General features: G+C 40.8%; 40 protein-coding genes, 1 tRNA gene and 6 pseudogenes (1 of these 47 only partly in view). 19 read left to right on the plus strand and 28 right to left on the minus strand.

The window, feature by feature from the left end; all coding sequences use genetic code 11:
• On the minus strand, positions 1-3,045 hold the 5' portion of the coding sequence (locus tag RS130_RS07560) for a TonB-dependent receptor (protein ID WP_428982741.1). 12 nt of this gene lie to the left of the window's left edge; only the first 3,045 of its 3,057 coding nucleotides appear in the window; its start codon is at positions 3,043-3,045; the stop codon falls past the left edge of the window.
• A 336-nt stretch (positions 3,046-3,381) separates the two neighbouring features.
• Here RS130_RS07560 and RS130_RS07565 point away from each other — a divergent pair, with 336 nt between their 5' ends.
• Positions 3,382-4,416, plus strand: a complete 1,035-nt coding sequence (locus RS130_RS07565; RefSeq protein ID WP_316025451.1) for a family 16 glycosylhydrolase — start codon at positions 3,382-3,384, stop codon at positions 4,414-4,416.
• Between the two features lie 81 nt (positions 4,417-4,497).
• On the opposite strand, the gene RS130_RS07570 is transcribed toward RS130_RS07565, so the two are convergent.
• Positions 4,498-4,866, minus strand: coding sequence for a nuclear transport factor 2 family protein (locus RS130_RS07570; RefSeq protein ID WP_316025452.1), 369 nt, complete (start codon positions 4,864-4,866; stop codon positions 4,498-4,500).
• Positions 4,867-5,117: 251 nt separating this feature from the next.
• On the opposite strand from RS130_RS07570, the gene RS130_RS07575 reads away from it, so the two are divergent.
• On the plus strand, positions 5,118-6,644 hold the full coding sequence (locus RS130_RS07575; RefSeq protein WP_316025453.1) for a beta-N-acetylhexosaminidase: 1,527 nt from the start codon (positions 5,118-5,120) through the stop codon (positions 6,642-6,644).
• Positions 6,645-6,687: 43 nt separating this feature from the next.
• On the opposite strand, the gene RS130_RS07580 is transcribed toward RS130_RS07575, so the two are convergent.
• A complete protein-coding gene (locus RS130_RS07580; protein ID WP_316025454.1) occupies positions 6,688-7,767 on the minus strand; it encodes a 6-phosphofructokinase in 1,080 nt (359 codons plus the stop codon).
• 496 nt (positions 7,768-8,263) lie between these two features.
• Here RS130_RS07580 and RS130_RS07585 point away from each other — a divergent pair, with 496 nt between their 5' ends.
• Entirely contained in the window at positions 8,264-10,963 is a 2,700-nt protein-coding gene (locus tag RS130_RS07585; protein ID WP_316025455.1) for a CHASE domain-containing protein, read from the plus strand.
• 126 nt (positions 10,964-11,089) lie between these two features.
• Here the strand turns inward: RS130_RS07585 and RS130_RS07590 are convergent.
• The 9 genes and pseudogenes from RS130_RS07590 to RS130_RS07630 all read right to left on the minus strand — a co-directional run bounded on the left by RS130_RS07590 (position 11,090) and on the right by RS130_RS07630 (position 24,808).
• Positions 11,090-13,199 (minus strand): annotated as a pseudogene (locus RS130_RS07590) (TonB-dependent siderophore receptor).
• A gap of 36 nt (positions 13,200-13,235) precedes the next feature.
• Positions 13,236-14,560: pseudogene (locus RS130_RS07595) on the minus strand (DUF3526 domain-containing protein).
• On the minus strand, positions 14,557-15,993 hold the full coding sequence (locus RS130_RS07600; RefSeq protein ID WP_316025456.1) for an ABC transporter permease: 1,437 nt from the start codon (positions 15,991-15,993) through the stop codon (positions 14,557-14,559). The pseudogene RS130_RS07595 and the gene RS130_RS07600 overlap by 4 nt, the downstream one beginning before the upstream one ends.
• Positions 15,990-16,700: an ABC transporter ATP-binding protein gene (locus tag RS130_RS07605; protein ID WP_316027997.1), complete on the minus strand. Its 711-nt coding sequence runs from the start codon at positions 16,698-16,700 to the stop codon at positions 15,990-15,992. Before RS130_RS07605 ends, RS130_RS07600 begins: the two co-directional genes overlap by 4 nt.
• A gap of 226 nt (positions 16,701-16,926) precedes the next feature.
• Positions 16,927-18,228: a sensor histidine kinase gene (locus RS130_RS07610; protein ID WP_316025457.1), complete on the minus strand. Its 1,302-nt coding sequence runs from the start codon at positions 18,226-18,228 to the stop codon at positions 16,927-16,929.
• Positions 18,228-18,911 carry a response regulator transcription factor gene (locus RS130_RS07615; protein WP_316025458.1) on the minus strand — a complete coding sequence of 228 codons (684 nt, stop codon included), beginning with the start codon at positions 18,909-18,911 and terminating at the stop codon, positions 18,228-18,230. The genes RS130_RS07610 and RS130_RS07615 overlap by 1 nt, the downstream gene beginning before the upstream one ends.
• Positions 18,912-18,996: 85 nt before the next feature.
• Positions 18,997-20,454, minus strand: coding sequence for an efflux transporter outer membrane subunit (locus RS130_RS07620; protein WP_316025459.1), 1,458 nt, complete (start codon positions 20,452-20,454; stop codon positions 18,997-18,999).
• Complete coding sequence (locus tag RS130_RS07625) at positions 20,447-23,608, minus strand: efflux RND transporter permease subunit (RefSeq protein ID WP_316025460.1); 3,162 nt, start codon at positions 23,606-23,608, stop codon at positions 20,447-20,449. The genes RS130_RS07620 and RS130_RS07625 overlap by 8 nt, the downstream gene beginning before the upstream one ends.
• A 3-nt stretch (positions 23,609-23,611) precedes the next feature.
• Positions 23,612-24,808, minus strand: coding sequence for an efflux RND transporter periplasmic adaptor subunit (locus tag RS130_RS07630; RefSeq protein ID WP_316025461.1), 1,197 nt, complete (start codon positions 24,806-24,808; stop codon positions 23,612-23,614).
• A 247-nt stretch (positions 24,809-25,055) separates the two neighbouring features.
• On the opposite strand from RS130_RS07630, the pseudogene RS130_RS07635 reads away from it, so the two are divergent.
• The 7 genes and pseudogenes from RS130_RS07635 to RS130_RS07665 all read left to right on the plus strand — a co-directional run bounded on the left by RS130_RS07635 (position 25,056) and on the right by RS130_RS07665 (position 33,649).
• Positions 25,056-29,349 (plus strand): annotated as a pseudogene (locus tag RS130_RS07635) (DEAD/DEAH box helicase).
• 46 nt (positions 29,350-29,395) lie between these two features.
• A complete protein-coding gene (locus RS130_RS07640) occupies positions 29,396-30,025 on the plus strand; it encodes a hypothetical protein (protein ID WP_316025462.1) in 630 nt (209 codons plus the stop codon).
• An 18-nt stretch (positions 30,026-30,043) separates the two neighbouring features.
• Complete coding sequence (locus RS130_RS07645) at positions 30,044-30,400, plus strand: hypothetical protein (protein WP_316025463.1); 357 nt, start codon at positions 30,044-30,046, stop codon at positions 30,398-30,400.
• A 313-nt stretch (positions 30,401-30,713) separates the two neighbouring features.
• Positions 30,714-31,088 carry a dihydroneopterin triphosphate 2'-epimerase gene (gene folX, locus RS130_RS07650; RefSeq protein ID WP_316027998.1) on the plus strand — a complete coding sequence of 125 codons (375 nt, stop codon included), beginning with the start codon at positions 30,714-30,716 and terminating at the stop codon, positions 31,086-31,088.
• Positions 31,089-31,090: 2 nt separating this feature from the next.
• Positions 31,091-31,784: pseudogene (gene folE, locus RS130_RS07655) on the plus strand (GTP cyclohydrolase I FolE).
• A complete protein-coding gene (gene folM / locus RS130_RS07660) occupies positions 31,785-32,525 on the plus strand; it encodes a dihydromonapterin reductase (RefSeq protein WP_316025464.1) in 741 nt (246 codons plus the stop codon).
• Positions 32,526-32,668: 143 nt separating this feature from the next.
• Positions 32,669-33,649 (plus strand): transposase, encoded by a 981-nt coding sequence (locus RS130_RS07665; protein WP_316027999.1) that lies wholly within the window; start codon positions 32,669-32,671, stop codon positions 33,647-33,649.
• Positions 33,650-34,055: 406 nt separating this feature from the next.
• Here the strand turns inward: RS130_RS07665 and RS130_RS07670 are convergent, their stop codons facing one another.
• Together RS130_RS07670 and RS130_RS07675 are read right to left on the minus strand one after the other, a co-directional pair.
• Positions 34,056-35,984 carry a tetratricopeptide repeat protein gene (locus tag RS130_RS07670; RefSeq protein ID WP_316025465.1) on the minus strand — a complete coding sequence of 643 codons (1,929 nt, stop codon included), beginning with the start codon at positions 35,982-35,984 and terminating at the stop codon, positions 34,056-34,058.
• Positions 35,981-36,961, minus strand: coding sequence for a hypothetical protein (locus tag RS130_RS07675; protein WP_316025466.1), 981 nt, complete (start codon positions 36,959-36,961; stop codon positions 35,981-35,983). Before RS130_RS07675 ends, RS130_RS07670 begins: the two co-directional genes overlap by 4 nt.
• Before the next feature lie 205 nt (positions 36,962-37,166).
• Between RS130_RS07675 and RS130_RS07680 the strand changes: the two genes are divergently transcribed.
• The 5 genes and pseudogenes from RS130_RS07680 to RS130_RS07700 form a co-directional block, all read left to right on the plus strand.
• Positions 37,167-37,388: a hypothetical protein gene (locus tag RS130_RS07680; protein WP_316025467.1), complete on the plus strand. Its 222-nt coding sequence runs from the start codon at positions 37,167-37,169 to the stop codon at positions 37,386-37,388.
• A 14-nt stretch (positions 37,389-37,402) separates the two neighbouring features.
• The gene (locus RS130_RS07685) at positions 37,403-37,762 is read left to right on the plus strand and encodes a hypothetical protein (RefSeq protein ID WP_316025468.1); all 360 of its coding nucleotides are present in this window, start codon (positions 37,403-37,405) and stop codon (positions 37,760-37,762) included.
• Between the two features lie 107 nt (positions 37,763-37,869).
• Positions 37,870-38,163 (plus strand): hypothetical protein, encoded by a 294-nt coding sequence (locus RS130_RS07690; RefSeq protein ID WP_316025469.1) that lies wholly within the window; start codon positions 37,870-37,872, stop codon positions 38,161-38,163.
• Positions 38,160-39,317 (plus strand): hypothetical protein, encoded by a 1,158-nt coding sequence (locus RS130_RS07695; protein WP_316025470.1) that lies wholly within the window; start codon positions 38,160-38,162, stop codon positions 39,315-39,317. Before RS130_RS07690 ends, RS130_RS07695 begins: the two co-directional genes overlap by 4 nt.
• A 216-nt stretch (positions 39,318-39,533) precedes the next feature.
• Positions 39,534-39,638, plus strand: a pseudogene (locus tag RS130_RS07700) (LysE family translocator); the annotation flags it as partial.
• A gap of 781 nt (positions 39,639-40,419) precedes the next feature.
• Here RS130_RS07700 and RS130_RS07705 read toward each other — a convergent pair.
• The 7 genes and pseudogenes from RS130_RS07705 to RS130_RS07735 form a co-directional block, all read right to left on the minus strand.
• Complete coding sequence (locus RS130_RS07705; protein ID WP_316025471.1) at positions 40,420-40,560, minus strand: hypothetical protein; 141 nt, start codon at positions 40,558-40,560, stop codon at positions 40,420-40,422.
• Positions 40,561-40,666: 106 nt separating this feature from the next.
• Positions 40,667-41,578, minus strand: a pseudogene (locus RS130_RS07710) (IS3 family transposase); the annotation flags it as partial.
• Positions 41,579-41,640: 62 nt separating this feature from the next.
• The gene (locus RS130_RS07715; protein ID WP_316025472.1) at positions 41,641-41,943 is read right to left on the minus strand and encodes a hypothetical protein; all 303 of its coding nucleotides are present in this window, start codon (positions 41,941-41,943) and stop codon (positions 41,641-41,643) included.
• 19 nt (positions 41,944-41,962) lie between these two features.
• Positions 41,963-44,506 carry a MobF family relaxase gene (mobF, locus tag RS130_RS07720; protein WP_316025473.1) on the minus strand — a complete coding sequence of 848 codons (2,544 nt, stop codon included), beginning with the start codon at positions 44,504-44,506 and terminating at the stop codon, positions 41,963-41,965.
• Positions 44,500-46,194, minus strand: a complete 1,695-nt coding sequence (locus tag RS130_RS07725) for a type IV secretion system DNA-binding domain-containing protein (RefSeq protein ID WP_316025474.1) — start codon at positions 46,192-46,194, stop codon at positions 44,500-44,502. Before RS130_RS07725 ends, mobF begins: the two co-directional genes overlap by 7 nt.
• Positions 46,191-46,487 carry a hypothetical protein gene (locus tag RS130_RS07730; protein ID WP_316025475.1) on the minus strand — a complete coding sequence of 99 codons (297 nt, stop codon included), beginning with the start codon at positions 46,485-46,487 and terminating at the stop codon, positions 46,191-46,193. The genes RS130_RS07725 and RS130_RS07730 overlap by 4 nt, the downstream gene beginning before the upstream one ends.
• Before the next feature lie 182 nt (positions 46,488-46,669).
• The gene (locus RS130_RS07735; protein ID WP_316025476.1) at positions 46,670-46,861 is read right to left on the minus strand and encodes a helix-turn-helix transcriptional regulator; all 192 of its coding nucleotides are present in this window, start codon (positions 46,859-46,861) and stop codon (positions 46,670-46,672) included.
• 91 nt (positions 46,862-46,952) lie between these two features.
• Here RS130_RS07735 and RS130_RS07740 point away from each other — a divergent pair, with 91 nt between their 5' ends.
• Entirely contained in the window at positions 46,953-48,140 is a 1,188-nt protein-coding gene (locus tag RS130_RS07740) for a hypothetical protein (RefSeq protein ID WP_316025477.1), read from the plus strand.
• A 52-nt stretch (positions 48,141-48,192) separates the two neighbouring features.
• On the opposite strand, the gene RS130_RS07745 is transcribed toward RS130_RS07740, so the two are convergent.
• The 5 genes from RS130_RS07745 to RS130_RS07765 form a co-directional block, all read right to left on the minus strand.
• Positions 48,193-48,495: a hypothetical protein gene (locus RS130_RS07745; RefSeq protein WP_316025478.1), complete on the minus strand. Its 303-nt coding sequence runs from the start codon at positions 48,493-48,495 to the stop codon at positions 48,193-48,195.
• A 132-nt stretch (positions 48,496-48,627) separates the two neighbouring features.
• Entirely contained in the window at positions 48,628-48,765 is a 138-nt protein-coding gene (locus RS130_RS07750; protein WP_316025479.1) for a hypothetical protein, read from the minus strand.
• Positions 48,762-49,976 carry a tyrosine-type recombinase/integrase gene (locus RS130_RS07755; RefSeq protein ID WP_316025480.1) on the minus strand — a complete coding sequence of 405 codons (1,215 nt, stop codon included), beginning with the start codon at positions 49,974-49,976 and terminating at the stop codon, positions 48,762-48,764. Before RS130_RS07755 ends, RS130_RS07750 begins: the two co-directional genes overlap by 4 nt.
• 225 nt (positions 49,977-50,201) lie before the next feature.
• Entirely contained in the window at positions 50,202-51,854 is a 1,653-nt protein-coding gene (gene groL, locus RS130_RS07760; protein WP_316025481.1) for a chaperonin GroEL, read from the minus strand.
• A gap of 37 nt (positions 51,855-51,891) precedes the next feature.
• Positions 51,892-52,182, minus strand: coding sequence for a co-chaperone GroES (locus RS130_RS07765; protein WP_316025482.1), 291 nt, complete (start codon positions 52,180-52,182; stop codon positions 51,892-51,894).
• Between the two features lie 375 nt (positions 52,183-52,557).
• On the opposite strand from RS130_RS07765, the gene RS130_RS07770 reads away from it, so the two are divergent.
• The 3 genes from RS130_RS07770 to RS130_RS07780 all read left to right on the plus strand — a co-directional run bounded on the left by RS130_RS07770 (position 52,558) and on the right by RS130_RS07780 (position 55,060).
• Positions 52,558-53,418 carry a MipA/OmpV family protein gene (locus RS130_RS07770; protein WP_316025483.1) on the plus strand — a complete coding sequence of 287 codons (861 nt, stop codon included), beginning with the start codon at positions 52,558-52,560 and terminating at the stop codon, positions 53,416-53,418.
• Between the two features lie 531 nt (positions 53,419-53,949).
• Positions 53,950-54,525, plus strand: coding sequence for a CBS domain-containing protein (locus RS130_RS07775; RefSeq protein WP_316025484.1), 576 nt, complete (start codon positions 53,950-53,952; stop codon positions 54,523-54,525).
• 458 nt (positions 54,526-54,983) lie between these two features.
• Positions 54,984-55,060: transfer RNA gene (locus RS130_RS07780), tRNA-Arg, on the plus strand.
• 127 nt (positions 55,061-55,187) lie between these two features.
• Here the strand turns inward: RS130_RS07780 and RS130_RS07785 are convergent.
• Positions 55,188-56,321, minus strand: a complete 1,134-nt coding sequence (locus tag RS130_RS07785; RefSeq protein ID WP_316025485.1) for an AI-2E family transporter — start codon at positions 56,319-56,321, stop codon at positions 55,188-55,190.
• Positions 56,322-56,661: 340 nt separating this feature from the next.
• The gene (locus RS130_RS07790; protein WP_316025486.1) at positions 56,662-57,546 is read right to left on the minus strand and encodes an NAD(P)-dependent oxidoreductase; all 885 of its coding nucleotides are present in this window, start codon (positions 57,544-57,546) and stop codon (positions 56,662-56,664) included.
• Between the last annotated feature and the right edge of the window lie 125 nt (positions 57,547-57,671).

The following is a 57,671-nucleotide window of genomic DNA, read 5'->3' on the forward strand; positions in this document are numbered from 1 at the left end:
GCTTGCGCCAAAAGTAATTCGACGGTCTGCTAGGCCTTGGAAACAAAGGATGGCACCTTCATTCACACAAGATTGAGTAACCCCAGCTTTATTCAAGTTAACTGCTTCCACACCTATGTTAAGTTGCTCGTTTACATCGTAACTAACACTAGCATTAAGTTGTCCACGGTCATGAGTATAGACTGGGAAGCCTAAAGTAGAGTTACGTGATGCACCACCAGCAGTATCATCTGTACGGAAGGCTTCACGCCATGTGTAACGTAAACGTGCTGATAGACCATGCTTTTCGTAGTACGTAGTGATGTTATAAGCATTTTCAGAGAAGTCTAAAAGACCTTGAACCGCTGTCACTTTGACAAAATCAGCATCATTGTAAATACCGTTAATCGCATTGAATATGTCAGTACCACGACCAGCTGACTCGTTTACAACCGAACCACCTTTGTACTCTTGGATAGTATAGTTAGCCATAAAACCAAAGCCAGAGGCCCAACCTAAGTCGTCTTCAAAGCTAGATAAGTCATATTGAACCGCCATCTCGATACCGGTTTGAGTCGTTTTAGCTGAATCGTTTACTTGCGTTGCTTTATCAACACAAGCTCCAGTTACACCTAGTGGCGCTAGGAAATCATCACCTTGTGCAACTGGGTTAAAGATACCTCCACCAGCACATGTAGTGTCAGTGTACTCAAAGTAACCATTTGCATCTCTAGGTGAAGAATCTAATGTCGATACGAATAAGTTACTAATTTCTTTGTCAAAGTAACCAATGCTGACCACTGCCGCTTCAGCAAAGTACCATTCTACGGCTAAGTCTAAAGTAGTGATTTCTTGTGGCTCTAAACCTGGGTTGCCAATAGAGACTGAGCGGTTGATGTTAGGATCGTACGATACAGAGGTGTTCAAGTCAGAGAAATCTGGACGACGGATATCTTGTCCCCAGCCTAAACGAAGTACCACGTCATCGTGTGGGGTCATAACAATATTAAGCTTAGGTAAGGTGTAGCTGTAGTCACCAGAAATAGTGGTCAGTACATCGCCTGCGCTAGTGATGGTGTTACCTGTTGAGTCAACAGTGGTTTCAAGGTGTCTTAGGCCAAAGTTACCAGTTAGTAAGTCGCCAAATTCGAAGTTGGCTTGAGCGTAAATCGCCTGTGTTTCCTCTGCTATGCTAAAGAAAGCTGAAGACGAAGGAACTAGATTGGATAGATCAGGAGACGCATCATGAGCAATTAACGCAGACTCTAGTGTATTCAATACATAATCCGGATCGTTAAACGCTAAGTCAGGATCAACGATAATAAAGTTGCGCATGGCTAGTTCACGGCCATCTGCGTCACCAAAGTTATCTGGGCCTGCTACTAACAATTCAGAGAATAACGAACCACTAGGGCTATCAACCATCTTGCTGAAGCCTCCGATATTATCGCTGATATCGTTGAACGTACTTTCACGCTTGCTTAAGCGGAAACCAAAATCAATAGAAGTGACCGGTGAATCTTCTAAGAAGTACGTAAAGTCCGCACGCAGTGCGTCTAAAGAGTTGTTGGTTTCGTTGCGTCCTAAGGTAACTTGGTCTAACACAACATTCGCCGGATCCATTAACTGGGCAACAGTAGGGGCCATTGGTGAATCGAAGTTAATGCCAAAGGTTAATGCTCCACCTGTTAAGTCATAAATAAATGGCACTGCGTTATCATTACTTGTATTAGCAGTAATGTTACCGTCATCGTCAAGGCCATCTAATGGTGCATTAGGGTTGATAAAGTTCAAGGTCGTGCTGAGGTTGGGGTTGGTAGTGTCAGAATCAGCTGACGATATTTCAAAGCTTGCAAACAAGTTTTCACCCTGCCATTCCCCGCCAATACGGAAAAGGCTTGTATCGGTTAAACGTGCGCCAGTATCACTACTAAAACGTAAGTTTGGATCATCATCGTCTACTGAAAGATCAGGCTCAATGGTACCGCGAACCGCTGTTTGGATGCTGCCAAGCGCTACGCCATCTAAAGAACCATAGTTTACCATTTCGAATTCAGTTGGCACGTTATAGTTGAGCACAGAGCTAACACCAGAGCCTTGCACACGAGTACTATCTTGACGACGCTCTTGGTCAGTCAACACCACATCTACGAAGAACTTAGTGTTGTCATTCGGTGCATATTCAAATGTGGTTGAAATGTTAGTCGTCTCATATTCAAAGTTTTCATATTCTTGGTTTAAGAATTGAATACCTAGGAAATCAAAGTCTTGGCAAGCTGGACGATCAGCTATATCTTCCGCTTCACCACTACGTACCACAACAGCATTACAGTTTTCAACTAGGCTACCGTCGCGGTCAACACGAGGACGGAATGAAGAAGACTCTTGTTTTGTTAGACTACCACTAAATACGAACCCGAACTTACCGCTATCTGTATCCCAGTTATCACCATACACAGCTGAGAAACGAGGTTGGATGCCGTCGGTAGTTAGGCTGCTGTCTTCACCTTGTACACGAACATTGACTAATCGCTCATCAAGCTCTAAAGGACGAATAGTACGTAAGTTAACGGTACCACCTACTGAGCCCTCAATAGTTTTAGCGTCAGAAGCTTTAGCCACTTCAACGCCGGCAATGATAGACGCAGATACATCTTCAAAACTTATACCGCCACGACCAGTACCAGAACTTACAGTCTGTACGCCGTTAATTAAAACATTATTTGAGTTTGAGCCACGGATTTGTACGCCGGTACCTACACCAGCCGTTCTGGTAATTTGAATACCTGTGATGTTCTCTAATACTTCGGCTAGGTTTTGATCAGGTAACTTACCAATATCTTCCGCCTGAATAATTTCAACTAAGTTAGTTGTTTCGCGCTTTTCTAAAAGGGCGGTGGTAAGAGAGGCTCGTATTCCAGATACTTCGATAACTTCTACGTCTTCTACTTCCTGCGCAGAAAGAGTAGGGGCCGCTAACATGGCTATCATCGCAGTGCTGCATAATGCCGCCTTACGTTTATTGTTATGTATACCACTAGTAATTCTATTTAATTGAGTGTTCATGTGAATTCGATACCTCATTATTTGGGTTGCATTATTGGTAATACCAATTTTGTTTTTGTTATTGTTTTTGGTAGTGAGGTAGATATAACCAATTCCAAAACAGTTTGTCAATTAAATGTTGCAACAAAGTTTCTCTGTGTAAATGTTTTGGAATAGATTTGTAGCCCAAATATAGCCTGTCGTGCTTGTTTTACTTAGATTTCTTAAGTTTATAGACTAGTGTCGTAAAAAATATTGGTATTACCAATTTGGGTTTTCTTTAAAAGTGTATTAAACAATTAAATCATGTTAAGTTGGTATTAGTATAAACATCGTATGTATATGGATAAGGATGAAATGGTAATAGTAAAACAGACAAAAGGTTCGGCCTGGCGCTCTATATGGTCATTCTGTGTAGTGTTAAATTTGCTATTGTTGAGTCCGCTGCTAAGAGCTGCAGATAAAAGTCAAGCTAATTTCTTGCCATTGTCAGATCCTCAGAATAAAGGTAATTGGCGACTAAACGAAGAGGTGAGCGATGAGTTTGCAGCAGACACTGTTGATGAAGAACGTTGGTATATAGTCGGTAAATTTGAAAATGGCAAACCAGTGTATAAGCACCCTGATTTACCCAATAAAAAGGTATGGAAAGGTCGAGCTCCTTCGCAATTTTCCGGGCGTAATTATCGATTAGAAGACGGCAAGCTTATTTTAGAAACTCGTTGGGAGCCTGATTTTCCTTTTACCGATGAAATCCGAGTGCCCGTTTTCGGCGAAGCTTTGCCCCACGAGAATATCACCACTGCTTGCTTTATTTCCCGTAAATTTTTTAAATATGGTTACATTGAAATAAAGAGTAAGGCTGCTGATGCAGAGATAACCAGTGCCTTTTGGGCGATGGGCAAGCAACTTGAAATAGACTTTTTTGAACAGTTTGGCGATCACCGAGATCCAGCTAAATTAGAACTAGATAAAGAGTTGTGGTGGTCAATTCGAGATTGGAACCCTAAAGTTAAAGAATCAGGTAAGCCAGTATATACTGAACACAAAAATTTAGGCTTTCGAGTCGCTGATGACTTCCATGTGTATGGTTTTGAGTGGGATGAAACGGGGATTAAATATTATATTGATGGTAACTTACTTTCGACAGTTAGTGCAGATGATGTAACGGCTTGGGCAAGAAAAAACAGACAAGTTGGTGATGACTATGACGGCTATGTTGCCACTAAGCCCATCAGTATTTGGTTAGATCAAGAAACGTTTCCTTGGCATGGTATTCCCGATAGCAAAGAAGATTTAGAGTTAAATAGCCCAGAACACAAAAAGCATGATGGAATCGTGGACTTCGCAATCGAGTACGTCAGAGTGTGGCAAAAGCCCGGACAAAACTAAACGACATAATAACAAGTTATATTGTGGCCGCGTCTATTGTTGTTAAACAGGCGCAGCCGTTTACCGCTATTGGTATGTAACCTAGATGGTACTTTCTAAATGCCATACTTTAGACACAATACACCAACCATCAGCATCTTTTACAAAACTCAGATGATCTACAAATATGTTGTTGTGAGCTCTTAAGCGTACCTTCACCGTTGCACAATTTTGCGATAACCAATCGACTAATATAATCTCTTGTTGGCGTGGCTGGTTGACGCTCGCGGGCGAAGGGCGACTGGCCACATCTTGTCTAAAACTCGCAATTGGATCGACTAATAGTTTCCCTTCATCTACATCAAATAAACTTGAAGACTCGTGAAATACCTTATCTAACAGTTTTACGTCGCAGTAATATAGGGCATCGAAGTAAGTATTTACTGCATCAAATAGTTCTGTATCTCGCATTGTCTATTTTCCTATTGTTTTTTAGGGTCTGGGTGAATATATATCATACCGCCAAACAAAAAGTAGCAATATTGGCGCTAAAGACAAAGAGCGATAATAACCAGCCAATTTTGTGAACTAACACAAATCGAAATGAAATGGATGTCTGCATTCTATGTTGAGCAGTATATTGGCTAATCTATGGGAAGAAGAGGCTTTCACTCTTAATATTAGGTTGTTAGCATGATGTAAAAAGTTAAAAGGATCGCATTATGAAATGGTTGTACGCCTTTGGTATGAGTTGCTTTTTGTTAGGGTGTTCGCAACAGCCAATTAAACAGATTGTCTCAGATGTTAACGATCCTCCTTTGGGTCAACAGTTATCGTTAATTCCCTACCCAAATTCCGTACAGCGTCTATCTGGCTCTGTGGTTATTCATGACTCGGTGCAGGTCGTAGTGGAGAAAGATGCTGTCGATAGACAACCTGTTGCAAAAGAGGCAAGCAAAGTTAACACTGCGCTGCAGGCATTAGAAAATGTGCTAGCTAGGCTAAACCTATCCAATCGTGCCGATGGAAGTACCAAGCTTACTTTACGTATGGTTGACCAAAGCGAGTTGGGTGATGAAGGCTATAGGCTGGATATCAAGCAAAACATTGTGATAAGCGCCAATACTGAAACCGGCTTGTTTTATGGAATTCAGACTTTCAGGCAATTGCTGCCTACTCGGCTGCAATCGAGTTACTTATTGCCAAGAGTACATATCATTGATAGACCAACATTCAGTTGGCGAGGTAATATGTTAGACGTGGCCCGTAGTTTTTTACCCATTGAATACCTTAAAGCGCATATCGATCGGATGGCCCGTTTTAAGCTTAATCGTTTACATATACATTTAACCGACGATCAAGGTTGGCGAGTTGAAATTAAAGGTTATCCAAAACTTACCGAAATTGGCGGCGCTAGTGCAGTGGAGGGCGGGCGGTCCGGCTTTTATAGTCAGGTTGAAATTCAAGATCTTGTTAGTTATGCGCAACAGCGTCATGTTATTTTAGTGCCAGAGGTTGATTTGCCCGGACATACTCAAGCTGCCATTGCTGCTTACAATCAGTTGGCCTGTGATGACGTAACTAATTTGGCACCTTATAGCGGGGTGAAAGTGGGCTTCAGTAAACTATGTTTAACCCAGCCTGAGGTTATATACCCGTTTGTTAAAGATGTATTAAGTCAAATCGCAGTATTGTTTCCTTCTGAGTATATTCATATCGGCGGAGATGAAATAAAAGACCCGCTATATCCAGAATTTATTGCCAAGGCTACTCGTATGGTTGAGGCGCTAGGGCGAACGGCAATTGCTTGGGAAGAGGGGTCGGTAGCTGACAATAATGCAGGCGTATTATTGCAACTGTGGAATGACAAATACGATATTCAACCGGCATTAGACAAAGGTCATCAGCTAATTTTGTCACCCTGCTCTTATAGCTATTTTGATCATGGAAATTTTGCTGGTCAGCCGAATACTTATGATTGGTGCCGTAAAGAAGGCGTGCCCCTAGAGCGAGCTTACCAACTTAATCCACAGGCCTTTATGCAAGTGTTAGGTGTTGAATCGGCAATGTGGTCAGAGTTAGTCCACACCAACGCCACTGCTGATAATCGGTTGTGGCCACGTTTGTTAGTTACTGCCGAACTTGGCTGGAGCCAAGAAAATACTAGAGACTATGCCGAGTTTTTGGGGCGTTTAGATTCACTCATGCCCGTGTTAGAGCAGCTAAATATTCAGTATTACCAAGAGTAATTCTGCGAGCTGCTTGCCGCTATATCCAAATGGTATTTGGGATTTACCTAAGGTTTGGTTTTAGCTCTGAACAGCCAAAGTTTATCCCCAGCGCTAAGGCACTCTGTAAAGTGGTGTCTTCTAACGTGACGGCTTTAGTCTGGTTGGCGACTTGCTGCAATGGCACACTCGTTAGTCGATTTTGTTGTTGTACCACAATTTGTCCATAGTGCTTTCTAGCAATTAAATCAGCAGCATAGGTACCTATATTGGTGGCAAAAATTCTATCGTTAGCAGTCGGTGAGCCACCCCGTTGAATGTGGCCAAGAGAAGTGGCTCTTACTTCAACCTTTAAGTGTTGTTCTAGTTGACTTTTCAAGTTTTCAGCAATACCTCCCAAGCGTATCGGATCGGGACTATCTGCAATCGTTTGTTGTACTACCATAGAACCATGTTGGGGCTTTGCGCCTTCGGCCACAACTATAATTGAGTATTGTTGTTCACTCGCTCTGAGCCGACAGGCCGAAACAATTTCATCAATATCATAAGGAAACTCGGGGAGTAAAATGACATCTGCACCACCGGCGATACCAGCATGCAACGCAATCCAGCCAGCATAGCGGCCCATGGTTTCGAGGATCATAACCCGTTTATGGGAGTGCCCGGTAGTGCGTAAACGGTCAAGGGCTTCGGTTGCGACAGACACCGCTGTTTCAAAGCCAAAGGTACGCTCTGTACACATTAAATCGTTATCGATGGTTTTGGGGACACCAATGATATTCATACCGAGCTTCGACAATTCATAGCCGATAGACATAGTGCCATCACCGCCCATTATTACCAAAGAATCTAAGCCTAACTCATGGTAATAAGCGACCACCTGTGCAGAGCAATCTTTACCTTTGTAATTAAAGGGATTGGCTGTATTACTCGAGCCCAAAATAGTACCGCCCAAGGCTAAGATGCCACTACAATCTGTATAGGTTAGCTCACGCACCTTTCGCTCTAGTAAGCCTGCAAAACCTTCTTCGATACCAATAATTTGGCCATTGTAATTAAGCATCAAAGATTTACCTACTGCACGTATCGTGGCATTCAAGCCTTGGCAATCGCCACCACCCGTTAAAATACCTACTCGCATCATTCACTCCCTTATCTTGCTTAGATTCATAATATGCTTAAACACGAGAATGTCGATAGGGATCCGTCGTAAGTGCTTATTTGATATCCTGAATCCTGGACAATCCGAACCTCTGGATAACGCTTTTTTGTATCTAGCGGCGTTGGATTGTTCAGCTAAACGATACTTCTTATCCAGATCTTAGGTTAGATAGGTGTTTAAATGGGCTGCCTTGGCCAATGTGGCTTTGCGTCTTCCTTACGAACAAAGGATAAATAAAAGGACTAGCAAGACCCTAATGCAAATAAATCAGACATTTACAGTGTGTTCTCAAATCTAAATAGGCTTGCGTTAGGCTGCATTTTTGGTAATGTTCCCATGTCATAAGATATGGCTCCATTGGAAACTTAATTACACTATCTCTCTGACAATGTGTTAATAAATGTATACTGTACGGACCGTAAAAAGTCGCTTTTATTTATTCAGCCCTACGCATTCACTATAAATAATAAGGTGTTGTATGCAGCCTACAATTAAGTCAAAAAACGTTTTTAAAAGGACTGTATTTAAGTCGCTTTTCTTTGTAATCATTATATTAATTGTTGGCACTTATATATCCTATGTAGCTGAAGTCGAAAAGCAGCAACAGCAAAATGCTGTTGTTATGCAAACACTGCAAAATGATCTGGCAAAAATTAAATCTAATTTTAATGAGCGCATTACCTTTTATATGTATGGTTTGAAGGGGTTGAATGGGCTTATTTCAACGGTTGGTTTAGCACAGTTTGATTATCGAACTATGCTCTCATACGCTCAAAATAGAAATTTTCAGCAAGAATTTGCAGGAGTACGTGGCATAGGCTTTATTCAAAAAGTGAAACAAGAAGCATTAGCAGACTTTATAAATCAACAAAAGTTAATGAGGCCTGATAACCATTTTAAGCTTCGGCAATTATCCACTCACAATGACAGTTTGTTTATTATACGCTACATCGAGCCTGAAAAATTTAACCAAAGTGCAGTAGGCCTTGATATAGGCTCTGAAACAATGCGGCGCAACGCGGCAATTAATTCTGCATTAAATAACAGTATTCAATTTACAGCGCCCATAACATTGGTTCAAGCTGGTAACAAAGCACAACAAGGCTTTTTGATTTTACTGCCACTTTATGACACTTCAGATATACCTAGCATTCCTCAAGACAGATTGAATCATCTGCTTGGTTGGTCTTACGCCCCAATTTTAATTGACGAAGTATTGAACGCTAATCATACGTTTCCACAAGGTGTTGACGTAAGTATTTCTGACGTGACTAACAATAATAGAGTTATCTTTTATCAACCAGAGTTGGTACAAGCTCCAGAGGGAGCAGTCACCTATGTTGAAAACGCTAATGTGTTTGGTCGAGTTTGGGAATTAACGGCTGTCGCATCAAGCCAATATATTGAACAAACAAGAACGGTCAAACCCTACGCCATTTTTACGCAATATATGATTCTGACAGGATTGTTGGCGCTAGGTGTGTGGAGTTTTATACTGTTTTTCGCTCGCAAAGCGGAGTCGAGAAATCACCAACAACAGTTACTAATTGCTAAAGATGAAATGTTGGAGCGATCAAATGCTCAGTTGGAAAATTTAGTTCAACAACGAACAAAAGAGATCAACAGTGTTAACGCCTTACAAACTGCGATTTTACAAAATGCTAATCACAGCATAATTGCAACCAATACGGCAGGCTTAATCACTCTGTTTAACCCTGCAGCAGAGAGACTAACGGGTTATGCAGCCAGCGAATTAATACTGAAAAAAACACCAGCTATATTGCATTTATGGTCTGAGCTGAAATGGCGGGCCAAAGAGTTGTCAGCAGAACTAAAGTGCGAAATCAAGCCAGGGCCTGATACATTTTTCGCTAAGTCTGCTAGAGGCCTAGTTGATACCAATACTTGGACTTATGTAAATAAAGAAGGCCAGCACATACCTGTAATGTTAACCATTACCGCACTCACTGACAGCAACAATGAAATTACCGGATACCTCGGTATTTCCTACGATCTAACCGATCAAATTGAGCGTGAAAAAGCCTTAGCAGAGGCCAAAGACTTGGCTGAGAAAGCGAATATTGCTAAGTCCGAATTCTTAGCAAATATGAGCCATGAAATACGCACTCCATTAAATGGTATTTATGGTACTTTGCAATTGTTACAGAACGAAACGGCAGAAGATAAGAAAGAACAACTGCTCAAGCTAGCCACCGGTTCAACCTTAACCTTAAACAGGCTAGTGAATGACATTCTAGACTTCTCTAAGCTTGAAGCGGGTAAATTAGAGCTAGACTACACTGCAGTGAATTTAGTTGATTTGTTAGCGGTTGTTGAGTCAGAGCTAACTGCCAGTATTCGACAGCAAGGTTTGACCTTTAAAACTAGCATTGAACTACAGCATGCTGTTTGGAAGGTTGATGAACTTAGGCTTAAACAAATATTGCTTAATATGTTGTCCAATGCAATTAAGTTCACTGAAAAAGGGCACGTGAGTCTTTCAATAGAAGAGCACAAGTCTAGGGGCATTGTTATTCATATCAAAGATTCTGGGATTGGGATGAGTGACGAAGCACAAGCGCTACTATTTGAACGGTTTGAACAAGCAGACAAGTCTATTACTAGGCGATATGGCGGTACTGGATTAGGTATGTCAATTACCCATTGGTTAGTGAATTTAATGGAGGGGGAAATTGAAGTGTTTAGCCAAGAAAATGTAGGCACCGAGGTTCGCGTTTTCTTACCACTTGAAATGGTTACTTCTTCGGAAATAGCAGTTCAACCCGAGGTGGTGCCAATTGATTCTTTGGCCGACAAAGCCATATTAGTTGCTGAAGATAATGAGATAAATCAACTAGTGCTTAGTTCGATGTTAGAGAAAAGCGATGTCACCATTTATTTAGTGGATAACGGCCAACTAGCGGTAGATTTTGTTGAAACCAGTGACGTTGATATTATCCTAATGGATATTCAAATGCCTGTAATGGGCGGCGTTGAAGCCTGTAAATTAATAAAAGCCGAACAGCCCAATTTACCCATAATTGCCATTACCGCCAACGCTTTTAAGCAAGATATTGCGCTATACAAAGAAGCGGGGTTTGATGGCTTTATTACCAAGCCATTTGCTCAAGAGCATCTATTGAAAACGATTGCGAATACCTTAAAAACTAAACACTAAGCTTGGCACTAACGATGAGCGTGACGATGGCTGGCTAAATTGATTGTATCTATGCAGACAAAATAAACACTCCAACAACACTTGGATTAAGCCAGAGCGTTGTTGGATAGGTTATGACTTGTCAATTTAAAAGTTGTAGCTTGCCGATAACCTAAAACTACGAGGGGTGCCAGGTTGTACCCACACGCTTGCATAGGAGTTGGTGTAATACTCTTGGTCAAACAGGTTGTTTACTTCGGCTCGCACTGTGAGTGCATCAGTGATGCTATAGCTAGATGCGATGCGTACAGTAGTATATTCAGGCAATTTGAAGTTTGGCTGACCAAATTCGCCACTTCTTTCACCCACGTAAACCAACCCAGCGATTAAATCTACATCTCTACCGGCAAGTTCCGCCTGCTGAACCAGTTGCAGGCTGAATTGATTTTTAGCAATATTTAACAGATCTGAGCCCGCTGGCACAAAGTTGTAAGAAATAAAGTCGGTATAGTCGTTTTTGGTTTCAGCATCAATATAAGAGTAAGAAACCCATAAGCGCAAAGAATCAGTAATATTGCCTGTTAAGTCTAGCTCGACCCCTTTGCTGGCGGCTTCACCAATGGCTGTGGGATTAAAATCGGCATCGAAGGTGGCAATGTTAGATTGCTTAACATTAAATACCGCGAATGTGCCAGCTAAAGCACCGTCATTTAAGGTGAACTTAAGCCCTAATTCTGTTGATTCAGATAAATTAGGATCTAAACCGTTGTCATCTGTTGCGCCAGAAAGCGGGCGAAAGTTCTCGCCGTAAGTGGCATAAAAAGACAAGGCGTTGGAGGCTTTATACACCGCTCCTAACTGCGGTGTGACTTTTGATTCAGAATACTCAAAGGTATTATCTGCAAGACGATTCACTAGCTCTTGTTGATAGTCATCAAAGCGCGCACCAATGCGAATATCAAATTTGTCAGTTAAGCTAATCTGATCTTGGATATACAAGCCACGACTTTTTTGAGTTTCAACACGATCAATATTACTGGCCAAATTTAAGGAAGATTCGGGATACTGGCCGTAAACAGGATTATAAATATTGATACTTTGCTCGGTTGACCTGTCTCGTAGGGCAAATTGATCATTCTCGAATTTATCAGAATCTATTCCTACTATCAGTTTGTGGCTAAATGAGCCAGTATCAAAGCTTCCACTTAACTCAGCGCGCAATACTTGGTAGACAGCATTGTAGTCGCGATAGCGGCTGAAGCGGCCAAAATTACCTTCTGCGTCCGGCGCAGCAAAGCCATTTTCGGAGGCTAGCCCTTCGAGCGAAGTATCACGATAGTTAACACCAATTAGTGCACTCCAGTTGTCGTTTAAATCTTGATGGTATTCAACTTGGTGGCCAAGCACGTCGGTTTCTATTTGGCCGTAGTCTGGCTCGCCAAGAAAACGACTGTCGGGAATCACCCCAAGCTCTCCGTCAATTGCGATGACACCACGGTCGAAGGGAGTTTCTTGATGGTTATATTCAAGCTCATAAGTTAGCTGACTTTCGTCATTAATTGCCCATAGAATAGAAGGGCTGAAACCTTGTTTGCTGGTTTCAACCGTGTCGCGAAAACTCTCGGCATCTTCGTAAAAACCAACCAATCTGACAGCTACATCATCGGATAGAACTTTGTTGATATCTACGTCGGCTCGGGCGGTACTGAAACTACCGGCTGATAAGCTGATTTCGGCGTTTTCGTTAAAGTTGGCGCGCTTAGTCACTAGGTTGATAGTACCGCCGGGTTCGCCACGGCCAAATAAGGCCGCTCTCGGACCTTTCAACACTTCAACAGACTCTACTCCAGACAAATCACGAGAGCCACCAAAGCCACGCCCCGCATTAAATCCATTTACTAAGGTAGTTACTTGGCAAGTTTTCATCGCCCACAAAACCGCGCACTGCAAAACTATTCCATAAACCACCAAAGTTATTTTGGCGGGCAACCGAAGCCGATAAGTCTAACGCTTGGTTGAGGTCAAATGCGCCGGCATTTTCAAGAACTAATGAGCTGATTTTTAACTCAGACTGAGGAGTTTCTAAAGGAGTAAAATCCCCTTGGTAAGCTTGACGAGAACCTACTATAGTGACTTTTTCGATACCTTCAGTGCTAGGTGTCTCAGTTTGTTGTTGGGCATTAGCTTGAGTCATACCCAGACCTGCTAAACAGAAAGTTAAGTAGCTTAGCTTAAGCCCGTTTGTATTGTTCTTCATGTGTTACCTTATTGTAGAATTTTGTGTGAGTTCGTATTAATTGCTATGTGCATCAGCTTTGGAAACCTGACTATCCATGAAACTTTCAAACTTAGGCATAGTGTCTAATAGCCTTTGTTTTAGTTGTTCATCACCATTATGACTAGCTTCAAGTTCATGCATTTTAAACAACGGAGGATAATAAAAATGTCTGAGTTGCTGATGGAATCGCCTAATTTGTGCTTCGTACTCGTAGGCGGCGATAGCGTCGGTATTAGCTGCACGGGTTAGCAGTCTTTGCAAAAAAAGAGGTGGTGACAACAGCGATACGTAGCCGGCTAAATCATATTTTCTTTTGGCCGCTTGTTGATAAGCTAGCGACAAAGGTGCCGCTTTTTGGTCACCCACCTGTTGAAAGGCGTAGTACCATTTCCACTCGAACATACTTTGAGTTTTGGTATAATCTTTCCATGCTGGATGAGTGGCGACAAAGGCCTCCATAGTGGTTTCAACGGGTAAGTCCCAAGCATCATTTACCGCTTCTCGTTGAACCAGTACTATGTCACCGCCTTTAGGGGCGTGGATACTTTGGTTAATAGCAAGGTCACCTAATATGGGAATAATAAAAGCAAATAATACCCAAACACCCATTAAACCTGATGCCACCCAAGGACTGTTAGTAGCATGACGACCCCACCAAATACTCAGCAGTGTCCATAATACTAGGTAAACAAAACATGCGATTGTGACCACAAACACATCCCCAGCAGCACTACCACTGATGTTCGCACCTATCCAAAAGGGCAATAACAAAGCTATAAATAATGCGCTAAATCGAATGATGCTGCGCGCGCCCCATAAACTCATGGGTGAGTGAGCTGTGGTAACTAGTAAGTCAAAACGTCCATTGGCTCTTTCGTTGGCAAACAAATCATGAAATAACAAAATGATAAACAATGGCGCTAAGGCACTAATGACAAATACAAAGTCAAATTTACCTATTTGCGCAAGCTCAGCATTGGACGTGTCACTTTCGTAAATCTGGCCTTCTAGGGCTAACATTCTAACTCGGTGCTTCCATGGAAAACGTCACGCTCTCCCAAAGCTGCAAAAGCTAAATTGCTAGGAGGCAAGTAGGTGAGATGAAAGGTGTAATAGGCCAACATGCCAAAATCGTCATGTTTATGTTGGGCATCTTGGCGGTCAATTTGGTCAGCAACTTTTAAGCGTTCTATTGTGGCTTTTTGCTCATTGACCTCATTAATGCCGCTGACCACGGCAAACCCCGATACCAACAAACTACAAAGTAAAAGCAGCAAAATATAACGCTGGCGGCACATAAATCGCCACTCGCGCCCAAGAGATTTAATTAAACTGCTCATTGTGCGCGTCTCCCTACAAATATGGCTAATACTAGTAATACCGCTATCCACATAAATAACTGCAAAAATGCCCAAAAGCTATATTGTAAACGTGTGTCTGCGGCATCGGCTGTGAAGTTGAAGTCTTGCAATACTTGCCAGTTTTGTGCGCTAACACGAGCTTGGTTTGAAGCTTCTTTATCGACATTTCGATTCATGTCGTCTTGATAATTGAGTTTATCTATGTGTACTTGATTTAGAGCCTGTACAAATTCAAAACGTAGTGCTTCTGTTTCTCGTAAAAATCGGTGATGAGTTTCAATACTGGTACCAGCTAAAATCATCGATAGTGAACGAATAGCCACTACCGGCGATAGCCAGCCAAACCTCCGAGAAACTTGGCTTTGCGCCAGCTCTTCTGTCATACGTTGTTCGGCAAATTCGTTCAGAACTTTGGTCAATTCTGCTTCGGATTTTTTCGCCACTGTACCGCGAAAGTTGACTGGCAGTTCTTCGATTGAATCCACATTATACTGAGCTAATAAGTTGGCTTTTAATTTGGCGAATGCCGGATCGTTAGCATTATGACCGTCACCTAATTTACGTAATTGGGCGATAACCGCAAAGTCGCTTTCGAGCTTACCTGCCGATGGTACAGCGATGGCTGCGGTGGTGCTAGCGACTCTTGGCACTATGATACAAAACAAGATCCAAGCAAACATTAACGCACTGAAGCTCTCACTGTTTTTACTCATGATGCATGAACATAGAACAATCATTATGATCCACACCACTAAATAGGCAAAGTAACCAAATATAAAGCTAGTGGCGGTGAGTAAAGATTCACCCTGAACAACAGTGAATAACGCTGACAGTAAAACAGGTACCAAAATCAAGCCTATTACTGCCAACATAGCCACTAGTTTGCCAGTAATTACGGTGTAAATAGACACCCCTTGAGACAGGATAAAGGTCAAAGTTTGTGACTCTCGTTCACGGCTGACAGAACTAAAGCCGATTAATATTAGCAACAACGGAATTAAAATTTGGATAATAAAAGCCGGATCTAAACTACCTAGCTTAGTCAGTGCAGTGCCTTGTCTTTGGTCGGCAAACATGGCGCTATTTTGTCTATGCCCTTCAAGAAAAATCGAGTTTCCGGTGAAGGCATCGACTCCTGGGTCTAGTTGACTTAATGGTGTCGGAGTCCGAAAAGCATAGTGACCATAATGCACCATACGGTGCGGATGCCTGTCTGGTTGGTCGGTAAAAGACTGTTCGGCTTCGTTTTGTAGTTCGGACCTTTGATGATTGAGCTCCATGGTTTTTACAGTGGTAACTACCACCGAAGATATAGTCAGTAATATACCGAGAGTTAATACTGCTAGCGCTAACTTAGACCTGAGCCAATATCGCCATTCATCTTTGGCAATAGCTATAATTTGCGACTTCATGCCATGTCCTTTTGAGTAAAGGCTGTGTGGACGAGTTCTGTTTCTATTTGTTGTCCTGCTGGTGCAGAAAACTCACCAACTAATTCCCCTTCTCTGAGTAAACCAATGCGGTTCGCCACTTGGCAGGCGCCATATACGTCATGAGTTACCATCAAAATGGTGGAGCCATTGGCAGCCAGTTCGCTAACGAGTTGATTAAACTCATCAATGGCCACAGGATCTAAGCCCGAGGTGGGTTCATCTAAGAAAAATATGGGTGCTTCACGCAGCAAAGCTAGGGCGATAGCTGTTTTTTGACGCATACCTTTCGAGTAGGTGCTCATATGGCGGTCTCGCGCTTTTGGCTGCAAGGCGACCCGGTCGAAGGCTTGATCGACTTCGCTATCGGTTTTACTGATGTTGGCGAGTGACAAAAAGTAGTGAATGTTTTCGCGGGCCGTTAGGTGCTGATACAAGGTCGCCGACTCTGGTAGGTAAGCGGTATGTTGGCGAACGGCTTTAACGTCATCTTTAACAGCTCGGCCATTGATCATTGCTTGGCCTGTGGTGGGTTTTAAAAAGCCTAAAAAGGTCTTTAACGTGGTAGATTTCCCCGCGCCATTACCACCAAGCAAGGCATAAATTTCACCCTCAGCCACTTGAAAATTAAGGGACTTTAAAATGTCGCTTTGATTAATCGTAATACAAAGGTTTTTTGCCTCGATCATCGGCTTTTTACTGTTGGCTGCTGAGACGTCCAATTTGACTTTCCACTCTAGATAAAAATAAAGGGTGGGATTTTAATGTTATAACATCACATTATCAATAGGGTAGATTAAAAATACATTCGCTTGCTACATAATGGCCATGCTTTATCCATACACTGTGGTGTCGTCATGATAGTAAGCGAAGCAAAGGCTCACTTATCCGTATGAACGATATAACTCGCTATTGTTATGAGTTATCAAAGTCTACAGTCACTTGATAATTGCCTTGGCTGTGTTGTTTGGTATAAAACCAATTATGGTGTTTGATGATTTTTTCACATAGCTGGAGACCTAAACCATACCCATCACCAAATGCGATGGGTTGAGCGTTTGGCGTTGTTAGGCTGTTAATATCGTCTTCAGGGACATGAGTGTTAATGATACTTAGGCGGCTGCCTTGTTGATTGATTTTAATCAGCCCTTCTTGAGTATGCTGATAGGCGTTACGTATCAAGTTATTCAACACGATGTGGCAAGAGACCCCAACCACCTTGATATCGGCGTCTTCACATTCAATATGCACTTCGACGTTTTTTCCATCTAGTAAATATTGCAAGTCATTACAAGCTTGGTTGATTTTCTCGCCCAAGTTAACCGACTCGGGGGCGATAGTTAGCTCCTCATTACGACTAAGCCATAACAGAGTCTCGGTCAAATTGCCCATAGTTAGGCCCGCACGTTGAATGCGCTTTAATACTTGCTGTTGCTTTAAGTTCTCGGGCTGTTTTTCGCTGAGTCGTTGTAATAACTCAACATTACTGCGAATCACGGCTATAGGCGTGCGCAATTCATGGCTGGCATAACTTAAGAAACGTTGTTCTCGCTCTACACTTTGGTAAGTAGAAATCAAGCTAGTTTGTATGAATGACGCCAGCACATTTAATTCATTGTAATTAAAATCGGGTGGGGGATTTTGTACTGTTTTCTGGTCTAGAGATTTAGCCCAGTCTTTTAGCGACTCAACGGGTCTGGCGATTTTTTGCATGATAATGTTTAGCAAAAAAGCAAACAATGATATGGCTATTAGAGAAGCAACAAAAGCCCATATTAACCGTTTGGTGGGTTTGCTCATTTTGGACGTGCTCGATATATCTCTCTCGAGCATGACTTTAGAAACATATCTAGGCTCGCCCTGCTCTGTTTGATAATAAGCCACAAAAAATATATTTTTCGGCATCATAAAAATATTAGCCTGATCTTTAATTTTCTGTAGTTGCGCTTCTTCTACGGGGGGCTGCTTAAAACGTTGCTGAATAATTTCTGGGGTGTCTTGCCAGCGACTTGCTACGCTAAAACTGGCAATGTTGCGGGGCTGCCCATCTGCAACTATTGTCGTTTTAGCGAGGTCAAACATAGTGCCGTTTACGCCTCGGTCTAGGCCATCAACATAATAGTTAACACTTAGGAATGAAAAGCCAACGGCCATTGCCGAGCCAAGTAGCACCACACTAATAAAGAAATACAGTTTGAGACTGGGTCTGATTTTCACTATGTGTTTCCTTTATTTTGTTGCTTGATAGCAAAACCTGCGCTTGCTACTGTGGCTAATTGTACGTTAGTCGTTGCCCCTTCAAGTTGTTTACGCAAATGATAAATATGTACCTTTAGGCTGTTGCTGTCTGGCTGTTCGTCTCCCCAGACCAATTGCATAATTTGTTGTCGACTCAGCGTTTGTGGAGCGGCTCTTACTAATACTGCTAATAGCTTAAAGGCAATAGGCGAGAGCTTTAATTGGGTTTGCTTCACCAGCGCTATTTTCTGAGTTAAATCTATTGCTAGGTCGCCAAGCACTATGCGTTTTGCCTGACCACTGCGTCGGTTAGCGAGTACTTGTACCCGAGCGACAAGTTCTTGCATGGCAAAGGGCTTAACTAAATAGTCGTCACTACCGGCTTCAAACCCTTGTAATTTATTTTCTAAACTATCCCGCGCTGTCAGCATCAGTATTGGAATATCCATACCTTGCTCACGTAGCGTGTTGCAAAGGGTCAAACCGTCCATTTTCGGCATGTTTACGTCAAGTATAATCATTTGATAATGATTATTTTCGACCAAATTCAAGCCCATTAATCCGTTGCTCGCGTGGTCGCACTGAATTGATTCAATGTCGAGGTAGTCGACAATAGTGGTGGCTAAATCAATGTCATCTTCGACCAGCAGTATATTCATCATTTGAGTTGTATTCCTATCCACTGTTTGGATATTGGTATATCACATAGCAGCTAAAGGGTTAACCTTTACCTGCTGTTATCGTCAGTTAGGTAGCGGGTGTGCCGTTATTTTCTAGTAAGTCAGTACTTTCAGCCAGACCGCCGCCTAATACTCGATATAACGTAATACGGTTATTTAGGTCAGCTTGTTTGGTTAAGATCAGTGACTGCTTAGCTTGGTACATAGTGCGCTGGGCTTCTAGTGCACGTTGAAAACTGTCGACTCCACCTTTGTAGCGAGCTAGAGACAAGTCGTAACTTCGGCTAGCGGCTGCCACTAAGGCTTGTTCTGCATTCACTTGATCTTGGATCGTGGCCCTTCTTGCTAAGGCATCGGCCACCTCAGAAAATGCACTCTGAATGGCATACTCGTAAGCGGCTAGATATTTAGTTTGCTGCGCTTCGCTGTAGGCTAAATTGGCATCGTTTGCGCCACCATCAAAAATAGGTAAAGTTAAACTTGGAGCTAAAGTCCAAATTGAACTCGCGCCGCCACTGAATATATCGGCTAACACATTACTGGCTAAGCCGCCTGTTGCGGTGAGAGATACACTTGGAAAGTACGCAGCCCTCGCTACGCCTATATTCGCGTTTGCTGATTTTAGCGTATGTTCTGCGGCCAGCACGTCAGGACGTTGCAATAAGACCGACGAAGACAAACCAACTGGTACGTCACTAAGTAAGTCTTCACTATTAGGTAAATATTGTGGCAGAAAACCTTCAGGGATGGGCTCGCCCACTAGTAGACGTAAGGCATTCAAGTCTTGTGCTACTTGGGTACTAAAGTTAGCAATATCAGAGCGGGCGCTATGGTAAATGGTTTCTGCACTGGCAACGTCAATGCGTGAATCTACCCCTAGCTGTAAACGCTTATTGGTGATCTCCATGGTTTGTTGAGCGTTGACAGCTGTTTCTCTCGCCAAGCTTAATTGATTCTCATCGGCTGCTAAGGTTAACCAAGCATTAGCAATTTCACTGATCAGCGAAATTTTTGCCGCCTTAGCGGTTTCCTCGCTAGCTAAATAGGCCTCCAACTGTGCGCTCGTCAAGCTGCGGGTTTTACCAAACAAATCAATTTCATAATTGCTTAAGCCAGCTTGTGCTTGATAAGTCGTGCTGATCTCTGCAGAAGATACTTTGGAACGGTTTCCACTTAGGCCCAGATCAAGCTGCGGAAACAAATCGGCTTTTTGGATGCGATAAGTGGCGCGGGCAGCTTCTACATCGGCTAGGGTTTGACGCAAACCGCGGTTACTGTTCAGTGCTAATTCTATCACTTGGGTCAAGCGAGAGTCTTGAATAAAGCTCTTCCAAGGCACCTGATTAGCATATTGCTCTGATAACCCTGGGCTGTGTATTTTGGGGTGTTGGTCTAGGCTATTGCTTACCTCTAGTTCAGACCGACTATATTCTGGGGCTAGGGTGCTGCAACCTGCTAACGCCAGCGCTCCAATGATAGGTAACAGTCTAAAGGTGGCGCCTGTTTGGCTGATGAGTTTAGTCATTTTTATGCTCCAAAGTGGTTGCTGCATCTAGATGAGCCTGTTTTCTGTTGGGGAATATGCTGCGAATAACTACAAAGAACATGGGGACGAAAAATATACCCAGCACAGTCGCGGTTAATGTGCCGCCAACAATACCGGTACCAATGGATATACGGCTATTGGCGCCTGCGCCTGAAGACAAAGCCAAAGGCAATATACCAAACATAAAGGCTAACGAGGTCATGAGAATTGGGCGTAAACGTAACTTGGCGGCGTTGATCGCTGAATCGACGAGCGACATGCCTTTTTGATAAGACGCTTCAGCGAATTCGACTATCAAAATGGCATTTTTGGAAGCTAACCCTATAGTGGTTAACAAGGCTACTTGGAAATAAATGTCATTTTCTAACCCCCTTAATGTGGTGGCTAAAGCGGCTCCCACTACGCCCAATGGAATCACTGTAATTACTGATAGAGGCACCGACCAGCTTTCGTATAAAGCGGCTAATGCTAAGAACACGACCAAAATGGAGATGGCATATAGAGCCGTTGATTGACCACTAGAGATTTTCTCTTGGTATGATAAGCCACTCCATGAGTAAGATAATTTTCCTTGCCCTACTTCTGCCACTAAACGTTCCATTTCGGCCATGGCTTGTCCAGAACTGACACCACTGACTCCAGATCCTTGAATTTGATAAGAGGCGATACCGTTAAACCGAGACAAACTTTGCGGTGCACTTGACCATGCGGTGCTACTAAAAGCCGAGAATGGGGTCATGGTGGTTTCGCCCTGAGCATTTTGCCCGCGAATATGCCAGTCATCTAAGTTTTCAGGTTTCGAGCGATATTCGGCATCCCCCGAGATATACACTTTTTTCACTAAGCCATCGTCAAGAAAGTCATTGATATATGAGCCAGCCCAAGCAAAGGTCAAAGTATTAGCCACATCTTGCAGGGATAGGCCAAGTGATGTGGCTTTGCCATTATCAATATCAATTTTTAACTGTGGAGTTTCACTTAACGCGCCTTCGCGAATGCCTACTAGCAGTTCACTTTGACGGGCTCTGTTAACCAATTCATTCTTAAGTGAGGTGAGTTCTTCGCGACTGGTTCCAGACGCAGCTTGCAGCTCAAAGGTAAATCCATTGCTTTGCCCTAACCCGCGAATAACCGGTTGTGACAATGCAAATATACTAGCGTCGCGAATGCTCGATAAGTTTTTGTTCATGCGAGCAATTAAGGCGTCTGCACTTTGATCTTCTCGTAGCCGTTGATCCCATGGTTTTAACGCTACAAAACCCAAACCTGCGTTTTGGCCACTACCAGAGAAGTTAAAACCAGAGATTGAAAAATGTCGCACCACTATGTCCGATTCTTCTTCTGCTAAGTAGGTTTCAACCTGTTTCGCCACTGCTCGTGTGCGTTTTATCGAGGCCCCTTCAGGTAGGCTTATTTGGTACATAGTGCTGCCTTGGTCTTCTTGGGGTAAGAAACCACTGGGCATACGTACTATGAGTAAGCCTAATGCAACGATGATCAGTCCATAGCACAACACCCAGCGTATTTTTCGGTTGATCACGCCTTGTACTTTACCTGTATAAGAGTGGGTCATTTTGTCGAAACCACGATTGAAACGGGCAAAAAAGCCTTTGCCTTCTGCGTCATGTTCGCTCTTGGTTAATATACTGGCGCAAAGAGTAGGGCTAAGGGTTAAGGCTACAATTACCGACAAGATCATCGAAGACACAATGGCAATTGAGAATTGCTGATAAATGACCCCAGTTGACCCACCAAAGAAGGCCATAGGCAAGAATACTGCCGACAGGACCACTGCAATGCCGACTAAAGCGGTACTGATTTCTTGCATGGACTCTATCGTGGCATCTCGCGGGGATAGGTTTTTCTCGCGCATTAAGCGCTCTACGTTTTCTACTACTACTATGGCATCGTCGACTAGCAAGCCAATGGACAGCACTATGCCGAACATAGTTAATGTATTAATTGAAAAGCCAAAAAATGCCAACACGCCAAAGGTTCCCAACAATACTATAGGAACGGCAATAGCCGGGATCAGAGTTGCTCGCCAGTTTTGCAAGAATAGCCACATCACTAGTACCACCAAGATCACGGCTTCAACTAGGGTTTTTACTACTTCGCTAATTGAAATTTTTATGAAGTCTGTGCTATCACGGGGGAAAGTGACTTCGTAACCGTCTGGTAAATTTTGGGCCAATTCAGCCACTCGTTGTTTGACTCGAGTGGCGGTATCTAAAGCGTTGGCACCAGGGGATAACATCACAGCAATACCTGATGCGGGATGACCATTTAAACGGGCAATCGTATTGTAACTCTCACTGCCAATTTCTACTCTAGCTACATCTTGCAACAGCACGTTAGCGCCATTCGCAGCATATTTTACGATGATATTACGAAATTCTTCTGGTGTAGACATCATCGACTGGGCGGTGACGGTCGCATTCAATTCTTGGGTTTCCAAGGTGGGAGTAGCCCCTATTTTACCCGCTGGCACTTGAATGTTTTGTGCCTGCAATGCGCTACTGATATCAGAGGGCATGAGTTCATAGGCCGCAAGTTTAGTCGGGTCTAACCAAATGCGCATAGCATATTGTGAACCAAATACACGTACATCACCAATACCTTCAATACGGGCTAAGGCATCTTCCATGTTAGACGCAATGTAGTCTGAAATATCAAAAGCAGTGGCTTGGTTTGTTGTATCATAAACCGCGGTTACCAATAAAAAGTCCGAATTCGATTTTTTTACTGTGACGCCCTGATTTTGTACCGATTCTGGAAAACGGGAGTTAACTTGTTGTACTTTATTTTGTACTTGGACTTGTGCGTAATCTGGGTCGGTGCCTTCTTCAAAGGTCACACTCACCGATGCTCCGCCGTCAGCAGTACTAGAAGACGAGAAGTATAACAGCCCATCCAGTCCGGTTAATTGTTGTTCCAGAATTTGTGTAACACTATTTTCGACGGTTTGCGCATCGGCACCCGTGTAAGTGGTGCTAATGCTAATCACTGGAGGAGCAATACTGGGGTATTGGGCTACAGGCAGCGATAAAATAGATGCCAGCCCGGTGAGCATAATAATAATTGATATCACCCAGGCAAAAACGGGGCGGTCAATAAAGAAGCGAGCGAACATAATTTACACGCCCCCTTGCAGAGAAGTTGAGCTAGTGTCTTGGCTTGTTTTCGTCACCATTTCCCCTTGCTTATTCATTTCAACAAGGATTGGTTTGACTTCGCTACCGGGACGCACTTTACCTGAGCCTTCTACCAGCAATTTGTCATTCACTGACAATCCACTGGCGATAACCCATTTGTTTTCGACCGACTCAACGGTTTTAACTGGGCGTCGCTCTACTAAATTTTGCTCATTGATCACATAGGCGTAAGCTTCGCCTGTGGCCGAGTGATATATCCCTTGTTGCGGCACTAAAATAGCGTTTTTGTTGACCGCTTCGTTGACTTCGGTACGTACAAACATGCCGGGTAGTAATATGCCATCTGGATTAGGGAACTCTGCACGTAAGGTAACTGAGCCTGTTGCTGCATCTACCGAGACTTCTTGCATTTTCAACTGACCTTTATGGCTGTATTGACTCCCATCTTCTAGGGTCAAGATCACTTGAGTGTTACCCTCAGAGATACCACTTTCGTTCATTAAGTTGCGTAGCTTCAACAACTCTTTGCTGCTTTTTTCATATCCACGTATATAGGATCTAAGGTGCGAATAGTGGCTAATGAGCTGGCTTGCTGCGCTGTGACTAATGCACCTTGGTGTGATGCTAGAAATACCAATATGCCCAGAAATAGGCGCGGTGATTTTGGTGAATTCTAGATTGATTGCCGCGGTCGCTAATGCAGCTTGATACTTTTCAATACTGGCTTCGGCTTCAAGATAAGTAGCATGTGCATCGTCTGCATCTTGTTGCGAAACCCCTTCAAACTTAAGCAAGTTAGCATACCGCTGATCTTTTAATTTGGCGGTAGCAAGGGATGCTTTTGCACTGTTAAGATTGGCTTTTGCTTCATTGTAAGCTGCTTGATAAGTGGCAGGATCAATTTGATAGAGTAAACTGCCTTGCTCAACAGCACTGCCTTCGGTAAACAAACGCTGTTGCACTATGCCACCTACTTGTGGGCGTACTTCTGCACTTAGCGAAGCCACTACTCGGCCTTGCATTTTTGTGTCTATTTTGTGCTCGGAAGTGGTTACCTCAATGTATGAAACAGCAGTAGTGCGTTTAGTTGGCGCTTGCGAGTTAACGGTGTCTGGCTGGCAACTACTTATTACTGTGGCTAGCACTAGTAATCCTGCGATGTAAATTGAAGGTCTCATGTTAAAACTTTCCTCGTTAAAAACGCTGATAAAAAGATACAACTCAAGTCACTTTTTCGTGGTGCTTTTCGCTAGATAAAAAAGTGCAAGAGCCTGATAGTGAACAAAGGCTAACAGGGGGATGGTTAAGACATGGTTAAGGTAATGAGTAACAAATTAGCAAGTCTTGGCATATAAGATTGTTTAGCGAACTATTATTTGTTAATTTCGCTGCATCGAACCTAGCGCGCATTCCAGATCACTTTCAATGAAACTAACCCCGTTAATTCAAGAAGATACCGAACAACAAATCGCCACTCTATATCAAACGTTTCTCAACCTAGAGCAAAACCAACAAAGTACTTTGATGGTGTTAGCCGTGATCTACAAAGTTATTGGTGTCGCTAAATTAGGATTATTGTTGAATATACTAGTGGAAAGAGGTTTTTGCCCCTTAATAAAAAAGCCTATCGTGCAGTGCTGCAAGATAAAGATTCTCTGGTTAAACAGTCACTACTGATATCGAGTAAGGATGGCTTACAAATTAATCCATTGTTAGCGAATAAGTTGCTGTTAGAAATAGGTCAATTACCGACAATTGGTAGCTTGTCTGCTCAGCAGAAGTTGTTAGAAATCATTATGGCAGGCGAAGAAGTGGTGCCTGTGGTGAACGGTTATAGTTGGCAAAATAAACGTGCTGATGAACAAAGAGTGATCCGTGATCTCTATTTTTTGTATTCAGCCGAGAAAATAAATGAAGAATTAACCTTTAATAAAAACCCTCAAATTATCGCTCATGATAAAAACGCCGTTTTAGTTGGGTTGTTTTTTACTCCTTTTGAACTAGCGTCGTTCTTAACCCTATCTAATGCCTTGCAGTACCAAGCATTTGCGACTTTATTTAGGCAGTGTCAAATAGAGGGGAAAAGCTGCGAATATCCTATCCAGTTATTAGCGCAAGTTTGTCAGGCTCACGCAGATCCAGAAGACGCGCTGTATAACCTCGACTGCCAACATTTATTAGCCGAGCAATACCTTTATCAAATGCGTTTTGATGATTTTTTAGGTATCCAAAAGTCAGAAGATGACAGCAGTTATGGTTTGCAGTTATGGGGGCGTACCATTTTTTAACCGGTGACAACCAACAAGCTATCAGCTGTTACGAACAGGCTATTAAAGCTAAAAACAAATTAACCAAGCGCAAAAAGCAATATTTAAATGAGGTGTTGGGTTATTTTTACAAACTGCTATTAATGGTTGAGGGTAATAAAACGGCGGCAAGTTATTACATAAGTGCCAAACAACAAATCGAATTTGAAGATAGTGATCGTAAAGTAAATAGTGATTTTTATGTGATTGGTCGTACGTTATTAAGACCAATTAATAGCTTGTCTAGTGCCGAAAAATACGTCGTGCAAATGGACTACAGCTCGATTGATGAAGCTGCTGATTTCTTTTGCCACCAACTCTGTTATCTCACATTTTTAATTGGTCAAGTTTGGTGTAATAAAGCAAGTGAACAGAAGTTTGTAGACCTAGCGACTAAATATCAGGCTAACTTCAATAAACTAGGTTATTCATTATTTGCTGAATTATGTGGGCAGATAGCCTCCAATATTGGCAAGGACGTTTTCACTCCAAGCCAAAAGGCTGGCGCCTCAAAACTAGTAGATGTTTGCTCTTTGGTGACCAGCAAAGAACAGTGGGATGTAGCTCTAGATAAACTCATTGCCCTTAATCCTAGAACGCCAAACAAGATCGCGCCCGACAAACCTAAACTAGAGAAGCCAGTACGTTTAATCTGGGAGTTAGAGCACGACTACCACGACTCAATTAAAGCGCGAGAACAGAGGCTCAGTAAATCTGGTTGGAGCAAAGGGCGAACGGTTTCGTTAAAACGCCTCAAGGAAGAAACTGATAGTTTCGAGTACTTGACAGACAGCGACAAATTACTCTGCGGTACGATTAAAGTGTATCGCTCTTGGGGCTATTACGGAAAAACCGAATATGTGCTGCAAGGTTTACCCGCATTAAACGCGGCAGTTGGGATCGACAATTTGTATTACGCAGATAATCCAACCCAACCTATTGAGTTGATTAAGTGTGAACCCGAATTGTTAGTGAGTGAACAAGGCGACCAACTTTGCCTGAGTATTGCTAACTTATCTGGTCAGATTGATGAGGAAGATGAAGGGCAAAGTGTTTACGACCTCAGGCCTATTTCTGACACTAAGTTGCAACTCACTGAGTTTTCACCTGAACACGTTAAAGTGGCACAAATTATTGGTGAAAGTGGTTTGTTAATTCCATTGAGTGCTAAACAAAAGGCGCTAGATGGTATCGCAGCGATCGCCCCGTTGTTAAATATTCAATCGGATATGTCGGAGCTTGATACTGGCCTAGATACGTTAGAGTGCGAGCATAATTTAGTGATAAATATTGAACCAGTGCAAGCTGGACTGGCATTTACTTGTGTGGTGATGCCTTTTGGTGAACAAGGTCCAGCATTTAAACCGGGTATTGGCAACGCTAGCTTAACCACCGATATAGACGGAAAGCGAGTCGCGACACAACGAGACTTAGTGCGAGAAGAGAGCTTGTTAGACGAGCTTGACAAGGCTTGCCCTGCTTTCTTAAATATGGCAGATAACAGCTTAGTACTTGATGAGCTACAAACTGCATTGGAGGCCTTAGAACAATTAGAGGCGGCTGTTGTAGCGGCAAAGTTTGAACTAGTATTGCGCTGGCCAAAAGGGAAAAAAATCACCTTAAGTAAAAAACTAGAAAGCCAACACTTACAGTTAAAAATGGGTAAAAAGAGCGAATGGTTTGATATTAGCGGCGACTTGCAAGTAAACAACGAACAAGTCATTGAGTTACGTAAATTACTGGAATTGGTCAAAACCAGCAATGGTCGATTCATCGAGTTAGATAGCGAACAAATACTCGCCCTATCCGCAGATCTGCGCCACAAGCTCGAACAAATTAACCAAGTCACAGACGATGGTAAGTTTCATCCCTTAGCCAGTTTACAGCTAGAAGAAGCTACCACAGGCATGCGTATGAAAACCATCTATGCCTGGGACGAACAAACCCAAAGAATGCACCAAGCCAATGCCATAGAACCAATCATTCCTTCGACCTTTCAGGCTCAATTACGTGACTACCAACTGGTGGGCTTTGACTGGGCTTCTCGTTTGGCTCATTGGGGAGCCGGTGCATGCTTGGCTGATGACATGGGCTTAGGTAAAACCTTACAAGCCTTGGCTGTGTTATTGGCCAGAGCCAATGATGGCCCGAGTTTGGTCATAGCTCCCACGTCAGTGTGCTTTAACTGGCAACAAGAAGCGTTAAAGTTTACCCCCACACTGAATATCAAATTATTTTCCGACTCTACCGGCACTATGCAGCGTCAAGACTTATTAGCCGACTTAGGTTCTTTGGATTGTGTCATTATTAGTTATGGTTTATTGCAACGTGAAAGCGAGTTATTGAAAAGTGTGCGTTGGCGCACAATAGTCGCCGACGAAGCCCAAGCCTTAAAAAATCCCTTAGCTAAACGCACCAAAGCAGCTTTTGCTTTAAATGGTGAATTTAAAATGATCACCACAGGTACGCCCATAGAAAACGACTTAACAGAACTTTGGAGTTTATTCCGTTTTATTAACCCGGGGTTGTTGGGCAACATTAAACGTTTTAATGAACGCTATTCACTGCCCATTGAAAATGCCAAAGAAGACCAACTCGCCGCCCACAAAGCCAGACAAGGCTTAAAAACCTTGATCCAACCGTTTATTCTGCGTCGTATGAAAAATCAAGTGTTAACCGAGTTACCGCCCCGTACCGAGATTAATATTCAAGTAGAGATGTCTGCTAAAGAGCGAGATTTTTACGAAGCGTTACGATTGAACGCGATAGACAATATCAGTCAAAGCGGTGAACAAGGTCATGCAGGTGAACAACGTATTAGAATGCTCGCCGAGCTAGTGAAATTGCGACAAGCCTGTTGCCACCCTAGATTGGTAATGGCAGAAAGTGAACTCCCCAGCGCCAAACTAACAGCGCTTGATGAGCTATTAGACGAACTGAAATTGAATAATCACAAAGCGTTGATTTTCAGTCAGTTCGTTGGCCATTTACACATCATTAAACAGCATCTAGAAAATAAAGGCTTTAGCTATCAATACTTAGATGGTTCCACCCCACAAAAAGAGCGACAAAAACGAGTCAACGCCTTTCAAAGTGGCGAAGGGGATGTTTTTTTAATTAGCTTAAAAGCAGGGGGCTCTGGGTTGAATTTAACGGCAGCTGATTATGTTATTCATATGGATCCATGGTGGAACCCTGCGGTAGAAGAGCAAGCGTCAGATCGCGCACACCGTATGGGACAAAAACGTCCAGTGACCATTTATCGATTAATTACTCAGAATACCATTGAAGAAAAAATTGTGGCATTACACCAACAAAAACGAGACTTAGCAGATAAATTGTTATCAGGAAACGAAGCTGCCACTAAGCTTTCAGTTGATGATATGTTGAGTCTACTGAAAGAGACGTTTTAATTTCGTGTTATTAACTAGGCTTTTTAATTAAAACAATCCATCACTTATGCTAAATAAAAATACATTGTTGATCATATTGCTGTTGATAACCCTTAGTCTTGCAATTAATCGTCATTTTGCTGGATATCTCGAGAATCTATTTTTCAATATGTCTAGTTTTACCGACAGCCAGCAAACTAAGCGTCAAGGCAGCGTGGCTACACCTGCAGATTCTCGTTTAAATACCGGCGGTGACAAAGTTAGTGTGAACACGCCACCAACAGAGCTCTTTAAGAAAACTAAAGTCATAGTGGATCCTTGTCGCAGTACTGAGTTTGTCGAAAGAACAAGCAACAAGCAAAAATATTATGAACTAAACACCAATCTTGGCGAAGGTTATGAAGGGTTTTTAGCAGAACTTGAACTCAGGCTAAACTCTGTTTTTTTACATTTTGAGCAGCGGCTAGGAATTACCTTAGATAAATCAATGAAGTTGAACTTTGTATTTCAAACCACCAGGCAAGACTACGAAAATTACAGTTGGAGTTTAGGAAAGTCGCCCATAGGAAATCAGGGGAGATATATAAGTGAAATTAATCTATCAATTGTCGAAATGAAAAGTAAAGAACAGGCTATGACGGTTGCGGTACATGAGGCGATTCATGCTTTTAACTTTATTTATTGGGGACGAACCTAGCGTTTTTTTAACGAAGGTATGGCTGAATATTCTGAATTTGTTGCTGCAGATGGCACATTGTCTACATTTAATTTTTCCCATCTAAAACATCAATCCCATCCTATGGAAATACCCATTATACTGGCATATGAAGGTGATTGGCATATTGGTAATCATTATGAGCTATATGAAAATAGCAAGGCGCTATTTTACTTCTTAATGAGCCATGAAGTTGGTAGGCAAGTTATCTCAAAAATCATGACACTGGAAACGGAAAATTACTGTTCAGGATTATCTAAAGACAGGATTGAAGACATTCTTGAGGGCTATTTGCCTAACTTTGAGCAAGAGTTTGACTATTGGTTTTCAGACAATCTGTATATCTTTTTAAATTAAGCTAACTAAACCTAAGACATATAAATCTAAATGGGTGCCCAAATTAGGCTTGATATCTAGTTAATTAAGCGCCATTGTAACTAGTTGGTTTAACGCTATTACAATTCATCATAAAGAATGGCAAAATCCACACCCGCAAACAAAGGCTTGTTTTGACTTAAGTTCTTCGCCGTGACCTTTGGAATGAACCAAAACTAAATAACCTTCGTAGGAAATGATTAATACTAAAAATATAGTGTAGAGATATGTAATGAATGCGCCTGCTTTAGCCTCAACAGATAATGCTATCCATCAGTTATCAGAAAATCCATCTGTGATGAACGCGATAATCGAAATAACCAATTTAAGACTCAGAACCTTTATTGGCTTTAACGACGAAGAAAAAACGAAGCAGCAAGACATAGTAATCAATGCCGAAATTCACTACCCCCTGCGCAGCGGCTGTTTGGAGGATCAGGTCTCTGATGCACTTAATTATAAAACTATTACCAAAGCGATAATCAAACATGTTGAATCGGGGCGCTTTCTACTGTTAGAAAAATTGGTAGCTGATGTGCTTGGCATTTGTAGCGAACATAAAGACGTGACTTATGCCAAAGTAAAAATAGATAAACCTCATGCGCTACGCTTTGCTGATTCGGTATCTTTGTCTCTCGACATCCACTGCAACCACACTAAGGAAAAATAACTATGACACCACAAACTGCTACCTTAAGTGTTGCAAGTGAGACCCAGTCATCTGGCGCGATCAGCCAAGAAGCGTTACAGGTTCGCAACGCTCTAATCAAGCGTGGCTTAGAAAACCCCTATGGTCAACAATCACCTAACCGACAAACAAAAGTACGCCAAAATTAAAGACAGTTTTACTGATATTGCCACCACTCTGGGCTTAGATTTGTCTGATGATAGCTTGTCTGAGACTCCCCATCGTCTAGCTAAAATGTATGTCAGTGAAATATTTTCTGGCTTAGATTACAAGTCTTTCCCTAAAGTCACAGCCATTGAAAACAAGATGAATGTGGATGAAATGGTTAAGATCGATAAAATTAGTATGATCAGTACCTGTGAACATCATTTCGTCACTATCGATGGCACAGCCCGCGTTGCCTATATACCTAATGATTGTATTATTGGTTTGTCAAAAATAAACCGTATAGTGCGGTTTTTCGCACAGCGTCCGCAAGTACAAGAGCGCTTAACGCAGCAAATTTTAGTGGCGCTACAAACGCTTTTGAATACTGATAATGTTGCGGTTTCAATTGATGCAACACATTACTGTGTTAAATCTCGTGGGGTGATGGATGCCAATTCTCATACTACCACCACTGCCCTAGGCGGGAGTTTTAAAAACAACGCCATTACTCGGCAAGAGTTCTTAAGCTAAATGCCTACAGTTGTTATTACTGGTGTGGGTCAGCGCCTGGGTTTATGTTTAGCGGAATACTTTTTAAGCAAAAAATACAAAGTGGTTGGAACTTATCGTACTCCACGAGCTGCAATCGACACCTTAAGATTAAAAGGGGCAGAACTTTACCAAGTGAACTTTTACCGGCAGCAGCAGGTTCAGCAGTTTATAAGTTCAGTCACAAATAATCACAACACAATTGACTGCTTAATTCACAATGCATCTGATTGGCATGATGACAAAGGTGATTTAGATTTCGCTGATTATCATGCTATTTTTTCGAACATGATGACTATTCATGCTGAAGTGCCTTATCAACTTAATTTAGCTTTTAAACAACAACTTAGCGCACACCTCACGGACTCAGTTAATAAGCAGCAACAGCAGTATAGTGACATTATTCATATTAGTGATTATGTTGCGTTTAAAGGCAGTAAAAAGCATATCGCTTATGCCGCTAGTAAAGCTGCACTAGAAAACTTAACTCTGTCTTTTGCCCAGCGCTATAGCCCGAACATCAAAGTTAACTCCATCGCCCCAGCTTTGTTAGCATTTAATAACGATGATGACGACAATTATAAAACAAAGGCGCGAAATAAATCCCTGCTACAAACCGAAGGTTCTTTTCAAGAAGTGCTGAATACTGTTGAATGGTTATTGGCAAGCCATTACATCACCGGCCGCACCATACATCTAGATGGAGGACGACATTTAAAGTAACCACTACTAGTTTAAAAGTACCAACTCGACAATTAATCAATCGTAAACGCAGCATCCCCCCAATCAAGACACCCATGATTAAATTCGACGAATCCGCAATTTGAACTAGACTAATGGTAGTGATTCAACCAAGGATGGCCATGATGCCTCAGTCTCGTAAAAGCCAAATCAGTTTAGTCGACACCCCTTATTATCATTGTGTTTCACGCTGTGTTCGCCGTTCATTTTTGTGTGGTGAAGATACGTTGACAGGCCAGAGCTTTGAACATAGGCGGGCTTGGGTTGAAACACGCTTGCTTCATTTAAGCCGTATCTTTGCTATCGACATTTGCGCCTATGCGGTGATGAGCAATCACACTCATGTGGTGCTGTGCGTGAATAAACCATTGGCTGAGCGCTGGACGGTGAAACAAGTGCTCGTTCGCTGGCATCAACTGCATAAAGGCACCTTGTTGTCGCAGCGGTTTATGCGAGATGACACGTTGAGCAAGAGTGAGCGGCACACCCTTCTAGAAACCGTTGAAATTTACCGGCTGCGTTTGTATGACATCAGTTGGTTGATGCGTAATCTCAATGAGTACATAGCCCGAGAAGCCAACAAAGAAGATGCCTGCACAGGCAGATTCTGGGAAGGACGGTTTAAGTCTCAAGCACTACTCGATAAATCCGCCCTACTGGCCTGCATGGCTTACGTGGACTTAAACCCCATTCGCGCCAATATGGCCAACACACCTGAGGACTCTGACCACACCAGTATTCAAACCCGGATACAAGCTTTGAGACAACACCAGCAACCCAAAGGTTTAATGCCATTTGTTGGCAACCCCAGGCAAAACATGCCGAGAGGCATCGCTTTTTCACTAAAAGATTACTGCGACCTCATCGACACCACAGGTCGTGTTATCAGAGATGATAAGTCAGGATTAATCGATACACAGCAACAGCCCATTCTACAAAGGCTAGGCCTAAACGACGAACAATGGTTGACCTTAACCACAGAATTCGAAAAGCACTTTTGTTACGCTGTAGGCAGTGAACATTTAATGCGAAACTTCAGCCTACACACCCAACATCAAAAAATACGAGGCATAGGTAAAGCCAAAACCCTACTCAAACACGCTTAGCCTTTTTTTCAAAGTAACAAACCTCATCAACATCGCTGTTGAGAATTAGCACGCCTGATATTCACCACACCCCACAAAATCACGTCATCATACCCGCAAACATCGTCAATTTAGTTGTTTTAAGCATAATTTAAACCGAATGGATTAGAAAAGCGGGAGCTGAGATAGTTTAAAGCTCGATTTTGTTAAGGGTGTCTTGATTGAGGGGGCGGAAGAACGGAAACTAAGATAGCTTAAGACCCATTGTAATTATGGGTGTCTTCATTGGGAGGGGAATTGTGGGGAAGCCGAGTCTCTCGCCTGAGATTGATTAATTGCCAAGTAGGGTAAGATTAGTTTGGAGAGATAATAAAACCATCCTGAAAGAACAGCTTTAAAGAGTTTACTTTGCCTTCATATTCATTTTTTACTTGGCAGATTTAGCATCATTCTCAGACGTTAATTCTGCTTTAAATAGGTTACGCATTTCATCATTTAATAGAATTTTAATCTTATTATAAATAGTGGGTAAACAATTGTGCTTGGCTTGCGTAGAGATTAACAAGGTAACAAAAGCGCTGTTGTATAAGAGGCTTTTTAAGTTAAGTCTGTGCTTTAGCATGTCAATTACTGTGGCGGTATTCTTGTCAGTGAAGCTGGTGGAAAGTGCACGCAATATACTTTCATTTTTGTCATCTAGGCATAACCCTTCGATCATACATTCTATGGCTCGTAGTGGTTTATCTTGTGCTTCTAATGCTTGAGCACAAAGTAAGAATAGGCGAGGCCTCTTTTGTAACTCAAGGGCTTTTTGGCAGATGAGTACCACCTGTTGATATTGTTTTTGTTTATATAGTTTATTGGCGAAATATAGGTAATCAGTATCTTTCAGGACGTTGATTTTAGTCGTTAGAATGGTTTGCAAGCACAATGAGTACTGTTGAAGGTCATAGTGCAATAAAAAGCGCTCAGTGATCAGATAGGTATCATTGTGTTTAGTATATTTATTTAATACTTCATGCGCTCGGTCAGTCTTTTGAAGACGTCTCAATACTCTGCAGGTAATGGCAATGTGATGGGCAGTTGGGTTAAATCTTAAACCTTCTTCACACATAGATTCGGCTAACATCAACTTGTTATGCCTAAAATAGTAACTCGCAACTATCGTATAAATGCCGCTTTCGGGCTCAATATTAGCTTTCGCCTCATAAAAAATTTCTAGAGCGAGTTGCTCTTGTTTAGCCTTTAAGAGCGTTTTAATCCAAGCAGTGTAGAGTTGAGTATCGGGTTTACCGAGAGACCCTTGCTGGAAAACTGATAATGCTTCTTCAATTCTATTCTCGCGGGAGAGGAGCATTGCATAAGACGTAAAAATTCCGGGGTCATCTGGGAATTCATTAACTGTCTTTCTGTATATTTTTAGTGCTTTATTGATAGAGCCAACATCAACTAATTGCTTACAATATTCGGTAATTACAATGGCGTTAGTCCCTTTTTTAATGCAGTTTTTTAGATATTTAAGTGCCTTTTCTTCATTATTTTTTTCGTGTAAATAAAAGCGTGCTAGCTGCATATAAAAGTGATCTGATTCTACATTTTTTATGCCTAGGTAGTAGATTTCAATCCCTTGTTTTTCTTTACCGTTGGCAATTAAAAATGTGGCGACCTTATTATAAAGCATGGCCCTAAAGTCAGGTACATTTATGAACCTTTCTATTGAGTGAAAAATATCGCCAATATATTCAACTATAATCTCAGCGTTACGAGTATTCGCCATCAGTCGATAAGCAATCTCTGATAGCTGCCGGCTCATTTGGGTTTTAGTGCGATCGGTTTTAACCAACTCTAGGTTCTGTTTTAAATAATCGCGAATGAAGCGTATTTCTTCTTCAAAACATGAAAATATATGTGATATCAATATTTTAGCAATGGGTTTATCGCGCACATATAGTGCCCCTTTAGCGGGAACCAGCAAGCCTAGTAAGTGTTGGTCTACAATATTTTTATAGTGAATTGTGTCATAAATAGAAGAGTAAAATTCGTCACTGATCCAAATATCTCGTTTATTCAACAGTATAGTAAACAGATAGATTTGTTTTGCGTTGTCTGACCTAATATTACTCGACTCATTCCATAACGTTTGTATTATCGCTTTGCTTTTCGTTAATTCAAAAGCCATGACCACTGGTAGTTTTACTCGCTTGCTTTTTAACCGTTTTTTGTATGCTTCAATTGTTTGTGTTGGCCTTAATATAGGAATATCAAACATTTCCAGCGAACTTATTTTTTCGCAATACAAATCAAGTAAGTTTTCATCGTAAGTTGTCTCATCTATATGAAAAATATACGTATTCATATTGACTTTATGTGAGAAAAAGTTACGCCAATTTTTTCTGAATCAAAGACCACTACTGTTAAGTTGTCAATAGAGGCTTTAATGACCTCAGTGATTAGCATGCCTAATTCTAAGTACTGCTTTTGACTTGGTGAGTCGTAGAACAAAAAAAGTCGCTGTTGAGTGCTTACTAATTCTTCACATAACTTGGCTATGTCATCGAAGTTAATGTTGCCTTGTTCGTTGGTCCTTAAAAGGCAATGCTCGCCTTTTTTACTCAGCTGATGAGATAACTCTAATGCGCTAGTCGTTTTTCCTGACCCTGCAGGACCATGTATTCTAACCAGTGACGGCAGCTTTTCCTGAGTGAACAAATTGAGTTGCATTGCCAAATCAAGTTTTTGCGGATAGTTATGGTAAGTTTCGTCACTCGAAATATAGCTAGGAATAGGGACGTTAGCCTGAATCGGTACCCAATTGCTCACAACGCCTTTGTAATATTGAGTAATGGCGTGCTTATCGCCCAGTGACAACTCGTTTAAATGTAATGAGTCGCTTGGCGCTTTTAGAAAATAATGGTTGATATTCTGTTGTTCTGGAGGATTTTCTTTTTCGGTTATTTGTTGAGGGGTGTTGACGTTAGTCGTGGTTTGATGCATTTCGTTTGCAGCGAACAAATTAACGTAAAATTCGACTTTCTTGCCGTCAAATCTGTTATCTGCCATGTCTTTACTTAAGCCTAAAACTAGCTCTTTGATAGTTTCGGCCTGCAAAATAGTGTTGAGTGATATACCAAAACTATCTTTTAATTTAACTTCGTAATTGTTAAGACGTGGGTTACCTGCAGTTTGCTTTATCCAACGATTAACTGACTTATATGAGGTGCCCAAATCGTTTGCCAATAGTTTATCTGAATAAATCAAATCTCCGTTTTTATTCAGATCTTTTATGATTTTTAAAGTTACAGCCCACTTAAATGCTACATCTATACTCGACATTTAGAACCTTTTTAAAAATTTAAAAGTGTAACGAATTCAACATTTTGTCCTGTTTTTTAGATGTTTGTCCAGTAATTGTCCTTAATTTTCTGAGTGTAATGTCCAATGTGTCCAAATTGTCTCGGTATATTCAAATGGTGATTAAGCAAGTGTCGACAGACATGCTTAACGCATAACTTGATTCTAAAAATACAGGGTAAATACCATGAAAAATATGATAGTAAATGTATTGGCGATTTCTGTTGCGGTAGGTGTAGTAGGGGTTTGCCAAGCGTCCAAGCTTGAGGCTGCAAAAGGAATACTGAAATTCTCCAAAGAATCGCTGAGCGTTGCAGCAGATTTGAAGGAAGTGTTTGGGGGAGATGGCGGTGATGACAACTCAGGTTCAGGTGGAAAAAAGGGTCTAACTCAATCGTATTTTCGGTAGCTCAGGCCGCTGAGTTGAACGGGGTGAGATTCGTTGATTCTCTTGCCGAAATCAATACTGTGGCAGTAAAGGATACGACCGTGTTTGTGATGATAGCTGACCAAGTCGCGGTAATAAACGGTGCAGAAGTTAATGATTCAAACCTGCATGTGAATCAAATTGACCTCAACGACAATTTAATTGGTTTTCTTGGGGTCGATCAAAAATTCACCGCAACGACACTCAATATCTCTGAAGGCTCTACACTGGCCGCAAACCAGGTATTCATTGACGGCAGCAATTTGGGATTTGCTGATATTACGCAAATGGTCAGCGCATACAATTTGACACTTGAGAACAGCCAAATGTGTCTTAATTGTATTTCGGTCCAGTAGTCCAGGCTTGGGCGCGCAAGTGAATATTTTCTTCAAGTTAATGTTGGTTCTGCTCATTTTATTGAGTAGTTCCGACACGTTAGCTAAACCAAATTACTTATATTTGGATGCCACTAAAAAAATGGAGGGCGATTCGAACCTATCAAAATGCAATTCAGGACTACAACGGGGCAAAACTTAGTTTACGAGTTTATCTAAAAGTTGACGCTAGAAAAGGTTTTGACGTGGGTTATCTTCGTTTAGATCCTAGTGTTAAAAAAGCTGATATCCGCATCACAATCCGCATTGTTGGCGGCCATCGAGTACGTAGGCCTATTGTGGTTAACGCCATAGACCTTAGCGATAGCTATTCACTGTATTCCATAAATCAACAAATCAATATTTTTAGGAGTCAATTATGAAAGAACTGACAATGAAAGACTGGACAAGAAATATGTTACTCGTAACACTCACCGTAGCTTCTATTAATAGTTGGGCAACTGAGGAGCGTGCAAAGAGTGAGGTTGTTGACCCTTATACAGGGCAATCTAAATTTGAACTAGGATTCAAACAAGCAAATTTTCTTCCTAAGATGGCAGCAGTTTTAGCCGCAGATCAAGAATGGAGCCGGCGAGGCAACCGCCCTTTAGAGTTAGTCATAATGGATTCTGTAAATTTGGTTGATGGTAGGAACGCTATCTCTAAATTATTTGGAGAGCCTTCTCCACTTTTGAGACTAAAAGCCCTAGACGTATTTCGCGGTAGTAAGTTACGAGTGTTGACACCTATGCATGGTTCTATTGCCCAATTGTGCACAGATCCAATGTCTGGTGCGCCGGCCAAACGAAGGTTGATCCTTAGAGCAGCAGTTGCAAATTTTGATAGAGCAATAGAAGTTAGTCAGAAGGGCTGGCAACCTTTTTATGAAGGTACAAAATCATTTTTCGGTGGCGATAGAGGCAATGGCTATGTGAAAGATCAATTTCAATTATCTTTAGAGTTAACCAATTGTGCCAATGGTCAAACACTAGTTGGGGTCTCAGAATTGTTGCCGCTCACCTCTGTGAGTACGGACAAGAGCTTCGATTTTTTTGCATCTCATATTGGTATGTTTTACGCAAACTTCAAATCACGAAGTATGGGTCTTAACTATGTGAAAGAGATGGGCTATGAGTTTCTTTTGACCTTAATGGTAATGAAGTTGCTTGATATTCCAGAAGAGGAGCAGCAAGCTTTTTTTGTCAAAGAAAACGCACAAGTTAGACCAAGCGAGGTGATTGAAGTTCGCGGCTCTTACAAGCCAAGAAGAAAGCCTCGTTACTATTTTTCTCGGCAAACCATACGTAATTCAAAGTGCGAGGTCGAAAAATTTCTCAAGTGCAAAATTGAATTCAAAGGTCATAATCTTTCTGACGTACGATACTATTTACAGCGCGCTATAAGGTTAGCACTGCCCTCAAAAGAGGCCAAAGTGACATGCACTGTCAATAGAAGACGAGAAACAATAGATTGCTCTGCCTCTGGTGATTTGAATGGTTTCTCGTCTGAACAATTATTTAATCACTTAAGAACGTAACTTGTCTCTTACACAGATAGTTTTGACCAGATTTCAACACTTCAAGAGCTCGGGAATTGCTACTCGAGCTTGCTTATTTTTATATATGTAGATAAGTGAAGTGGATCTGCTTATGGCTATTGCAGCTGTAAGTCCTTAACTTCATATTAAAGAGTCATTCTATTTCAAAAAACTTGCGGCACTGTAAAGTACGCTCAATTTATTAGAAGAATTGCTATGCCTACTTTCACTACTCTAGTCTTGTTTATTCCTACCCTGTTTTTCATCTCAATGACCCCAGGTATGTGCATGACGTTGGCTATGACTTTAAGCGAACGGATTAGAAGACCCAAAAATGAGATAGATCAAAGTTCGATATTATTGTGGCTGTCTTGATTGGGCTATTGTGGCTGTCTTGATTGGGCTTCATTGGCTTACTTATATGATACGACTTATGTAATCTGATGATCATATATTTCCAAAAATTGTCATAAGGCGAGTTCTTATAACTCTATTTGCCATTAGCGTGTGATTGCTTTTGACAATTAGGGGCAGCAACACCAAACCAAATTATAGTTTATCGCTCCCACCTCTTACCTGTTCAACAACATAATGGATATTCCAATCTGCGTCTTTGCTATTAAAGTGGTTGCACATAACACAGCGTTTCCGCTGTCTGAGCCCAAAGCACTAGCAATTATCCTCTTGTATCGAATTCAAGTTTTATCCATCCAAAATTTGAAGCAATAGAAACAAAAAAGCCCGAATATTGCTATTCGGGCCTTTCAATTTTTACGTGGGTAGATAAGCGTTATGTTTTACGCAGAATAAAACGTTTAGTACAAGGCGTTGTAAGCGTAGCGTACGTAGTGTTTGTACGTGAGCGCAGCAACAACGCAGTAATTAACGTTTTAGACCAGTAAAATTACATCATGCCGCCCATATTGTTCTTATGCGTCTGTTTTTATTGGCTTTTTGTTTTAGGGGTGTTTTCGATACCCCTCTTTATACCCTAAACTTATCATCTTTTCAAAAAAATCACCCTAATCCAATGCATTATCTTGTAGAAACTGCTCTACTTTTTTTGCTCGAATTGTAATGCGACCGTCGCTTTCTATAATTTCTAAAAAGGTGATTTGAAAATATCCACCGTTTTCGATTGGTTTACCACAATAGTGCCCGACGAAAATGATGAGTCATTTAAATCAACAGATATTTCTTCCGCCCAAGATATTGGCGCTTTTAGTAATGTTACAGGTTGCATAGTTGAAATATTTGCTACAGCAGTTACAAATATTTCTCCCTTAAGACTACCTCTTGCATCTTTTGTTACTTTAGTCCCAAGTAAATCAAGACATTGGCTGAAGTGGTCAAGTTATATTGGCCACAGTTTTATAGTAAAGCCAGTATCTTCTTTCTGACTCGTTTGGGCTTAAACCAGCATTGTACTGATGTGGCCTAGTCTGGCTGTAATAGCCAACAATATAATCCGTTATGTGTTGTTTAGCTTCGGTGAAATTCCGATAGCCATTGGTAGGCACCCATTCGGTTTTTAAACTTCTAAAGAACCGCTCCATTGGGCTATTATCCCAGCAGTTTCCTCTTCGACTCATGCTTTGGGTTAGCTGGTAACGCCAAATCAATTGTCTGAACTTTCTGCTCGTATAATGGCTGCCTTGGTCACTATGAAACATAACACCTTTTGGCTTGCCTCTACGCTCATAAGCCATCGTTAATGCTTGCATCGTCAATTCAGTGTTAGGCGAAAATGACATTGCCCAGCCAATTGGCTTTCTGGCAAATAAGTCTATAACGACAGCTAGGTATGCCCATCGGTTACCTGTCCAAATATAAGTCACATCACCACACCAAACTTTGTTTGGCTCTACTACTGCAAATTGTCTGTCGAGTAAATTGGGGATATCTACATGTTCTTTCGTCCCTTTTTTATAAGCATGTTTGGGTAATTGACAACTGACTAAATTAAGTTGCTTCATAAGCCTGCCTGCTCGATAGCGGCTGAGAGGCGTCCCTCGCTGTGTGACAATATCAGCGAGGGTTCTAGCGCCTGCTGAGCCATTACTTTCATTATGCGCCAGCCTGATTTCACTGATTAAACGTACTTGTTCTGGGCAAATGTTATCTTCGCGCACTAACCAATATTTGTAGGTACTGCGGTGTACGTCAAACACCTCACATAACAACGTAACAGGGTAACGCTTAGGCTGGCTCTGATTGAGTTTCTCGATTAACGAGAGTTGTTCAGGGAGTCGGACATCAACTGGCCAAGCTTTATTAACTGGCCAGCGTTTTGGAATGCTAGGTTACTGAGTTATCGACCCAGTTAAACTAAACTTTCGGGTGTTATTGTTTCTAGATATTGAGAGTGTTTAAGCTTCAGAATATTAAAATCTGCGCTGGATAAAGTCATAGCAGCTCCCCCATGAATAAAATTTATTCTTTCACTAGAGCTATTTCCAGTTATAAAACCTCCATCAATTTGATCTATCTTAGCCAAGTAGTTTGTAAATTGTTTATGGGTTATTCCAATAGTTACTATTCCGCTAATGATGGAAACTCCGATTTGGTCGAAATATACTTTTGCTGATTTTTCTCCGTCGATGATCGTCATAATTGGTTTAGACATGATTTTTACTCCAGTTTATTTAAATTCTAAATTCTACACTTTTAGTTTGTATTTCTGATGCCAGTTCGGTGGCCAAAACCTTGCGTTCATTGCTTGCCATTTTTGTTGCTAAAACATGCATGAATACTTGGTCTTTGTGGATGCTTTTGTCTTTTTCACTGATTAGCTCGTTGATTTCTGTTTTATTTATAAACAGGTGAGAATTATCCTTATGCCTTGAACAGGCCACATACGTATTTGAACGATCCATTCCGCTTGTATAATAAACAAAAGAATCACCAGCAATAGTTAATCCTTGGCTGGAATAAACCGTCATTGCATAAGCCTGTATCATGTAAAGATTCCCATTCTTGTCACTGTAATCTTCTGTGCTGAGGTTTATTGTCTTGCCAGAATCAAGTTCTATATTGATGTTATAGCTACCATTTTGATTTGAATATATTTCTTGAATTTTACCAATGTCACCATTTGTCAGGCCGAGTTTATAATCGTTTTGGGTTAGCCTAATTCGTTCACCAACAGCCAATTTTTGTGAAAATATTTTGTTGCTAACCGTGCAATCTAGTTCAATTTCCTTAGTAGAAAGACTGCCATTTTGTTGTAATTCTTTTCGTGCTAGGTTGTTTAAATCAATCACATCATCCCACCGTTGAGCTAACATGATTGAATCATTTTCTGGTTTGTTATTGTTATATTGACACCACCTCTCTACTAAAGTCCGTTTAGTATTTTCAGAGTTGTTACAAATATTTAATAAGCCTTTGTTATCTAATTTAAACAATGCGTTTTTAGAATTACCATCTCGAAAATCTGCAACTATTTGCTTCGCCCAATCATTTTTTTGTCTTCTGATAGATTCAATTCTTGTCGTCCCTATTACTTCTGGTTGAGATAAATACCTCAGAGAACCTGCATGTTCAATTGCGTCTAACTGCTTATCCTCGCCAACTAAGATCAACTTACAATTATTGCCTTTTGCTAAATTAATTAACTTCAATAAATCTTTTGTACTCACCTGTCCTGCTTCATCTATCAAAATTACAGAATTTGATAAATTCAATCTTGACTCATCCTTTAAAAGCTTAGCAATTGTGAAAGTCGTGATGTTTGCTTCATCAGCCAAATTATTAGCTGCTGATTTTGCAATAGCAGCGCCAATAACTTTATATCCATTTTCATTATAAATTTTTCTTACCGCATTCATTGAAGCAGATTTTCCTGCTCCAGCAGACCCTTGAATAGTTCTTAAATTACTTGGTTCACAAGATCTATAAATAGCCTCCTGCTGTTCGTCAGAGAGTATAAAGGCATTTGATTTAATAGCTTTATTTATTGATTGAAGAGAAACTTCAAATGAACTTTGCTTTGTTAACCCCTTTGCTTTATTTATCATCATACTTTCAAGTTCTAAAGTGGCATTAGTCGTATAAAGTTGCCTCCCTTTGGAATCGAAACCCAATTCGATAGTGTTAAAGTCATTAATGAACTCTTTAACAACTAACTTAACTGTTGTTATGCCATCTAGCGTAATTTGCGCAGTTACGAAAGCTTGTTTATAAATATCTTGGACAGTAAATGAAGACTTAGAATTAATTAGCTGCTCACCAAGTGATTCGATAGTTAAATTGTTAGTTTGATCAAGGTCTAGTAAGACATTCTTGCTACTCATATCCAAGCGTTGCTGGAATTGAGACTCAGTATATCCAAGTTGGTCTAGCTCTTTGTGCCAGCGATTGAATAGATCAACACGCGAAATAGTATCCTTCTTCTGACGTGTTAATAATGTGGCGATATCTCCAGCTCTGCTAGAACTATTTTTAATGCCGGATTTTTCAAGTTCTGCTTTGATATCTTTTGTGCGTTTCGAATAAAAGTTACAAATATCTGAAGGGATTTCTCCAAGTCTAAAACTTTCACCATCTGATTCAATAGTGAAGCCTAGCTCTTGTAAATTTTTGGCAAGTTCAGCTCTGTACGCGGCTCCTATAGCCATTTTCCAATTATAAAAATGTTTACTATCTAAAGTACCCCAAGTTCCGTTTTCGCGAGCGGCAATATTCGATATTAAGCAGTGTGAGTGAAGCTGTGGATCTTGAGCTCGACTCGTACTATGTTCAAAACAGCTAGCAACAATACCAATTGGTTGTTCTTGAACTAAGCCTCCTTTACCTGTTCTGGTAACAGCAACATTATTTTCAATCAAAGAAACTGACTTTAATACTGCTAGCTTATGTGCAAGCTGAATTTTGTGACGCAATTTACGATCCGCTCTAGCCCATGCAACACTAACTGACTTTGGGGCGCTGAAGGTTAAATCCCAACCAGCACGTTGCTTTGCCTTTGATGAACTATTGAATTGCCTTAGAGCGTATTGACCACAAGGTGAGACACCATGGTAAATATTTTGATAGTGTTCGTTTTTAACAGTTCCTGATAGTTCTTTAAATAATCTAGAGCCTAAACCTACCCATTCACCTTCTGGTTCTCCGCCGTCTAAATAGTAATCTTCTGTAGCCAAATTTGCGTAATAACCAATATTGTTAATGGGAGAGATTGTTAACATGCTCTGTTTCTCCCTCTAGCACCCCGTCTATTTGTTGGGGAAATATCGGGCTGTTCAATTCCTTTGGCTATAAAGCCCTCAGCTATTGGGTTTAATTGAGGATATGGCCAAGTGAGGAGATAAGTCGCTTTATATCCTGCAAGTGTTAAAAAACCAGTAACTCCTTTTGAACTAGGGGTAGGCAAGTGCATTATTTGCTCAGCAGTGACTGCTGGTAGCTCTTTTTCTTGCGTTGATGTACTGACATTTCCATCTTTATCGTAATTCATCGACTGAAGTTCAACGGTTCTGTTACCAATATTTTTTGATAACTTTGAAGCCGATTCATAAGAGTTCGTGCGCAAGGTAATATTATTTGAGAATAAGCTTAATAATGTCTCGGCATCATCCCCGTATTTGGAACGTAACTGTTGCTGAGCTTGTGTGGCTGCAACGGTATGCCCACCTTTAGAGCGACCTTTTGAAAGCCAGTTAATTAATGATTTCGTTTTAGGCAAATCAGCTAACTCATCAAGAACAAACCAAAATTGTCTATCGTTGTCTTCTTGACTCAGCAAGCGGTTAGCAGTTAGAGATAACAATGCGGCACATACGGGAGAAGATACGTGGCTATAATTAGGAATGTTTGGAATAATGACTTGATGTTCAGTTAACTCCGACTCGACCCACTGGTTGACAGAAAAACTGTGTTTATTATTATCTTTCCAGTATTCCGAAACGACATTAATCCAACTAAGTTGGGTTGACATATAAGCAAGCAAACTTTGTGTCATTTTACTGTCTTTTTCTACGAATACTCTAGCTCTCGGGTGGTAGTTACTAACTAACTCTTGCAGTTTATCTATGCTAATAGACAAATGCGAATTTAAGTCTTGCCAAGTCCAGTCGGGGATTGTGTTATTGAGTGACAACAAAATACCAATTAAAACTTCTCTAGCCCCATCACTCCAAAACGGATCCTTAGACTCTTTTATAAAAGCTTCAGCCACATTTCGAGCTGATAACTCAGAATCAATATCTTTGCCGATATCCCAGCACGCTGATCGTGTATCAAATGGGTTAATTAGGATAATTGACTTTTTATAAAATAATTGCGTGTACTCTAATTTTGCGTCGTAAACTAGTGCATGTCGGTTATATTGAAATATGGCATTGAGAATAGGTTTTAGAACTGTACTTTTTCCAGAACCCTGCGATCCAGATATAAATATGTTGCCTAACTGTTCATGCAACGGTAAATAAACTAATGGATGAAGAGGTAATGCAAACTTTAGATTTTTGCGTACTAATTTTCTTTTGTGGTATCTGACCGCCTGTTTATTAGGTAGTAACCTGATACCCGATTTGTATTTATATAAATCTATTCCCCCTTCGACATAAATGAACTTGAAGGCCAGAAAACCACCAAAAATACTACATATAAGTATTGGAATTATTAGATGAATCCAAAAATGGCTTATCAGATCATTATTAACTAGGTAATTATTGTAAGTATTAAAGTCAGATGTTTTATGAAATATGTATCCCTTAACTATCTGCAACCATTGAAGTAAATGGTATTCGAATGGGTGCCATCGAGTGCCTATTTGCCATGTATAGTTTATGGCAAAATAACTTAGTAAAAGTGTTAAAAATAGCCAAACTAAAACCATAAACTTCCAATCTTGGTAACGTCCTAAAAGAGTCATTTTGAACCCCCATTTAATCTAATTTTTAGTTCATGAAAAGCTTCTTCACGTTCCTGTTCAGTTAAACCTTGGACAGCAGAGCAAACCTCGAAAATTTTGCTAATTAATCTGTTCTCTGAATTTTTAAGATCCGTTTTAAAGTCTTGTGAACTGTTGTAAGCTATCCATGCTTTTCGCATGACATCCGCTAAATTTGAACCCAGATTTTCGGCTTCTTGTTCGATTTTTAAGTAGTCTGCTATAGAAAAACGAACTGTGATCGCTTTCTGTTGTAAGTGTTTAAATTTGTTCATTTATATATGCCTATTTGATTTCGAAGAAATCGCTTTGATTGCAATTGTGTTAGGGCTGAAATTAGAAATTTTTATTTCGGTGTGAAATCGTTCTAATGACTCTACTTATATGTATATCAGCCTATTTTTACTTGAGACCTGCACCACCGAAGGTGCGCTCGGGTCTGAGTCATCACAGCTTTTTAGTGAAGCTGCTCTCTTCTTTCTTTTAGCCATGCGTCGATGACATGTCTTTCCCACCCAATTAAACGCACGGATATTTGGATCGGTTGGGGGACTAGATTTTCTTGGCGCATACGCCATAAAGTTGCTCGGCTGACGCCTAATAATTTTGCTAACTCTTTTGAGCTTAAAATCTGTTTTTGGTTATTCATTATGTTGCTTACCTTTGTTTAAAGTTCGGCAGATAATCTATCTGTCTAAAATATTATCTGGTATTCTTTGTTGGGATTTAACTATTGACAAATGGTGGGGGAGAGTTTGTATTGGGAACATTCTGAAGAGGTAAGAACGATTGTTAATTTCTTGTATAAATTGGCTAGGGAGTCATCTAAAGATATAAGGCAGAAGAGAATTGAGGGAGCAATTTACGCGATTGATCACTTCGAACAAATCCCAATTCCAATTGAAGCGTCATCAGTTTTAATTGGAGGAAGTTATTGTTTGAAAAAATACAGAGATGTTCTACCAAAAAACTTCAAATTGTTAATTGAGACATCAGGAACTATAAAGAAAGCGATTATTCGGGTAGAAATTGTAGTAAGAGAACTGCACGATTATGAGCAAAAAGAGCTAGCTGATTACATTGATGGAATTTTATTGTCATTAAAGGATATAAAAACGCTATTTATTAAAACGAAAACTAAGTCCCCAAAGTTACCTATTTGCGCTTTATGTTGGCGAGAGGTTGATTATCAACCATTTTGTAAAACTAGACAAACCGAAATGTTATGTAAGGAGCACAGCACTAACAAAAGCTTGTACCATACGGATAGAAAGGCTTTAAAACTGTACTGCGTTAATAACGCAGATAAAATTCCAGATAAAGATACTGGAGGGTTAAATAATATTAGTTCAGTCAAATTATTTGGTTGGATCAAACGACTTGGTGTACAGCCCAGCGAGTTTCTTACCTTTTCGAACGATTATCATAAAAAAGAACGATCTAGTTTAAGTGATTTAAGATGCCCTTCAATAAAAGGCTTATTGCCTTTTGAGCAAATATTCATTAATGACTGGTCTCAATTCGCTAACTTACTTATACAATTTGTAAAATTAAAATTCCCTAACGGATTTAAAAGAATAAAATTTGTAAATCCACAGGACAGTTCCAACTGGTTCAACTTTGCGAATAAACTACGCTACGCATTTGATCCTAAAACATCCGCATACTCTAGTTGGTTAAACTTTGAAAACAATGCACAGGATGTTTTTCTAATCCTGACTGTAATTAGTAGATACGAAACGTATTGCGATTATAAAAAGAGCTCGCCTAAGCGCCAAAATTCAAGCTTGCGGAAACAAATAAAAAAATTAGCCGTGGAACAATTAAACAATGGTGAAAAACTAAATTTCAGCAGAATTGCTAAACAAATCGGAGTAACAAGACAAAGAGTTTCTGTTTTAGCTAAAGAGTTAGGGTTGAAATGTTAAAAATTTTGCGAGCTATTATCTGTTTTCTGATCAGTAAATCAAATAAGAATATTTAGGCCTTAGAGCTTCTTTTTAATTCTTCATGAAAAGATAATACGTTATTTGGGATATGATCATTGTCGTATAATTCTACACGCCAAACACCAGCTGCAGATTCCTTTATTTCTAATTTTTTAAAAAAGCGTCGGTAACGCTCTATTTTTGAGCTGTGATTTTCATGGAATTCAACAGATATTGCACTTTTGGATTTCAGAAAACAAAGTATAGCTTTGAAAAATGTAATGCCAATTTTACATCTTGTTAAATTTGTTTTTAGAGCAAAATGATTAATTTGAACTACTCCTCCCGAGTGCATGATTATGCCTTCAACGTTTCCTATTAATAGGGAGTAGTCATATTCTATATATTCGCATCTAATATCTGGTAAAGAACTAATTCCATGGCTATCAGGTAATGCGTAGAAGCCCTCTTGATTATAAATTGTTGATCACTCTAACGACTTACCATAATAGCCAAAGAAGTGTTTCTCTGGAGCCTTAATCCATTCATCAATAAACTGGCAAACGGTTGGGTTTCCACCATACTTTTTCCTAAATTTTATCTTTTCTATAAACCTCACTATCATGAAAGTTGTTTTCCTTGTTTGTGATTAAAAAATGACAAAAAATCAGCCCACTCTTGCATCATTTTCCGCCTTTCTTTCAGGTAAATGGATCGGTTATATGCACGACTCGTTGCAGTTCCAGTTAAGTGAGCTAATTGAACTTCTATAATTTCATGATTCCAACCTTTTTCGTGAAGAATAGTTGAGGCTGTACTTCTGAAACCGTGTGCTGAAACGACATCAGCCGAATATCCTAAATCTCTTAATCTGTTAGTTAATACGTTCTTACTAATCGGTTTTGACGCATCGCGGGCATTTGGAAATACAAACTCTGAGTAGCCAGTAACGTCTTTAACTTGCTTTAAGTGCTTGATAACTTGTTCAGCCAATGGGACTAAATGCTCTCTACTTTTTTTCATTTCTTCAGCAGGTATTCTGATGATTCGATCATCAAAATCTATGTATTCCCATTTTAAACAACGTAACTCATTAGGGCGGAGAAATAGGCGAGGGAGGAGTTTTAACGCTTCTACTGTGCAGAATGTACCGCCCTCTGAGTTATCTATGTCATTTATAAGCTTTGCCAGCTCGTCAGGCTTAACGACAGCAGGCATATGCTTAACTTTAGGAAGAGGCTTTATTATATCGCTTAACGGTAAACCTTGCGCTGGATTAGTCCTAGTTAGCCTGTGAGCAAGTGCATAACCAAAAATACGGTTTATTACTGAAAGAATGACGGGGCATTTTTTAGGTGTTCCCGAAGCTTCAATCTTGAGCATCAATTCAGTAATGTGGCCTGCATCTATCTTATCTATGGCTAAGTCACCAATAGATTTAGCATCTTGTAATATCCATCGATTAATTCGATCTTTATGGTCTTTTGTCCACGAATCTTTCTGCTGTTCCCACCATTTAAGAGCAACAACTTTGAATGCTCTATCTCCAACATTAGCAGCTCGTTTTCTTTCTCGCTTTTCTTCGGATGGGTTTATTCCCTTAGCAAGTAAAATGCGAGCCTCATCAACCATTTTTCTGGCTTCATGAAGGGTTATAGTGGGGTATTTTCCAAGAGCAAGTTCTTGGTGTTTGGTTGCATACTTATAACGCATACGCCAAAGCTTGCTTTGGTTATTCTTCACTATTAAAAACAAGCCATTAGCGTCATGTTTTTTAATTTGCTTCTTATCACCTGGACACGAAATATTTTTAACTTCAAGTGCGGTTAACGACATACTAAACCTCACATCTGGGTATAAGGTGGGGGATCTGTTAGTAAACTCATGATTAATATAAGGCTCAAAAATATAGAACCCCTACTTTATACCCAGACAATATTTAAACTTTGTGATCTCATTTGAAACCCTTTGAATTAAAATGTCAATAAAAAAGCCCGTAAAACATAGCTTTACGGGCTTTTTTGAAACGTTATGAGTTTCTATGAAAAGGTGTGATGTTGTTTACATCATGCCGCCCATTCCGCCCATACCACCCATTCCGCCCATGTCAGGCATTGCAGGTGCAGCAGCTTCGTCTTGTGGCGCGTCTGCAATCATAGCTTCGGTTGTGATCATCAAGCTTGCGATTGATGCTGCAAATTGAAGCGCAGAGCGCGTTACTTTAGTTGGGTCAAGAATACCCATTTCTAGCATGTCGCCGTATGTGTCGTTACCAGCGTTGTAACCGAAGTTAGCTTCGCCATTTTTAACCGCATTAGTCACTACTGATGCTTCTGCACCGGCGTTAGATGCGATTTGACGAAGTGGCGCTTCCATTGCACGTAGTGCTAATTTAATACCGTGAGTTTGGTCTTCGTTGTCGCCTGCTAGGTCAGAAATTTTAGACGCTGCACGTACTAGAGCAACACCACCACCGGCTACTACGCCTTCTTCTACTGCTGCACGAGTAGCGTGAAGTGCGTCTTCAACGCGGTCCTTCTTCTCTTTCATTTCAACTTCTGTGGCTGCGCCAACTTTGATAACTGCAACACCGCCAGCTAGTTTAGCTAAACGTTCTTGAAGTTTTTCTTTGTCGTAGTCAGAACTTGATTCTTCGATTTGAGCACGAATTTGTGCTACACGGCCTTGAATTGCTTCTTCTTCACCAGCACCATCAACTACAGTGGTATTGTCTTTATTGATAACAACACGTTTCGCAGTACCTAGGTCTTCTAACGTAACTTTTTCAAGGTCTAGGCCGATTTCTTCAGAAATCACAGTACCGCCAGTTAGTGTGGCAAGATCTTGTAGCATTGCTTTACGACGGTCGCCGAAACCTGGGGCTTTTACCGCAGCAACTTTAACAATACCACGCATGTTGTTCACAACTAGTGTTGCTAGGGCTTCGCCTTCAACATCTTCAGCTATGATTAACAAAGGCTTAGAAGCTTTAGCTACTGCTTCCAGAGTTGGTAACAATTCACGAATGTTAGAGACTTTTTTGTCAACCAATAAGATGAACGGGTTGTCTAGTTCAACTGTGCCGTTTTCTTGATTGTTCATGAAATATGGAGATAGGTAACCACGGTCGAATTGCATACCTTCTACAACTTCTAATTCGTTTTGTAGAGATTGACCTTCTTCAACAGTAATAACGCCTTCTTTACCTACTTTGTCCATAGCTTCTGCGATAAGGTCGCCTACTTCTGAGTCAGAGTTGGCAGAGATAGTCCCTACTTGCGCAATAGCTTTGCTGTCAGCACAAGGAACAGATAGGCCTTTTAATTCTTCAACCGCAGCCACAACTGCTTTGTCGATACCGCGCTTAAGATCCATTGGGTTCATGCCTGCTGCAACAGATTTTAAACCTTCAGTTACGATAGCTTGCGCCAATACAGTAGCAGTAGTGGTTCCGTCACCGGCTTCGTCATTGGCTTTAGAAGCTACTTCTTTAACCATTTGTGCGCCCATGTTTTCGAATTTGTCTGCTAATTCGATTTCTTTGGCTACTGATACACCATCTTTAGTGATGGTAGGTGCGCCAAATGATTTGTCTAAAACTACGTGACGTCCTTTAGGGCCTAACGTTACTTTTACTGCGTTAGCTAGGATGTTTACGCCCGCTAACATTTTTACGCGTGCGTCATCAGAAAAACGAACTTCTTTTGCTGCCATGATAAGTATTCCTCTAAAATTGGTTAATGAATTGGGTTTATTCGACTACTGCTAAAATGTCGCTTTCACTAAGGATAAGGACTTCTTCACCGTCTAACTTCTCAGTTTTAACCCCGTAGCCATCGTTAAAAATTACGATGTCGCCGATTTTAACGTCAACAGCTTTTACGTCGCCGTTGTCTAAAGTGCGGCCATTACCTACCGCGATAACTTCGCCGCGCGTTGATTTTTCTGCTGCTGAGCCTGTTAACACAATGCCACCTGCAGATTTACTTTCTTGCTCTTGACGCTTAACGATAACGCGATCGTTTAAAGGACGAATTGCCATTTTCAAATCTCCTGAAAATTCCAATGTTAAATAGTGGTGACCCGATTATACGAGCCGATTGTTAGGTAATTGAGTTTTCAGTTACCTAGAATTCTTATTTAATAGAACTTTGTTCTGCGTCCAGAGATGGGGTTGGCGGAATTGATCTCAAGGTTTAGTAAAAAAACTTTGAAAAAGTTTGTTTTGCGTCGCAAGGGAAAGATGTTAAAACCTTGCTGCCTATGAATTTTTAACAGGGTATTTGAACTGTAAAATAGAGCTGTTAAATTTAATTACATTTTTCAATTAGTTAATGGTTTAGAGTATCGGTCGTTGGAGCGCTATGCTTATTGGTAAATGCTAGCTAAACAGTCGTTTAATAAAGGAAACATTATTTTGTCTAGAGTCAGTTTGTTTGTTTTGTCTATTTTATGGTGTGGGTCTACTTTCGCCCAAGAAGATATCAAACTGGAGGAAGATTTACGGCCAGTATGGGAAGTCGGGGCATTTGCCGCCGCCTTCAATAATCCTGCTTACCCAGCGGCGGGGCAAAACGAAACAAATGTTATTGCCACACCTTATGGCATATATCGAGGGAAAGTACTGCGAGTGGGCGACGGTTCTATTGTTAGAGCCGTTGCTATCGATAAAAGTTGGTATGAATTAGATGTGTCTATGGCAGCGTCTTTTGGCTCTGATTCAAATGACAATGATACGCGGCATGGTATGCCAGATTTAGACTTTATTTTTGAAGTGGGGCCGCAATTAAAAATGCGGATCGCCGATTTCGAATTTGCTGAGCATGGCCGTTCGGAGCTGTTCTTTAATTTACAAGCTCGTGCCGCTTTTTCTACTGATTTTTCGGGCATTAATCATAGGGGGTATGTTTTTCAGCCTCAGTTATCTTATGTACAAAAAGGCTGGTTGAGTGAAAAAACGGCTTTGTCTATTCGACTCTCTCCGTCATGGGCGACAGAAGACTTGCAAGATTATTTTTATCAAGTCGATACTGACTATGTCACTGCTGAACGCGGGAGTTATGACGCGAAGGGCGGATATATGGGCACTAATTTAGGTATCAGTGTGTCGTTTGAAGCAACTAATGATATCCGTGTGTTTGTGGGCGGCGGCATGACCTTTCACTCAGGTGCGGCAAATATTAATAGTCCAATATTTGTAGATAAAAGTACCTATGGTTTAGGCGTAGGTATGGTCTGGAGAATACTTGAAAGTAAAGAGTTGGTATCTGGAAGGTGACACTGTTGCAAAAAGTAAATTACATTTAGTAGTGATTTTGTGCAGTTTGTACCTATATTAGATAGATAAATTACTATAATAAGTTGGAACTTAGTTGAAGCAAAGTGTCTAACTTGTTATTCATTCCCATTTCATTGAGATAGTTAAATGCGGTCTATGCGAGAAATTTCAAACATATATAAGGCACTTGTTAGTGTGCTGATTATGTGCGTGGCTTTTCTTTTTTCTAGCCATAGCTCTGCTAAAAATGATACTCAATTTAGTGAAATTGTTAGCCATGTTAATGTCGATTTTAGTGTCCTAGAATTGAACATAGATGACAATGATTCATCTGATCCAGTCCTACTTTACAAAAATAATATTAATGACAGCATGCTTGGCTCAAAGGTCGTCATGCATGGCCTTGACTATGCTGTTGTATTTAATTTCCATACTATTAATGTTCGTGCCCCGCCTTCTCTTTAAACGAAAGATAATTAAGTTTTAACATTTTTATATTTAATTTAGTTTTAGTTTACTGAGGTACGCACTATGTCGTCTTACAAAAATTTACCAATAAGCCATTTAGAAGGCTACGAAATTAACCGTCAATCTATGAATACACCTCTAGAATTGGAGAGTCCGGCGATTGATATAATGGCCAATTTTTCAAATAACACCGCACTAATGTTGTTTGATGAAATGTCGATCGAACAAGCAACCGACTTGCTCAAAAACACTCATATGAGCAAAGCTCTGGTGAGAAATTCGCTGGAACAATTTGTTGGAATTGTAACTTTGGCTGACTTACAAAGTTCAAGAGTACTGAGTACCGCAAATAAATTGGGGGTGCCAAGAGGAGACTTAACGATTGCTCATTTAATGACGCCTAAGTCAGAGTGTATTGGCCTTCAATTGCAAAGCGTTATGAGCTCAACAATTGGTGACGTACTGGCGACAATGCACGAGCAAGGTACACCATACTTGTTGGTTATTGCCCACACAAATAAAGAAATAGTTGGAATGATTTCTGCGATAGACATTGCTAAGTCTTTGCATATGCCAGTGCAAATCTCCCCTAAACCTAGAAATTTCCAAGAAGTTATGGCAGCCGTTGCACATCGATAAATCACCTATAGCCTCATGCTTTAGTTGCTTAACAGGATTAAAGCATGAGTATGGCGCTGCAAGACTAGTTCATTCTAATATAACCTCAGCTAAGTGTTATTCGGTAACGGAATTTTTTGTGTATAGCAAGGCGGATTATTGTACGTAATAACCTGTTATTGTTGAATGATCCAACGCCGCTAGACACAAAAAGAGCATATCTCAAGAGGTTCGGCTTATCCAGGATTCAGGTCAATATAGCCAAGTGATCAGATATTGATGTGGATTGGTAGCAGTGTTAAATAGAGGGGGAATTTTGTTTGATAGCAGGTTGAGTACATCACAGTGGACGAATATTGACCGAGCTATGGGCGAATAATAACCGATTGAAAAAAATTACAGGTTTTTTCGTCATTTTTTGTTAATTTTGGTAATGCACCTTGCTTAAGCTGTGATAACATCCTTCGCTTATCTACATTGCGCCTATAGCTCAGCTGGATAGAGTAACTGGCTTCGAACCAGTTGGTCGGGAGTTCGAATCTCTCTGGGCGCACCAAATTCCTTGCACTATTCGTTGTCATTAATCTAATAAGGGTTAACTAAATCATTGAATTTTGGTTTTAAGTGGACCTGCAAAATCCACTGGAACATTATCGCTGAGCGCACATCTATCGGCGTTGGTATTAGTTTTGTTTCCCTGCTTCAATTACCCTCAGCCAGTTTGTCCAAATGCCTAATTCTGATAACACTAATTTAATGCAGACGAGTAGGGGCACTGAAAGTAGTACGCCAGCCAATCCCCATAACCAGCCACAAACCAACAACCACAACATAATAACCAGAGGATTGATCAACATCTTCTTACCCATGGCAGTGGGAGTGATAACTTGCGATTCAATTATGTTTAACAACAAATAAGCGGCAACTGGTATGAATGCAGATAGTGTCACGCCAAAGTGGACCATACCTGCCATTGATAAAATAACCACTCCAATTACCGAGCCAATGTAGGGAATAAAGTTAAGTACTGCCACTATCACCCCCCACAATAACGCATCTTCTAAGCCGATAAAATAAAGGGCGATGGCGGTACTTAAGCCTAATCCTAAGTTGATGAGGCTTGCAGTAATGATATAAGTTGAGAGCTGTTTTTGCGTCACTTCAACTAAGTGAATTGCTTTTTCGCGTTGCTCTTTCAAGGCCAATTCTTTGACAAAGGCTGCAAATAAACTAGGGCCAAAAATGAGTAAAAATAGTATTAATATGGCACTACCTAACAATTGTGCAAAGAAAATAGGAGTGGCACCTAGGGTATCTATGACTAATTCCATCCCGCCCTGCTTTATACGTTCTGTTACGAGGTTGGCAGGTTTCTGCTTAGGTTTAGGTGCGTTACTTCTCGAAAACCAATTAAACCAACTAGAATCGAGTTTTTGAGTTTCTTTTACTTCCTCCTCAAATGCGCCACTAATTGACTCTACTTGTTCATTCACATGCACTGACAGTTTAGGGATAAGCTTTGCCCATTTTTGCGCTGGTTCAATTAATTCCACGCCAATGATGGTAAATGGTGTGGTCAGCATGGCTAACAAAACCACTGAAGAAATGGCTCGGGGAATATGCATTTTGCTTAGGTTTGTAACCAAAGGGTTCAACAATAAAGCAATCAATATGGCTAGTACCAAGGGAATAATTAGTGATTGAGCAAAGTACAGGGTATAAATGATTGCTAAGAGCAAGAGCCAATTGCTGCAATAGACACCTTTTAGTTTTGATGTATTGTTAATTTGGTTGCTGGTGCTTTGCCCTGTATCCATGTAAATCCCGTCTATTTTCCCAACTTAGTTGGGCTACCTTGAGTGATGTTTATTTTAAAGTACAGTTATTTAATGCCAATTCGTATTGTCAGGCGATCTTTCAGAATACCTCTTGTGATTATTTAAACAAGGCGTTGGAATGTGGATTGGTATAACTCAACACTTTATGCGTTTTTTGTAACACATTGACGTCAGCACCGATGGACAATTTAACCAACTGTTTTGATCATTTCTATGCATAAAGCGTAGTGGTGGATATAAAGTAGGGAAAAGTAATACATGGCCGGAAATATTCTAGCCATGTTTACTCAAAGTCACACCTATTACTGGGTTACACAAGTTACTTAAATTTCTTCTCAAAGAAAGACACCAATTCTGGCACCATATTCTCCGAATAACCCTGCTCTACTGCTTGTGTTAGAGTATTATTTGCTGACTTAGACATTATACTGTCGATACCTAGATCTTCTGCCATTTGGGTATAATACCCAACATCTTTAGCGGCATTCTTAATACTAAAAGCGAGATCTTTTGGATTGTTTTCAATAGCGAAACTTTTAACAAAATCCATCATTGCCGAATGTAATGGACCGGCTGACATGACGTTATAAAGGGTCTGGCGGTCTACACCCGCTTTGTCGGCCATTACAAATGCTTCAGACATGGCAGAGGCAGTGGTCATCGCAAAGAAGTTATTGATTAGTTTTATGGTATGGCCTGAGCCTAGAGAGCCTAAATAAAAGAGATTTTCAGATAAATCCTCTAATACGGGTTTGGCGATGCCAAAACCAGTTTCGTCACCAGAAGCCATAATGTTTAGCTTACCTTCAATTGCATGAGATGGTGTTCTGCCTAAGGGACCGTCAAGATAATACGCCCCGAGTTTATTCACCTTAGCCCCTATCGCTTTCGTTGAGCTAGGCAATGACGTACCGAAATCGATAACCACCTTGCCAGCACTTAAACCCGATATCACACCTTCATTACCATAAACACGTGACTCTACTGACGCTGAAGTATCCATACAAAGCATGATAATATCCGACACTTGGCTTAGTGCTTTGGCCGATTCTGCTTCTTTAGCCCCTTTTGCTAGCGCGGCATCAATAGGAGTACGAGTTCGATTACCCAGTACGGTTACCTCATATCCAAGTGATATTAAGCGGTCAACCATAGCTGCGCCCATAAGGCCTAAACCAATAAATCCAACTTTTGTATTTTTCATTTAATATCCAAATTTATCACAGTAGACACCAATAAAATGTGCCACTGCTTGCTCTACCTTCAATTAGGGTAACAAAAAATTATATCCACTCGCCAATCATTTCGCGGCGAAGAGCATGACTAAAT

Source organism: Paraglaciecola aquimarina, from assembly GCF_032464635.1.
GTDB lineage: Bacteria > Pseudomonadota > Gammaproteobacteria > Enterobacterales > Alteromonadaceae > Paraglaciecola > Paraglaciecola aquimarina.

Coding starts and splice junctions, on each gene's coding strand:
- RS130_RS07565 (WP_316025451.1), top strand. CDS start 3,382: ATGGTAATAGTAAAACAGACAAAAGGTTCGGCCTGGCGCTCTATATGG.
- RS130_RS07570 (WP_316025452.1), bottom strand. CDS start 4,866: ATGCGAGATACAGAACTATTTGATGCAGTAAATACTTACTTCGATGCC.
- RS130_RS07575 (WP_316025453.1), top strand. CDS start 5,118: ATGAAATGGTTGTACGCCTTTGGTATGAGTTGCTTTTTGTTAGGGTGT.
- RS130_RS07580 (WP_316025454.1), bottom strand. CDS start 7,767: ATGATGCGAGTAGGTATTTTAACGGGTGGTGGCGATTGCCAAGGCTTG.
- RS130_RS07585 (WP_316025455.1), top strand. CDS start 8,264: ATGCAGCCTACAATTAAGTCAAAAAACGTTTTTAAAAGGACTGTATTT.
- RS130_RS07600 (WP_316025456.1), bottom strand. CDS start 15,993: ATGAAGTCGCAAATTATAGCTATTGCCAAAGATGAATGGCGATATTGG.
- RS130_RS07605 (WP_316027997.1), bottom strand. CDS start 16,700: ATGATCGAGGCAAAAAACCTTTGTATTACGATTAATCAAAGCGACATT.
- RS130_RS07615 (WP_316025458.1), bottom strand. CDS start 18,911: ATGATGAATATACTGCTGGTCGAAGATGACATTGATTTAGCCACCACT.
- RS130_RS07620 (WP_316025459.1), bottom strand. CDS start 20,454: ATGACTAAACTCATCAGCCAAACAGGCGCCACCTTTAGACTGTTACCT.
- RS130_RS07625 (WP_316025460.1), bottom strand. CDS start 23,608: ATGTTCGCTCGCTTCTTTATTGACCGCCCCGTTTTTGCCTGGGTGATA.
- RS130_RS07630 (WP_316025461.1), bottom strand. CDS start 24,808: ATGAGACCTTCAATTTACATCGCAGGATTACTAGTGCTAGCCACAGTA.
- RS130_RS07640 (WP_316025462.1), top strand. CDS start 29,396: ATGCTAAATAAAAATACATTGTTGATCATATTGCTGTTGATAACCCTT.
- RS130_RS07645 (WP_316025463.1), top strand. CDS start 30,044: ATGGCTGAATATTCTGAATTTGTTGCTGCAGATGGCACATTGTCTACA.
- folM (WP_316025464.1), top strand. CDS start 31,785: ATGCCTACAGTTGTTATTACTGGTGTGGGTCAGCGCCTGGGTTTATGT.
- RS130_RS07665 (WP_316027999.1), top strand. CDS start 32,669: ATGCCTCAGTCTCGTAAAAGCCAAATCAGTTTAGTCGACACCCCTTAT.
- RS130_RS07670 (WP_316025465.1), bottom strand. CDS start 35,984: ATGAATACGTATATTTTTCATATAGATGAGACAACTTACGATGAAAAC.
- RS130_RS07675 (WP_316025466.1), bottom strand. CDS start 36,961: ATGTCGAGTATAGATGTAGCATTTAAGTGGGCTGTAACTTTAAAAATC.
- RS130_RS07680 (WP_316025467.1), top strand. CDS start 37,167: ATGAAAAATATGATAGTAAATGTATTGGCGATTTCTGTTGCGGTAGGT.
- RS130_RS07690 (WP_316025469.1), top strand. CDS start 37,870: ATGCCACTAAAAAAATGGAGGGCGATTCGAACCTATCAAAATGCAATT.
- RS130_RS07695 (WP_316025470.1), top strand. CDS start 38,160: ATGAAAGAACTGACAATGAAAGACTGGACAAGAAATATGTTACTCGTA.
- RS130_RS07705 (WP_316025471.1), bottom strand. CDS start 40,560: ATGCAACCTGTAACATTACTAAAAGCGCCAATATCTTGGGCGGAAGAA.
- RS130_RS07715 (WP_316025472.1), bottom strand. CDS start 41,943: ATGTCTAAACCAATTATGACGATCATCGACGGAGAAAAATCAGCAAAA.
- mobF (WP_316025473.1), bottom strand. CDS start 44,506: ATGTTAACAATCTCTCCCATTAACAATATTGGTTATTACGCAAATTTG.
- RS130_RS07725 (WP_316025474.1), bottom strand. CDS start 46,194: ATGACTCTTTTAGGACGTTACCAAGATTGGAAGTTTATGGTTTTAGTT.
- RS130_RS07730 (WP_316025475.1), bottom strand. CDS start 46,487: ATGAACAAATTTAAACACTTACAACAGAAAGCGATCACAGTTCGTTTT.
- RS130_RS07735 (WP_316025476.1), bottom strand. CDS start 46,861: ATGAATAACCAAAAACAGATTTTAAGCTCAAAAGAGTTAGCAAAATTA.
- RS130_RS07740 (WP_316025477.1), top strand. CDS start 46,953: ATGGTGGGGGAGAGTTTGTATTGGGAACATTCTGAAGAGGTAAGAACG.
- RS130_RS07745 (WP_316025478.1), bottom strand. CDS start 48,495: ATGCACTCGGGAGGAGTAGTTCAAATTAATCATTTTGCTCTAAAAACA.
- RS130_RS07750 (WP_316025479.1), bottom strand. CDS start 48,765: ATGATAGTGAGGTTTATAGAAAAGATAAAATTTAGGAAAAAGTATGGT.
- RS130_RS07755 (WP_316025480.1), bottom strand. CDS start 49,976: ATGTCGTTAACCGCACTTGAAGTTAAAAATATTTCGTGTCCAGGTGAT.
- groL (WP_316025481.1), bottom strand. CDS start 51,854: ATGGCAGCAAAAGAAGTTCGTTTTTCTGATGACGCACGCGTAAAAATG.
- RS130_RS07765 (WP_316025482.1), bottom strand. CDS start 52,182: ATGGCAATTCGTCCTTTAAACGATCGCGTTATCGTTAAGCGTCAAGAG.
- RS130_RS07775 (WP_316025484.1), top strand. CDS start 53,950: ATGTCGTCTTACAAAAATTTACCAATAAGCCATTTAGAAGGCTACGAA.
- RS130_RS07785 (WP_316025485.1), bottom strand. CDS start 56,321: ATGGATACAGGGCAAAGCACCAGCAACCAAATTAACAATACATCAAAA.
- RS130_RS07790 (WP_316025486.1), bottom strand. CDS start 57,546: ATGAAAAATACAAAAGTTGGATTTATTGGTTTAGGCCTTATGGGCGCA.